General features: G+C 68.2%; 49 protein-coding genes, 1 tRNA gene, 1 other RNA gene and 1 pseudogene (2 of these 52 cut by a window edge). 9 read left to right on the top strand and 43 right to left on the bottom strand.

All coding sequences use genetic code 11. From position 1 onward, the window contains the following. Nucleotides 1-598, top strand: partial view of an EAL domain-containing protein gene (locus tag M8A51_RS04680; protein ID WP_251776957.1) — the 3' portion only. It extends 1694 nt beyond the left edge of the window; the window shows 598 of its 2292 coding nt (coding positions 1695-2292); its start codon lies off the left edge, out of view; its stop codon occupies nt 596-598. Between the two features lie 42 nt (nt 599-640). Then, nucleotides 641-1194: pseudogene (locus M8A51_RS04675) on the top strand (IS3 family transposase); the annotation flags it as partial. A gap of 1 nt (nt 1195) precedes the next feature. Here the strand turns inward: M8A51_RS04675 and M8A51_RS04670 are convergent. From M8A51_RS04670 to M8A51_RS04650, 5 genes are all read right to left on the bottom strand, one after another. Further along, nucleotides 1196-1963, bottom strand: a complete 768-nt coding sequence (locus M8A51_RS04670; protein WP_251776956.1) for a PEP-CTERM sorting domain-containing protein — start codon at nt 1961-1963, stop codon at nt 1196-1198. A gap of 647 nt (nt 1964-2610) precedes the next feature. Then, nucleotides 2611-2702 (bottom strand) — tRNA-Ser (locus M8A51_RS04665). 48 nt (nt 2703-2750) lie between these two features. Beyond that, entirely contained in the window at nt 2751-4046 is a 1296-nt protein-coding gene (gene serS, locus M8A51_RS04660) for a serine--tRNA ligase (RefSeq protein ID WP_251776955.1), read from the bottom strand. An 82-nt stretch (nt 4047-4128) separates the two neighbouring features. Continuing rightward, nucleotides 4129-5085 (bottom strand): 4-hydroxy-3-methylbut-2-enyl diphosphate reductase, encoded by a 957-nt coding sequence (gene ispH / locus M8A51_RS04655; RefSeq protein ID WP_251776954.1) that lies wholly within the window; start codon nt 5083-5085, stop codon nt 4129-4131. Nucleotides 5086-5087: 2 nt separating this feature from the next. Continuing rightward, nucleotides 5088-5531, bottom strand: coding sequence for an FKBP-type peptidyl-prolyl cis-trans isomerase (locus tag M8A51_RS04650; protein ID WP_251776953.1), 444 nt, complete (start codon nt 5529-5531; stop codon nt 5088-5090). A gap of 107 nt (nt 5532-5638) precedes the next feature. Here M8A51_RS04650 and radC point away from each other — a divergent pair, with 107 nt between their 5' ends. Beyond that, nucleotides 5639-6313, top strand: a complete 675-nt coding sequence (gene radC, locus M8A51_RS04645) for a RadC family protein (RefSeq protein ID WP_251776952.1) — start codon at nt 5639-5641, stop codon at nt 6311-6313. An 11-nt stretch (nt 6314-6324) separates the two neighbouring features. Then, nucleotides 6325-6975, top strand: coding sequence for a Smr/MutS family protein (locus tag M8A51_RS04640; protein WP_251776951.1), 651 nt, complete (start codon nt 6325-6327; stop codon nt 6973-6975). An 8-nt stretch (nt 6976-6983) separates the two neighbouring features. Here the strand turns inward: M8A51_RS04640 and M8A51_RS04635 are convergent, their stop codons facing one another. From M8A51_RS04635 to M8A51_RS04615, 5 genes are all read right to left on the bottom strand, one after another. Next, nucleotides 6984-7385 (bottom strand): group II truncated hemoglobin, encoded by a 402-nt coding sequence (locus tag M8A51_RS04635; protein WP_251776950.1) that lies wholly within the window; start codon nt 7383-7385, stop codon nt 6984-6986. Next, a complete protein-coding gene (locus M8A51_RS04630) occupies nt 7382-8725 on the bottom strand; it encodes a M48 family metalloprotease (RefSeq protein WP_251776949.1) in 1344 nt (447 codons plus the stop codon). The genes M8A51_RS04635 and M8A51_RS04630 overlap by 4 nt, the downstream gene beginning before the upstream one ends. 46 nt (nt 8726-8771) lie before the next feature. Beyond that, nucleotides 8772-9581: a MinD/ParA family protein gene (locus tag M8A51_RS04625; protein ID WP_251776948.1), complete on the bottom strand. Its 810-nt coding sequence runs from the start codon at nt 9579-9581 to the stop codon at nt 8772-8774. A 3-nt stretch (nt 9582-9584) separates the two neighbouring features. Next, nucleotides 9585-10328, bottom strand: a complete 744-nt coding sequence (locus tag M8A51_RS04620) for a GGDEF domain-containing protein (RefSeq protein WP_251776947.1) — start codon at nt 10326-10328, stop codon at nt 9585-9587. Between the two features lie 150 nt (nt 10329-10478). Then, nucleotides 10479-13007 (bottom strand): ABC transporter permease, encoded by a 2529-nt coding sequence (locus tag M8A51_RS04615; RefSeq protein WP_251776946.1) that lies wholly within the window; start codon nt 13005-13007, stop codon nt 10479-10481. A gap of 180 nt (nt 13008-13187) precedes the next feature. Here M8A51_RS04615 and M8A51_RS04610 point away from each other — a divergent pair, with 180 nt between their 5' ends. After that, nucleotides 13188-14036: a dioxygenase family protein gene (locus tag M8A51_RS04610; protein WP_251776945.1), complete on the top strand. Its 849-nt coding sequence runs from the start codon at nt 13188-13190 to the stop codon at nt 14034-14036. Here the strand turns inward: M8A51_RS04610 and M8A51_RS04605 are convergent. The 17 genes from M8A51_RS04605 to mraZ all read right to left on the bottom strand — a co-directional run bounded on the left by M8A51_RS04605 (nt 14033) and on the right by mraZ (nt 33110). Then, entirely contained in the window at nt 14033-14218 is a 186-nt protein-coding gene (locus M8A51_RS04605) for a hypothetical protein (RefSeq protein ID WP_251776944.1), read from the bottom strand. The two genes, M8A51_RS04610 and M8A51_RS04605, sit on opposite strands and share 4 nt — an antisense overlap. A 13-nt stretch (nt 14219-14231) precedes the next feature. Beyond that, nucleotides 14232-15167, bottom strand: a complete 936-nt coding sequence (gene lpxC, locus M8A51_RS04600; RefSeq protein WP_251776943.1) for a UDP-3-O-acyl-N-acetylglucosamine deacetylase — start codon at nt 15165-15167, stop codon at nt 14232-14234. Between the two features lie 177 nt (nt 15168-15344). Next, nucleotides 15345-16556: a cell division protein FtsZ gene (gene ftsZ / locus M8A51_RS04595; protein ID WP_251776942.1), complete on the bottom strand. Its 1212-nt coding sequence runs from the start codon at nt 16554-16556 to the stop codon at nt 15345-15347. 159 nt (nt 16557-16715) lie between these two features. Beyond that, nucleotides 16716-17945, bottom strand: a complete 1230-nt coding sequence (gene ftsA / locus M8A51_RS04590; RefSeq protein WP_251776941.1) for a cell division protein FtsA — start codon at nt 17943-17945, stop codon at nt 16716-16718. 7 nt (nt 17946-17952) lie between these two features. Further along, nucleotides 17953-18720, bottom strand: a complete 768-nt coding sequence (locus M8A51_RS04585) for a cell division protein FtsQ/DivIB (RefSeq protein WP_251776940.1) — start codon at nt 18718-18720, stop codon at nt 17953-17955. A gap of 25 nt (nt 18721-18745) precedes the next feature. After that, nucleotides 18746-19702 (bottom strand): D-alanine--D-alanine ligase, encoded by a 957-nt coding sequence (locus M8A51_RS04580; RefSeq protein ID WP_251776939.1) that lies wholly within the window; start codon nt 19700-19702, stop codon nt 18746-18748. Beyond that, a complete protein-coding gene (gene murC / locus M8A51_RS04575; protein ID WP_251776938.1) occupies nt 19699-21108 on the bottom strand; it encodes a UDP-N-acetylmuramate--L-alanine ligase in 1410 nt (469 codons plus the stop codon). The genes M8A51_RS04580 and murC overlap by 4 nt, the downstream gene beginning before the upstream one ends. Continuing rightward, on the bottom strand, nt 21105-22211 hold the full coding sequence (gene murG / locus M8A51_RS04570) for an undecaprenyldiphospho-muramoylpentapeptide beta-N-acetylglucosaminyltransferase (RefSeq protein ID WP_251776937.1): 1107 nt from the start codon (nt 22209-22211) through the stop codon (nt 21105-21107). The genes murC and murG overlap by 4 nt, the downstream gene beginning before the upstream one ends. A gap of 169 nt (nt 22212-22380) precedes the next feature. Next, nucleotides 22381-23595, bottom strand: coding sequence for a putative lipid II flippase FtsW (gene ftsW / locus M8A51_RS04565; RefSeq protein ID WP_251777046.1), 1215 nt, complete (start codon nt 23593-23595; stop codon nt 22381-22383). 53 nt (nt 23596-23648) lie between these two features. Then, the gene (gene murD / locus M8A51_RS04560) at nt 23649-25499 is read right to left on the bottom strand and encodes a UDP-N-acetylmuramoyl-L-alanine--D-glutamate ligase (protein ID WP_251776936.1); all 1851 of its coding nucleotides are present in this window, start codon (nt 25497-25499) and stop codon (nt 23649-23651) included. 7 nt (nt 25500-25506) lie between these two features. Next, nucleotides 25507-26685, bottom strand: coding sequence for a phospho-N-acetylmuramoyl-pentapeptide-transferase (gene mraY, locus M8A51_RS04555; RefSeq protein ID WP_251776935.1), 1179 nt, complete (start codon nt 26683-26685; stop codon nt 25507-25509). Beyond that, a complete protein-coding gene (locus M8A51_RS04550) occupies nt 26679-28106 on the bottom strand; it encodes a UDP-N-acetylmuramoyl-tripeptide--D-alanyl-D-alanine ligase (RefSeq protein WP_251776934.1) in 1428 nt (475 codons plus the stop codon). The genes mraY and M8A51_RS04550 overlap by 7 nt, the downstream gene beginning before the upstream one ends. Then, complete coding sequence (locus tag M8A51_RS04545) at nt 28103-29608, bottom strand: UDP-N-acetylmuramoyl-L-alanyl-D-glutamate--2,6-diaminopimelate ligase (protein WP_251776933.1); 1506 nt, start codon at nt 29606-29608, stop codon at nt 28103-28105. Before M8A51_RS04545 ends, M8A51_RS04550 begins: the two co-directional genes overlap by 4 nt. Further along, on the bottom strand, nt 29608-31332 hold the full coding sequence (locus M8A51_RS04540) for a peptidoglycan D,D-transpeptidase FtsI family protein (protein WP_251777045.1): 1725 nt from the start codon (nt 31330-31332) through the stop codon (nt 29608-29610). Before M8A51_RS04540 ends, M8A51_RS04545 begins: the two co-directional genes overlap by 1 nt. Nucleotides 31333-31409: 77 nt before the next feature. Beyond that, complete coding sequence (gene ftsL, locus M8A51_RS04535; RefSeq protein WP_251776932.1) at nt 31410-31727, bottom strand: cell division protein FtsL; 318 nt, start codon at nt 31725-31727, stop codon at nt 31410-31412. Then, nucleotides 31724-32674 carry a 16S rRNA (cytosine(1402)-N(4))-methyltransferase RsmH gene (gene rsmH / locus M8A51_RS04530; RefSeq protein ID WP_251776931.1) on the bottom strand — a complete coding sequence of 317 codons (951 nt, stop codon included), beginning with the start codon at nt 32672-32674 and terminating at the stop codon, nt 31724-31726. Before rsmH ends, ftsL begins: the two co-directional genes overlap by 4 nt. Before the next feature lie 7 nt (nt 32675-32681). Beyond that, nucleotides 32682-33110: a division/cell wall cluster transcriptional repressor MraZ gene (mraZ, locus tag M8A51_RS04525; protein WP_251777044.1), complete on the bottom strand. Its 429-nt coding sequence runs from the start codon at nt 33108-33110 to the stop codon at nt 32682-32684. Nucleotides 33111-33531: 421 nt separating this feature from the next. On the opposite strand from mraZ, the gene M8A51_RS04520 reads away from it, so the two are divergent. Next, the gene (locus M8A51_RS04520) at nt 33532-34149 is read left to right on the top strand and encodes a CPBP family intramembrane glutamic endopeptidase (protein WP_251776930.1); all 618 of its coding nucleotides are present in this window, start codon (nt 33532-33534) and stop codon (nt 34147-34149) included. Nucleotides 34150-34223: 74 nt separating this feature from the next. On the opposite strand, the gene M8A51_RS04515 is transcribed toward M8A51_RS04520, so the two are convergent. From M8A51_RS04515 to M8A51_RS04505, 3 genes are all read right to left on the bottom strand, one after another. Further along, nucleotides 34224-35288, bottom strand: coding sequence for a PepSY-associated TM helix domain-containing protein (locus M8A51_RS04515; protein WP_251776929.1), 1065 nt, complete (start codon nt 35286-35288; stop codon nt 34224-34226). A gap of 2 nt (nt 35289-35290) precedes the next feature. Beyond that, complete coding sequence (locus tag M8A51_RS04510; protein ID WP_251776928.1) at nt 35291-37447, bottom strand: TonB-dependent siderophore receptor; 2157 nt, start codon at nt 37445-37447, stop codon at nt 35291-35293. Between the two features lie 85 nt (nt 37448-37532). Next, nucleotides 37533-38957: a 3'-5' exonuclease family protein gene (locus tag M8A51_RS04505; RefSeq protein WP_251776927.1), complete on the bottom strand. Its 1425-nt coding sequence runs from the start codon at nt 38955-38957 to the stop codon at nt 37533-37535. Nucleotides 38958-39099: 142 nt separating this feature from the next. Between M8A51_RS04505 and M8A51_RS04500 the strand changes: the two genes are divergently transcribed. Next, entirely contained in the window at nt 39100-40788 is a 1689-nt protein-coding gene (locus M8A51_RS04500; RefSeq protein ID WP_251776926.1) for a RecQ family ATP-dependent DNA helicase, read from the top strand. Here the strand turns inward: M8A51_RS04500 and M8A51_RS04495 are convergent. The 8 genes from M8A51_RS04495 to M8A51_RS04460 form a co-directional block, all read right to left on the bottom strand. Further along, nucleotides 40778-41578, bottom strand: a complete 801-nt coding sequence (locus tag M8A51_RS04495) for an SIR2 family protein (RefSeq protein ID WP_251776925.1) — start codon at nt 41576-41578, stop codon at nt 40778-40780. The two genes, M8A51_RS04500 and M8A51_RS04495, sit on opposite strands and share 11 nt — an antisense overlap. A gap of 20 nt (nt 41579-41598) precedes the next feature. After that, a complete protein-coding gene (gene cphA, locus M8A51_RS04490) occupies nt 41599-44283 on the bottom strand; it encodes a cyanophycin synthetase (protein WP_251776924.1) in 2685 nt (894 codons plus the stop codon). After that, complete coding sequence (locus M8A51_RS04485; RefSeq protein WP_251776923.1) at nt 44280-45200, bottom strand: cyanophycinase; 921 nt, start codon at nt 45198-45200, stop codon at nt 44280-44282. The genes cphA and M8A51_RS04485 overlap by 4 nt, the downstream gene beginning before the upstream one ends. 25 nt (nt 45201-45225) lie before the next feature. Beyond that, nucleotides 45226-46146: an isoaspartyl peptidase/L-asparaginase gene (locus M8A51_RS04480; protein ID WP_251776922.1), complete on the bottom strand. Its 921-nt coding sequence runs from the start codon at nt 46144-46146 to the stop codon at nt 45226-45228. Between the two features lie 136 nt (nt 46147-46282). Next, entirely contained in the window at nt 46283-48154 is a 1872-nt protein-coding gene (locus M8A51_RS04475) for an ATP-binding protein (RefSeq protein ID WP_251776921.1), read from the bottom strand. A gap of 47 nt (nt 48155-48201) precedes the next feature. Continuing rightward, on the bottom strand, nt 48202-48759 hold the full coding sequence (locus M8A51_RS04470) for a YfiR family protein (protein WP_251776920.1): 558 nt from the start codon (nt 48757-48759) through the stop codon (nt 48202-48204). A gap of 2 nt (nt 48760-48761) precedes the next feature. Beyond that, nucleotides 48762-50711 carry a TonB-dependent receptor plug domain-containing protein gene (locus M8A51_RS04465; RefSeq protein WP_251776919.1) on the bottom strand — a complete coding sequence of 650 codons (1950 nt, stop codon included), beginning with the start codon at nt 50709-50711 and terminating at the stop codon, nt 48762-48764. Nucleotides 50712-50802: 91 nt separating this feature from the next. Continuing rightward, on the bottom strand, nt 50803-51273 hold the full coding sequence (locus M8A51_RS04460; protein ID WP_251776918.1) for a hypothetical protein: 471 nt from the start codon (nt 51271-51273) through the stop codon (nt 50803-50805). Between the two features lie 113 nt (nt 51274-51386). Here M8A51_RS04460 and M8A51_RS04455 point away from each other — a divergent pair, with 113 nt between their 5' ends. After that, nucleotides 51387-52679, top strand: coding sequence for an SDR family oxidoreductase (locus M8A51_RS04455; protein ID WP_251776917.1), 1293 nt, complete (start codon nt 51387-51389; stop codon nt 52677-52679). Then, nucleotides 52679-53143 (top strand): DUF2269 family protein, encoded by a 465-nt coding sequence (locus tag M8A51_RS04450; RefSeq protein ID WP_251776916.1) that lies wholly within the window; start codon nt 52679-52681, stop codon nt 53141-53143. The genes M8A51_RS04455 and M8A51_RS04450 overlap by 1 nt, the downstream gene beginning before the upstream one ends. Nucleotide 53144: 1 nt before the next feature. Here the strand turns inward: M8A51_RS04450 and M8A51_RS04445 are convergent, their stop codons facing one another. The 5 genes from M8A51_RS04445 to pyrC form a co-directional block, all read right to left on the bottom strand. Then, entirely contained in the window at nt 53145-54377 is a 1233-nt protein-coding gene (locus M8A51_RS04445; RefSeq protein WP_251776915.1) for a multidrug effflux MFS transporter, read from the bottom strand. A 52-nt stretch (nt 54378-54429) separates the two neighbouring features. Further along, nucleotides 54430-54761, bottom strand: an RNA gene (gene rnpB, locus M8A51_RS04440) — RNase P RNA component class A. A 39-nt stretch (nt 54762-54800) separates the two neighbouring features. Next, complete coding sequence (locus M8A51_RS04435) at nt 54801-55460, bottom strand: DUF3025 domain-containing protein (protein ID WP_259371866.1); 660 nt, start codon at nt 55458-55460, stop codon at nt 54801-54803. 84 nt (nt 55461-55544) lie between these two features. After that, a complete protein-coding gene (locus M8A51_RS04430) occupies nt 55545-56360 on the bottom strand; it encodes an NYN domain-containing protein (RefSeq protein WP_251776913.1) in 816 nt (271 codons plus the stop codon). Continuing rightward, nucleotides 56357-57099, bottom strand: the 3' portion of a protein-coding gene (pyrC, locus tag M8A51_RS04425; RefSeq protein ID WP_251776912.1) for a dihydroorotase. Its footprint extends 292 nt past the window's final position; only the last 743 of its 1035 coding nucleotides appear in the window; its start codon lies off the right edge, out of view; the stop codon is at nt 56357-56359. Before pyrC ends, M8A51_RS04430 begins: the two co-directional genes overlap by 4 nt.

The following is a 57099-nucleotide window of genomic DNA, read 5'->3' as shown; positions in this document are numbered from 1 at the left end:
CGACGCTTTGGGCGACTGGGTGCTGGAGGAAGCCTGCCGCCAGTTGCGCGCTTGGCGCCTTGCCGGCCTGGGGACGATCAAGATTGCAGTCAACGTGTCGGCCCGGCAGCTGCAGCAAAGCGACTTGCCTGAATACATTGCAAGCCTCGCGCAGAAGTACGAGATATCGGCCTGTGACCTGGAGGTGGAGCTGACCGAGAGCGTGCTGATGGCCAACCCCGAGGAGATCTCCGGCGTATTGTCTCGACTGCGCGGCATTGGCGTGCTGGTAGCGATCGACGATTTCGGGACGGGGTATTCCAGCCTTGCCTACTTGCGTCGCCTGCCCATCGACGTGCTGAAGATCGACCGCTCGTTTGTCATGAACGCCGATCGGGACGAAAGCGACGGGCAAGTGGTGAAACTCATTCTCGGGCTCGGCTCAGCGCTGCAACTCGCGATCGTGGCCGAAGGCGTCGAGACAGAAGCCCAAGCCGCATTTCTAAAGTCTTGCGGCTGTACCACCGCACAAGGCTACCTGTACGCCCGGCCGCAGCCCGCAGCACAGCTTGAAACTTGGCTGAGGAAACACGCAGGGCCGGCAGCGGCCTCGTCATGACTGGGTTGCTGAGCCGCACTGCCGGCATCCTGCCGGTACCTGACCGTTGCTGATCCCAAGGCGCCGTGCCCGCTGGATCGCGTCAATCGTCAGTTCCGAGCGCAGCAGCCGAACCAGCTCTGGGTCTCGGACTTCACCTACGTCAGCACTTGGCAAGGCTGGCTGTACGTGGCCTTTGTGATTGACGTGTACGCACTGCGCATCGTGGGCTGGCGCGTGAGCAGCACGATGCGCACGGACTTCGTGCTCGACGCGCTGGAGCAGGCGCTGTACGACCGGTTGAATCCGCCCAATACGTCAGCATCCGCTACACGGAGCGACTGGCCGACGCAGGCATCGAGCCCTCGGTGGGCAGCAAGGGCGACAGCTACGACAACGCCCTGGCCGAGACCATCAACGGGCTGTACAAGGCCGAGTTGATTCACCGCCGGGCACCCTGGAAGACCAGGGAGTCGGTGGAGTTGGCGACCCTGCAATGGGTTTCGTGGTTCAACCATCAGAGGCTGCTGGAGCCCATCGGCTACATCCCGCCAGCCGAGGCTGAGGCAAACTACTGGCGGCATCTCGCCAATCAGGCCTCCATGGTGGAGGCCTGACTTAAACCGACCGGCCTCCACGAAAGCCGGGGCGATTCATTTTGCCTCGACGACGCAGAATGATTGCACCCAGCCCTGCCAGCATAAGCGCATACGTCTCTGGTTCAGGGATAGGAGTGCAAAGAATCTCAAAGTTGGGATCCTCAATGGCCGCTTGGATATAAAGACTGGATGTGAATGTCGATAGATTTCCTGCGCCCTGACCATCAAGGCGAGCAAGCCCTTCAATCCCGAGGGTAAACGTGTAGTCTCCCGGCGCCAGGCTGACAGTGTCGGTCACCTCCTGATAGTCAAACGGGGAATTGACCTGCCCATTGCCAGCGTGAACCAGGGAGAAGTCTTCGAAGTCGAGGTCGCCCGCTCCTGTGTAATACCCGTGCACATAGATATTCTCCTCGCCAGCCGGGGGGGGTGCGTACGCAAGGACATATGCGCCGACCGTCATGATGCCCGTCAACGAGACATCGACAGCTTCGGGCAGGTCTTCGGACCGCTGGCATCCCGGACCGCAGTCCTGGTCGACTACACGCGCCACACGGATCGTCCCCGTGACTGGCTGCGGGATTGCTCCCGCCGACCCCGCGGAATTGACACTGGCAGTGGCGCTGATCGTCGAGGTTGGCAGAACTGCGACGGTCCAGTGACCTGTCAGAACACCGCAATCGACGGCAGCCGCAAAGGATCCCGAGCTGCAGTCCGTTGTTGCATGAGAAGCGATGGGAACACCGGCGAGCAGGAACGCTAGAAGAGAAAGCAAGCGCTTGAGCATGGCTCAGTCCTTTCATTGATGGATCGTGACAAGGAACTGGCAGCGCGGCGTCTGCGCCAACTGCTGCCGATCAATGCGCACACGACCTCCCTTCAATGGACTGGCCGAGACAGCAGAGCGCGAGGGAACGATATTGATTGCTTCATCTGTAGAGTGTGGCGATCGTGAAGATGTGCAACCAACTACTAGATGCCCGAATACGGGTTCAGGGGCGGAGCTGTAAGAACTAGCAGCGCAGCGGCAGTGCCAACATGCCTCGCGCGTTTTGCCACTCACTTTTTGGAGGCTTCCGAGGCCGCCCCGGTCAAGAGGCCACGGATAAAGTCCGCGGTTCCTATTGGATCGACGTCCCCCTCCACGACATCGGTCAGGTAACCTGCTGGCCGAGCAAGGGCGCCAGCCCGTCGATCCCACCGCCGTGAGCGTGCCCGCACCGCCTTGCTCTTGTCCCCGCCCTCGATTGCCTTCTTGATCGAACTCGAGGCGCGCAGCGCAAGCCGCGGTCCACCAGCGCTTGCCCCACGGCCCGTGCACGCTGCAGCATCCGTCAAAGAACACTGCCGGACGTCGGCGAACAAAAAAGCCCCGACTGGCGGGGCTTTGCTGGGTATTGTTCCGATGTCAGCGGAAGACGCCGAACTTACCACTGGCGGAAAGGGAGGGATTCGAACCCTCGTCACGGGAGAACCCGTGAACCGGATTTCGAGTCCGGCGCATTCGACCACTCTGCCACCTTTCCTTGTGTTCCGTGGTCCGCTGCTTGAGCGAAGCTCGCGATTATAGCGGGTTACGGCCGCAGTTCCGCCACCCCGCCCATGTAGGGGCGCAACACCTCGGGCACCGTGATGCTGCCGTCGGCGTTCTGGTAGTTTTCCAGCACGGCCACCAGCGCGCGGCCCACGGCGAGGCCGGAGCCGTTGAGGGTGTGCACCAGCTCGGGCTTGCCCTGGGCGTTCTTGAAGCGGGCCTGCATGCGGCGCGCCTGGAAGGCCTCGCAGTTTGAGCACGAGCTGATCTCGCGGTACGTCTGCTGCGCCGGCACCCACACCTCCAGGTCGTAGGTCTTGGCGGCACCGAAGCCCATGTCGCCGGTGCACAGCGTCAGCACACGGTACGGCAGGCCGAGCTTTTGCAGGATGGCCTCGGCGTGGCCGACCATGTCCTCCAGCGCCTCGTAGCTCTTGTCGGGGTGCACCACCTGCACCATCTCGACCTTGTCGAACTGGTGCTGGCGGATCATGCCGCGCGTGTCCTTGCCGTAGCTGCCGGCCTCGGAACGGAAGCAGGGGCTGTGCGCGGTGAGCTTGACCGGCAACTGGTCGCCCGCCAGGATCTGCTCGCGCACGGTGTTGGTGAGCGAGATCTCCGAGGTGGAGATGAGGTACTGCACCAGGCCGCTGTCGTCGCCGCCGCGCGAGACCCAGAACATGTCTTCCTTGAACTTGGGCAACTGGCCGGTGCCGACCAGCACGTCGGCGTTGACGATGTAGGGCGTGTAGCACTCGGTGTAGCCGTGCTCACCGGTCTGCACGTCGAGCATGAACTGCGCGAGGGCGCGATGCAGGCGCGCGATGGGGCCCTTCAGGAAGCTGAAGCGCGAGCCGGACAACTTGGCGCCGGTGTCGAAGTCCAGGCCCAGCGGCGCGCCCAGGTCGACGTGGTCTTTCACGCCGAAGTCGAACTGGCGCGGCGTGCCCCAGCGGCGCACCTCGACGTTGCCGGTCTCGTCGCGGCCCACCGGCACGCTGTCGTGCGGCAGGTTGGGCACCTGCAGCAGCATCTCGTTGAGTTCGGCCTGGATCGCTTCCAGGCGCTCGGCCGAACGCTTCAGTTCGTCGCCGATGCCGCCCACCTCGGCCATCACGCTCGCCGTGTCCTGGCCCTTGGCCTTCAGCTGGCCGATCTGCTTGGACAGGCTGTTGCGCTGGGCCTGCAGTTCCTCGGTGCGGATCTGCAGGGTCTTGCGCTCGGACTCCAGCGCCTTGAACCGCTCCACGTCGAGGAAGGCCTGGGGCGACTTGCGCCGGCCGAGTCGTTCGACGACGCCGTCGAGGTCCTTGCGCAGCTGGTTGATGTCTAGCATGGTGGGTTCCGTGAGTGTGGACGGATTGTAGGAAAGCAAAACGGCCGGCAGGGCGCCGGCCGTGGTAACCGGGCTCGGCGCGTCAATGCGGGGACGACGGACTCATGGACTTGTCGCCCAGGCCCTTGGGCAGCGGAAAGCGCACCGTTTCCTCGACACCCGGCATGCGCCGCACCGAGACCGCGCCGAGCGCCTTCAGCCGCTCGATGACCTGCTGCACCAGGATGTCGGGCGCCGACGCGCCGGCGGTCAGGCCCACGCGCACCTTGCCCTCGAACCACTCGGGTTTCAGGTCACCGGGCTGGTCGACCATGTACGACGCCGTGCCCTTGCGGATGGCCACTTCGCGCAGCCGGTTGCTGTTGGAACTGGTGGGGCTGCCGACGACGATGACGACGTCGACCTGCGGCGCCAGCACCTTGACGGCGTCCTGCCGGTTCTGCGTGGCGTAGCAGATGTCCTGCTGCTTGGGCTCGCGCACATTGGGGAAGCGCCGCTTCACGGCCGCCTGGATCTCGGCGGCATCGTCCACGCTCAGCGTGGTCTGCGTCACGACGGCCAGCTTGTCGGGGTTGCGGACCTGCACGCGGTCGACGTCGGCGGCGTCCTCGACCAGGTAGATGCCATCGTTGAGCTGGCCCATGGTGCCCTCGACCTCGGGATGCCCCTTGTGGCCGATCATGATGAACTCGTAGCCCTCCTTGAAGAGCTTGGCCACCTCGACGTGCACCTTGGTCACCAGCGGGCAGGTCGCGTCGAAGACGCTGAAGCCTCGCTCTGCCGCCTCGTTGCGCACGGCCTTGCTGACACCGTGCGCGCTGAACACCAGCGTGGCGCCCGGGGGCACTTCGGCCAGGTCCTCGATGAAGATCGCGCCCTTGGCCTTCAAGTCGTTGACGACGTAGGTGTTGTGCACGATCTCGTGGCGCACGTAGATCGGCGCGCCGAACTTCTGCAGCGCGCGCTCGACGATCTCGATCGCGCGGTCGACGCCGGCGCAAAAGCCGCGCGGCTCGGCGAGCAGGACTTCGCGTTCCATCGTCACAACACCCCTATCAGCTGAACTTCGAACGTGACCGCTTGCCCGGCCAACGGGTGGTTGAAGTCGAACAGCACCCACTCGTCGGCCACCTCGCGCACGACGCCGGCGTAAGCGCCCGCGCCGTCGGGGGTCGGGAACTGCACCACGTCACCGACGTGGTAGCTCTCGTCGGGGTCGCCCAGTTCGTCGAGCAGGCCGCGCTTGACGCGCTGCAGCAGTTCGGTGTTGCGCTCGCCGAAGGCCTCGCCGGCCGGGAGGTCGAAGCTGGCACGCGTGCCCTCTTCCAGGCCCAGCAGGCGTTGCTCCATGGCGGGTGCCAGCTCGCCGGTGCCCAGCGACAGCGTGGCGGGCTTGTCGTTGAAGGTGTTGATGATGTCGGCCCCGTCGGGGCCGGCCAGGCGATAGTGCAGGGTCAGAAACGACCCCGGTTGAACGACGGCCACGGGCAGGGATCCTGGTTTTGTAGACTGACCGGCATTGTAAAAGTGGGGCGCAAGCCCCTTCCGGCCGATTCCTGCAGTTCCCGGCCTTTCATTTGACGCACCTCCAAATGCTCCTCAAGGACCTGCCCCTGGACGCGCGCCCGCGCGAAAAACTGCTCGCCCTGGGTCCCGGCGCGCTGGCCGACGCCGAACTGCTGGCGCTGCTGCTGCGCACCGGGCTGAAGGGCACCTCGGTGCTGCAACTGGCCGAGCAGCTGCTGGACGGGTTCGGCGGTGTCGCCGGCCTGCTGCACACCGAGGCCGACGAGCTCAAGCGCATCAAGGGCCTGGGACCGGCCAAACGGACCGAGCTGGTGGCGGTGCTGGAGCTGGCCCGACGCGCGCTGGCCCAGGAGTTGAAGGCGCGGCCGGCTTTCGAGTCGCCCGAGCAGGTGAAGCACTACCTGCGGTTGCAGCTCGGTGCGCGCCCGCACGAGGTGTTCGCGGTGCTTTTTCTCGATGCCCAGAACCGGCTGCTGGCGCTGGAGGAACTGTTCCGCGGCTCGCTCACCCAAACCAGCGTGTACCCGCGCGAGGTGGTCAAGCGCGCCTTGTCGTACAACGCGGCGGCCGTGATCCTGTCGCACAACCACCCGTCGGGCCTGGCCGAGCCGTCGAAGGCCGACGAATACCTGACGCAGACGCTGAAGCATGCGCTGGCGCTGGTGGACGTGCAGGTGCTGGACCACATCGTCGTCGGGCGTGACCAGGCGGTCTCGTTCGCGGAGCGCGGTTTGCTGTAGGAATCGTTGCAATGAAGGCGAAAAGCCTGGCCGATCTCGGCGCACTGAAGAAGCTGCTGCAGCAGCAGGCGGAAGCAGCCGCCTTGCGCGAGGCGCAGCGCAAGGCCGCCGAAGAACGCGCCCGGCGCGAGCGCGAGCTGTTCTCCAGCGCGGTCGGCCGCGTCACCACCCTCAAAGACAAGGGCCTGGCCAGTGTGCCGCGCCCGCGGCCCGAGCCCACGCCGGCTCAGCGCCTGCTGGACGAAGAGGCGGTGCTGCGCGAAGCGATCTCCGACGAATTCGATGTCGAATCGCTGCTCGAGACCGACGAAGCGCTGTCGTTCCGTCGCCCCGGCGTGGGGCCCGAGGTGGTCAAGCGGCTGCGGCGCGGCGACTGGGTGATCCAGCGCCAGATCGACCTGCACGGCCTGCGGCGCGACGAGGCCCGCGAGCAGTTGGCCGAATTCCTGCGCGAGTCGGTGCGCCAGGGGCTGCGCTGCGTGCGCGTGATCCACGGCAAGGGCAACGGTTCGCCGGGGCGCGAGCCGGTGCTCAAGGGCAAGGTACGCACGTGGCTGGTGCAGAAGGACGAGGTGATCGCCTTCGCGCAGGCCCGTGCCGCCGACGGCGGGCACGGAGCCTTGGTGGTGCTGCTGCGGCCGTGGGACGCCGGGGCCGCGTAGGGCGCTGTTCAGCCGCCGCGGTTGCGCATCCAGTCGGCGGTGTTGAAGAAGGACTCCTTCAGCCGCTCGACCAGCACCGGGTCGAGTTCCACCTCGCGCATCGCCTGGTCCATGCAGGCCAGCCACTGGTCGCGTTCCTTGATGCCGATCGGAAACGGCAGGTGCCGGGCCCGCAGGCGCGGGTGGCCGAAGCGCTCGACGAAATGCTGCGGGCCGCCGAGCCAGCCGCACAGGAACCAGAACAGCTTGTCGCGCGAGCCGTCCAAATGGGTCGGGTGCAGCGCCCGCAGCTCGCCGTATCCAGGCTCCAGGTCCATCAGGTCGTAGAAGCGGTCGACCAGCTCCCGCACCTTGGCCTCGCCGCCGACCCAGTCGAAGGCGGTCGCGGGCTGGTTGGTGTTGTCCGTCATTTCGTGTAGCCCCAGGCCTTGAGCCGGGAGGCGGAATATTTGGCGGCGTCGCCGTCTTTCGCAAGGCGCAGATAGGCGTTGTAATGGCGCGCCGCGCGCGGCTTGTCGCCCATGCCTTCGAGCGACACCGCTTTCAGAAAGATCACACCCGGGTCGCCGGGCAGCAGGCGGTCGAAGGCGTCCAGTTCCTCGTAGGCCAGCGCCGGCTCCTTGGCCGAAAGCGCCAACACGCCCGAGAGCTTGCGCGCCTGCGCTTCCTGCGGATAGATCGTCTTGGCGGCCCGGGCGTAGCGCTGCGCCTCCTTCGTGTTGCCCTGCGCCTGCAGGCACTGCGCCATGCGCAGGTTGGCGGCATAGTCCTGCGGCGTGTGCTTGATCGCGCTGGCGAACTGGCCTTGCGCGTCCGTGTAGGCCTTGCGCGACATGGCCGTCTCGCCGTTCTTGCAGGCGTCGATCGTGGGCTTGATGCGGCGCAATCCGGCGGTGTGGTCCATGTAGCGCTCGCGCTGCACCGGCGCCTTCGCGCTGGTGGCGTATTTCGTCTCGGCCAGCTGCCTGGCGGTGTCGCGCCGCTCGCTGCTCATCGGGTGCGACGAGAACATCGTCGCCAGCAGGCTCGGCTCCTCTTTCTGCTGGTCGACCAGCATCTGGTGCAGCCCGGTCATGCCGGTGGCGGGGTAGCCGCTGCGCACCATGTATTCCTGCCCCAGCGCGTCGGCCTCGCGCTCGTTGTCGCGCGAATAGCTCGACAGCAGCGCGCTGGCACCGATCTGGCTGCCCAGCCCGGCCAGCGCGCCCCATTGCGAATCCGATGCCGCGACGCCGATGCCCACGACCACCGCCTGGGCGATCATCGCCTGGCCCTGTCGCTGTGCCGCATGCCGAGCGTTGACGTGGCCCAGCTCGTGCCCGAGCAGCGCGGCCAGCTGCGATTCGTCGTCCAGTTCGGTCATGATGCCTCGCGTCACGCCGACAGCCCCGGCCGGGAAGGTGTAGGCGTTGACATAGTTGGCATTGAGCACGCGGTAGGAGTACGGCATCTCCTTGCGATGCGAGTTCCCGTGCAGGCTGCGGCCGACACCGACGACGTAGTCGTTCAGGCGCGCGTCCTGCACCGGTCCCAGATCCTGCGAGAACTGGTGAGGCGACTGCTGCTCGTCGACGCGGCGCTCCTGCTCTTCGCTCAGGCCGACCACGATGGTTTCACCGGTCACCGGAGAAGCCGCACAGCCTTGCAGGCCGGCCACCACGGCCGTGCTGGCGCCGAACAGCCACAGCGTGTCGCGCCGGGTCAGGCGGTTGCCGCGCAAGCGCGCGGCGAAATCGTCGCAAAGGTCCATGGCAGCCTCCCGGGAAAGCCAGGAAGCGATTGTAGAAAGCGGCGCGTCAGACCCGTTCCAGCAGGGCGTCGACGCGCCCGGCGATGGCCTTCACGGCAAGGGCCGCAGCACTGCCCGGCAAGCTTTCGAGCAGCAGTTGGCGCTTCTGCACGGCCTGCCGCACGGAAGGGTCGCTCGGGATGTCACCCAAATGCACGAGCTTGACGGGGTCTCCGGCCGGCGTCGAGACGAAGCGGTCGATCACCTGCTGCAATTGCTGCGAGATGCCCTTGCCGTCGCCCGGCCTGGCGACCTGGTTCATCACCAGGCGCAGCTGGCGGCGGCGTTGCTGGGTGGCCAGCACCTTGATGGTCGCGTAGGCGTCGGTCAGCGATGTCGGCTCGGGCGTCGCGACGACCAGAATGTCATCGGCCAGCGAAAGCGCATACAACACCACGTCCGAAATGCCGGCGCCCGTGTCGAGCAGCACATAGTCGTAGCGCGGGATCAGGCTGGCGACCACGCTCTGGAACTTGTCGCGCACCTCGGGTGTCAGGCGCGAGTACTCCACCAGCCCGGAGCCGGCCAGCACCACCGAGAAGCCGCCCGGCGCAGGCAGGATGGCCTCTTCGAGCTTGCAGCGGCCGACGAACACGTCGTGCAGCGTCAGCTTGGGGTACAGGTTGAGCACCACATCGAGGTTGGCAAGGCCGAGGTCGGCGTCCAGCACCAGCACACGGTGGCCCCGCTTGGCCAGCGCGGCAGCCAGGTTGGCAGAGACGAAGGTCTTGCCGACGCCCCCTTTGCCGCTGGTGACGGCCATCACCCAGGCCTTCTTGTCGCCGGAGGTTTCGAGCATGGTCGTGATGGGGTTCATGGCTTATTCATCGGCCGCTGCCTCGGCCTCGCTGGCTGTCCCCACACCGAAGAGCATGCCCTTCTCCTCGGCCGTGACGCTGCTGACCGGTGTCTGCTCCAGGCACACGCGGTTGCGGCCCTCGGACTTGGCGCAATACAGCTGCAGGTCGGCCCGCTCCATCCACAGCGAGACCGAAGAACGCACCCACTGCGGTGCAAAGGCACCGCCGACGCTGACCGTGAGGTGTGCGTTCTGCCCCGACCTGAGCTTGACCGGCAGACCCTGGATCGCCGCGCGCATGCGTTCGGCCACCACCAGGCCGAAGGTGGGCTGGCAGTTCGGCAGCACGATGGCGAACTCTTCGCCGCCGTAGCGCGCGACGGTGTCCATCGGCCTCACGCACTCGGCCAACCGCCGACCCACGGCCTGGATGACCTGGTCGCCGGCCTCATGGCCGTGGGTGTCGTTGATGCGTTTGAAGTGGTCGATGTCGAGAATCAGCAGCAGTGCCGATTCGCCGGTACGGGCGACGCGGTCGATCTCGCGCTCCAGTACGGCGCGGAAGTGGCGGCGGTTGGCAAGGCCCGTCAATGCGTCTCGCAGCGACAGGTCGCACAGCCCGTCGATCACCGACTGCAACAACACGGCGGACGCGGCTTCGGCACGCGGCGGCAAGGGGTAGCCGGCCTGCTCCAGCAGCGACAGCGCGAGCTCCAGCTTGAGCTCGCGCAGGTTCAGCACCGAAGAAGCAGGTCGAAAATCCACAGGGTGTTCGGGGGGCGATTGCAGGATTTGCAAACCCAGTCTAGCAGCGGGGGTATAGGCCCCGGCGCCGCAATTGGGCCGCGAAAGCGCGCTTGTTCTCTGCTTATCGGCCGGCCGGGCTGCCGCTGTAGGCCGTTTGTGCCCAGGATGTCACACGGCGGCCTTGCGCAGGGTTTCCACCACCGGGCGGCGCAGCACCTCGCGCAGGCCCCACCACCCCGCGGCCAGCGCCAGCACCGCGCCGACCGCGGTGCCGGCCAGCGGCACCCAGGGCGACGCCCCCCAGCTGAACTCGAACGCATAACGCGCCAACGCCCAGCCGACCGCGGCGGCGGCCAGCGAGGCCAGCAGCCCCGCAAGGGCGCCTACCCCGAGCAGCTCGGCGCGTTGCACCCGCGCCAGCAGCGTACCGCCTGCCCCCATCGCCCGCATGATCGCGAACTCGCGCGAGCGCTGCTCGCGGGTCGCGACCACGGCGGCGAACAGCACCACCAGTCCGGCCGCGAGCGTGAAGCCGAACAGGAACTCGACGGCACGGATCACCTGGTCGAGCACGCGCTGCACCTGTGCGATCGACGCCGAGACATCGACGTTGGTGATGTTCGGGAATTCGTGGCTCAGCGCGTTGTCGAAGCCCGGCGTGTCGGGTGCCTTGAAGGCGGCAATGTAGGTGCTGGGCACCTCCGGCATCTCCGACAGCGGGAACATCACGAAGAAGTTGACACGCATCGACGCCCAGTCGACTTTGCGCAGGCTGGTGATGCGTCCCTCGGTCTGGATGCCGGCAATGTCGAAGCGCAGCGTGTCGCCGAGCTTCAGCCCCAGCGTCGCGGCCAGCCCTTCCTCGACACTGACGGCCTGCGGTTCCTCAGGCGTCCAGCGCCCGCCCGCCGCTTCGTTGTGAGTAGGCATCTGGGCGGCATGGCTGAGGTTGAACTCGCGGTCGACCAGGCGTTTCGCGCGCTCGTCCTGGAAGTCGTCGACCGCAACATCGCGACCATTGATGGCCACCAGCCGGCCGCGGATCATCGGGTACCAGTCGTAGCGTTGCACGCCCGCCGCACGCAGGTGCTGCTGGAAGGGATCGCCCTGCTCCGGCTGGATGTTGATGACGAAGCGGTTCGGCGCGTCGGGCGGCGTCGCGGCGCGCCAGCTGGTGATCAGGTCGGTACGCAGCAGCACCAGCAGCATCAGCGCCAACAGGCCCACCGAGAGTGCCGAGATCTGCAGCACCGCGAACGCCGGCCGCGCGCTCACCTGGCGCGTTGCCAGCACCAACCAGCGCGGCACCCCGGCCTCGGGCACCGCGCGGCGCAGCAGGTGCACGGCGCCCCAGGCGAACAGGGCGAAGAGCGCCACCGCAGCCGCGAAGCCGCCGACCGCGATCGCCCCGAGCAGCAGGTCGGACGAGGCGGCCAGCAGCAGCGCCGCAAAGCCCAGCCCGCCAGCGGCCAGCACCAGCAGGGAGGTGGGCTTGAGTTCGCCTACGTCGCGACGGATCACACGCAACGGCGGCACCTGGGCGAGCTGCAGGACCGGCGGAAGGCCGAAGCCGAACAGCAGTGTCAACCCGACCCCGAGCCCGAACAGCGCCGGCCACGCCGTCGCGGCCGGCAACGTCGCGTCGAGCAGGTTCGACAGCATGGCAACGAATACGTGATGCACGCCGAAGCCGAGCGCCGCGCCCAGCGCGCTGGCAAGCGCACCGACGGCGGCGAATTCCAGCGTGTAGCTCCACGCGATGGTGCGCTGCGACTGGCCCAGCACGCGCAGCATCGCGCAGTCGTCGAGGTGGCGGTTGGCAAAATCGCGTGAAGCGATGCCGACCGCCACAGCGGCCAGCAGCGCGGCGAGCAACGCAACGAGGTTGAGGAATTTCTCGGCCCGGTCCAACGTCTGGCGCATCTCGGGGCGGCCGGATTCGAGCGACTCGATGCGGATGCCGCGCAGGTTCTCCGCCTTGATCCGCGCCTCCGCCCACGCCACGTATTCGGTGGCCGCGCGCTCGCGACCGTCGGGGGCGGCGACCGCCAGCCGATAGGTGACCCGGCTGGCAGGCTGGATCAGCGCCGTCGCGGGCAGATCGGCCTGGTTGAGCAGCACGCGCGGCGACAGGCTCAGAAAACCGGCGCCGCGGTCGGATTCGAAGGTGATCAGCTTGGCGATGCGCAGTGTGGCGTCCCCCAACAGCAGCGGGTCGCCGACCCGCAGCTGCAAGGCGTCGAGCACGCCGGCCTCGACCCAGACAGTGCCCGGCTCGGGCGGCCCCTCGGCCGTTTGCTCGGTTTGCCCCGGGCCGTCGGCCAGCCGCAGCCGGCTGCGCAGCGGATAGCCGTCGCCGGTGGCCTTCAGCGACACCAGCCGCGTCGCGCCGCCCTGCTCGTCGGTCGCGCGTGCCATGCTCGGGAAGGCCACGGTGACGGTGGTGTCGAGACCGGCCTCGCGGGCTCGCTCGACGAAGGCCGGCGGCGTCGGTTGGTCGGTCGCGACGATGGCATCGCCGCCCAGCAGTTGCCGAGCGTCGCGTGCCAGGCCTCCCTTGAGCCGATCGGCGAAGAAGCCGACCGCCGTCAACGCGGCCACCGCCAGCATCACGGCGACGATCAGCAGCCGCAGCTCGCCGCTGCGGAAATCACGCGCCATCTGGCGCCACGCGAGGGAGAGGGTCAACAACGACATGGACTGCAACTACGGCTGAAGCCGGCACGGTAGCGCATGCGCCGCCGGTGGACAAACCGGGGGGCATTCTTAACCGTGCATTAATCGCGCCGGGCGGCACCTCGATCCATGCCCCGGCATTGAACGCTGCGTTCAAGCCGCCTCAATGCGGGCCGGTGGCACCGGTGCTGCAATGTGGGCATGGACACCCGCACGATACCCCCGCTGTTCGTCTCGCACGGTTCGCCGATGATCGCGCTGGAACCCGGCGCCGCCGGCGCCTTCTTCGGCCGGCTGGGCCGCGCGATCGACACGCACTTCGGCCGCCCGCGCGCCATCGTCGCGATCTCGGCGCACACCGCAACGCGCCAGCCGGTCGTGCTGGGCGCATCCCGGCACGAGACGGTGCACGACTTCGGCGGTTTTCCGCAGGCGCTGTTCGACCTGCGCTACGACGCCCCGGGCGAGCCTGCACTGGCCCGCCAGGTGGCTTCGCGGCTGGGCGCGGCCGGCATCGCGAGCGCGGTGCTCGACCAAGGCGGGCTGGACCACGGCATCTGGACGGCACTGATGCACCTGTGGCCCGAGCCCACCATCCCCGTGGTGCCCCTGTCGCTGGTGCCGTTTGCGCCGCCGGCGGCGCAGTTCTCGGTCGGCGAAGCGTTGGGCCCGCTGGCCGACGACGGCGTGCTGGTGCTTGGCACCGGCAGCATCACGCACAACCTGCGGCTGGTGGCGTTGTCGGGCCGCGTCGAAGGGGTGCCGGAGCGCACCGAATCCGCCGAATTCCGCCGCTGGGTGCACGAGCGCGCCTCGGCGCAAGACTGGGACGCGCTGTTCGACTACCGCCGGCAGGCGCCGCATGCCGTGCTGATGCACCCGACCGACGAGCACTGGTTGCCGTTCTATGCACCGGCCGGCGCAGGCGGGCGCTCGCATGCGCCGGTTCGCCTGTACGACGGCGTGACGTTCGGGGTGCTGGGCATGGATGCCTACGGCTTCGGCGCGCAGGCGGGGCGGCTGACCCGGGTGCTGGAGGACGTGCGTTAAGCCTCGAGCAGCCGCTCGACGATCAGCACGCCGAAGAACACCAGCCCGGCGATCACCGTCCACTTGACGATGACGATGCCGATATGGAAGTAGCGCCGCTGCCGCGTCACCGCGTAGGCGCCGAAACAGCCGATCGATGCCAGCAGCAGCAGCAAGATCAGCACTCGCACGACGGCGAACATCGTGCGTAACCCCTTACCAGGCGGGTGCCGGCTGCGTGAAACCGCCGGGGGCTTCGCGCTCGTTCTCGAAGGTGACCACCTCGTACGCCGACGCGTCCGCCAGCACCGCGCGCAGCAGCTTGTTGTTCAGCGCATGCCCCGACTTGAACGCGCTGTACGCGGCCAGCAACGGCTTGCCGACGATGTAGAGGTCGCCGATGGCGTCGAGGATCTTGTGCTTGACGAATTCGTCGTCATAGCGCAGGCCTTCGGCGTTCAGGACGCGGTAGTCGTCGACAACGATCGCGTTGTCCATGCTGCCGCCCATCGCCAGGCCGCGCGAGCGCATCAGCTCGAGGTCCTTGGTGAAGCCGAAGGTGCGGGCACGCGCGATGTCGCGCGTGTAGCGGCCGGACGCGAAATCGAACACCACCCGCTGGCCGGTCTGGTCGACGGCCGGGTGGTCGAAGTCGATCTCGAAGGAAAGCTTGTAGCCGTGGAAGGGATCGAGGCGGGCCCATTTCAGGGCCGGGCCCTCCCCTTCACGCACTTCCACCGGCTTCTTGATGCGCAGGAAACGCTTGGGTGCGCCTTGAAGTTCGATCCCGGCGCTCTGCAAGAGGTAGACGAAGGAGGCTGCAGAGCCGTCGAGGATCGGGACTTCTTCGGCGGTGATGTCGACATACAGGTTGTCGAGCCCCAAGCCTGCGCAGGCGGACATCAGGTGCTCCACGGTGTGCACCTTGGGCGAACCCGGGTCGCCGCCAGCCGACAGCGTCGACGCCATCCGCGTGTCGGAGACCGCCGCCGCCGAGACGGGGATCTCGACCGGCACGGGCAGGTCGACGCGCCGGAACACGACGCCGGTGTCGGGTGCGGCGGGCCGCAGCGTGAGTTCCACGCGCTGCCCGCTGTGCAGCCCGACGCCGACGGCGCGCGTCAGCGACTTGAGGGTGCGTTGTTGAAGCATGTCCGCGATTCTATTGAGCAGGGTGAGACCCTGCGCTCAAGTGGCGCAACTCAGGCGTATGGGGCCGGATGATGAGCGTCGCGAGCGGTCGGAGATGCTGCCGAGGACCGCAGCCGTACACCCGTACGGCGAGGACCACAGGCGGCAGCTCCGTCCGCGCAGTAGCTCAGCACCGGCTCAATCGGCTTGTTTGCGCAGGAAGGCCGGGATCTCGATCTCGTCCATCCCGTTGCTCGCCAGCGCATCCACCTTGGCCGCGGCCTGCGTGCGACCCGAGCGCCACACGCTGGGCGTGTTCAGGCCGCTGTAGTCGTGCGGGTTGTGGCCGTGGCCGGGGCCGTTGACGGCGCTGTTGAGCACCGGGATGTTGTCGGTCCCGGTGCGCAGCGCCGGCTGCGAATGCACCACGCTGATCGGCGCCTGCTGGCGGCGCGCCTGGGCCGACAGGCCGGTCGCGATCACGGTGACGCGCAGCTGGTCACCCAGGCTGTCGTCGTACGCGGTGCCGTAGATCACGTGCGCGTCGTCGGCGGCATAGCGACGGATGGTGTTCATCGCATTGCGGCTTTCGGCCAGCTTGAAGGTGCTGCGGGCGGCGGCGATCAGCACCAGCACGCCACGCGCGCCGGACAGGTCGATGCCTTCCAGCAGCGGGCAGGCCACGGCCGCTTCGGCCGCCTTCAGTGCGCGGTCCGGGCCGGACGCCGTCGCCGTGCCCATCATCGCCTTGCCGGGCTCGCTCATCACCGTCTTCACGTCCTCGAAGTCGACGTTGACGAGGCCCGGGATGTGGATGATGTCGCTGATGCCGCCGACCGCATTGCGCAGCACGTCGTTGGCCTGCGCGAAGGCCTCGTCCTGCGTCACGTCGTCGCCCAGCACTTCGAGCAGCTTCTCGTTCAGCACCACGATCAGCGAGTCGACGTTGGCTTCCAGCTCGTTCAGCCCCGTGTCGGCCTGCTTCATGCGACGTGCGCCCTCGAACTCGAACGGCTTGGTCACGACACCGACGGTCAGGATGCCCATGTCCTTGGCGACACGTGCGATCACCGGCGCCGCGCCGGTGCCGGTGCCGCCGCCCATGCCGGCGGTGATGAACAACATGTGCGCGCCGTCGATGGCTTCACGGATGCGGTCCACGGCCTCCTCGGCGGCGGCCTTGCCGGCTTCCGGCTTGGCGCCGGCGCCGAGGCCGGTGGTGCCGAGCTGGATCAGCTTGTGCGAAGCCGCGCGGTTGAGCGCCTGGGCATCGGTGTTGGCACAGATGAACTCGACGCCCTGAACGCCGTGCGCCATCATGTGCTCGACGGCGTTGCCGCCACCGCCTCCGACCCCGATCACCTTGATCTGGGTGCCCAGATTGAATTCCTCGATCATCTCAATAGGCATGGTGGACCTCCTTCGTCACTTGCAGTTGCCTTGCACACACAAAAATCAAAAGAACCGAACGGGTGCTTCGCCCGCCGGGCTCAAAAAAAGAACGCCGGGCCGCCCCAAGTTCTTTGCTCCCCTCGGGGGGGCGGGTTGGGCAAAGCCCAACCCTTGGGGTCAGAAATTCCCGATGAACCAATCCTTGACTCGGCCAAAGAGCGTTGTCACCGAACCGGCCTGCTGAGCCGCCCGGTGCCCGCGTACACGCGCCAGGCGCGCCTCCTCCAGCAGTCCCATCACGGTGGCCGAACGCGGATTGGCCACCATGTCGTACAGGGCCCCTGGATAGGTCGGGATGCCCTTGCGTACGGGTTTCAAAAAAATATCCTCGCCCAGCTCGACCATGCCGGGCATCACCGCGGAGCCGCCGGCCAGCACGATGCCGGACGACAGCAGCTCCTCGTAGCCGCTTTCGCGGATGACCTGGTGCACCAGCGAGAAGATCTCTTCGACGCGCGGCTCGATCACGCCGGCCAGGGCCTGGCGGCTCAGCATGCGCGGCGCGCGGTCGCCCAGGCCCGGCACTTCGACCTGCTCTTCCGGGTCGGCCAGCAGCTGCTTGGCGACGCCGTAGTCGACCTTGATTTCCTCGGCGTCCTTGGTCGGTGTGCGCAACGCCATCGCGATGTCGCTCGTGATCAGGTCGCCGGCGATGGGGATCACCGCGGTGTGGCGGATCGCGCCATCGGTGAAGATCGACACGTCGGTCGTGCCCGCGCCGATGTCGACCAGTGCAACGCCGAGGTCCTTCTCGTCTTCGGTCAGCACGGCAGCGGCCGACGCGCTCGGGTTCAGCACCAGCTGTTCCACTTCGAGGCCGCAGCGGCGCACGCACTTCACGATGTTCTCGGCCGCGCTCTGCGCGCCGGTCACGATGTGCACCTTCACCTCGAGGCGGCCGCCGCTCATGCCGATCGGCTCCTTCACTTCGTGGCCGTCGATCACGAACTCCTGCGGCTCCACCAGCAGCAGCTTCTGGTCGTTCGGGATGTTGATCGCCTTGGCGGTCTCGACCACGCGTGCGACGTCGATCGGCGTCACTTCCTTGTCGCGCACGATCACCATGCCGGTGGAGTTCTGCCCGCGGATGTGGCTGCCGGTGATGCCGGTATAGACGCGCGTGATCTTGCAGTCGGCCATCATCTCGGCCTCTTTCAGTGCCTGCTGGATCGACTGCACGGTCGCGTCGATGTTGACCACGACGCCGCGCTTCAGCCCATGCGACGGCGCGACGCCGAGGCCTGCGACCCTCAGCTCGCCGGTGGGCAGCACCTCGGCCACCACCGCCATCACCTTGGCGGTGCCGATGTCGAGGCCGACGACGAGATCCTTGTATTCCTTGGCCATGTTGCCCTCAGTTGATCTTTCTTGACTCCGGCACGCTGGTGGTGATGCCCTTGATGCGCACCGCATAGCCGTCGTGGTGCCTCAGGTCGGCGTATTCGAGCGGGCCGGGGTAGCGCGCGACGACCTGGTTCCAGGTCGCGATGAAGCGCTCGGCGCGTGCCAGCACTTCACCGGGCTCGCCACGCCCCAGCTCCAGTTGCGCGCCGCTGTCCAGCTGGGCCCGCCACGAGCCGCGCGCCGACAGCGTGAGCTGGTCGATGCGTGTGTCCAGCCGCGCGACGAGGTCGTTCAACGGGCCGTAGAGCTGCAGCACCTGTGCCGCGCTGCCGTCCGGGCCGCGCAGCGTGGGCAGGTCTTCGTCCTCCACGTCGCCGAGGTTGGCTTCGAACACCTCGCCGAAGCTGTTGACGAGCTTGTGGTCGCCCCAGTACGCGGCCACGCGATGTTCTTCCAGGTGCACCGCCAGCCGGTCCGGCCACACGCGCTGCACCGACGCGTGCCGCACCCAGGGCACCGACTGGAAGGCCTGCCGCGTGCGCTCGAGGTCGATCGTGAAGAAGTTTCCCGCCAGCTTCGGCGCCGCGTTCGCGCGGATCGTCGTCACGCTGCTGCGCGCGACGTCGCCGTCGACCCGCACGGCCCGGATGGCGAACACCGGCCAGCGCGTCACCCACGACACCGCGAACCAGACGAACGCGAGCGCCGCGACCGTGAAGAGCACGGCCGCGGTGACGTTCATCAGGCGGATGTCCAGCGGCGTGGCGGTGGCTTGCATGCGGTCGGCTTTCGCGCCCCTCGCGTCAGAGCTTCAGCGCGGCCTGGGCGACCAGCCACAGGCACAGCTGTTCGTAGCTGATCCCCGCCGCCTGGGCCGACATCGGCACCAGCGAATGGCCGGTCATGCCCGGCGAGGTGTTGATTTCGAGCAGGAAGGGCTTGCGGTCCGTCTTGCGGACCATCACGTCGGCCCGGCCCCAGCCGCTGCACCCCAGCGTGCGGAAGGCCTGCACGACGATGCGCCGGATCTCGCGCTCCTCGGCCTCGGGCAGCCCGCTCGGGCAGTGGTATTGCGTGACGTCGGTGAAGTACTTGTTCCGGTAGTCGTAGTTGCCTTCCGGCGCGACGATGCGGATCACCGGCAAGGCTTCGGCACCGGCGCCTTCACCCAGCACCGGGCAGGTGGTCTCGTCGCCTGCGACGAACTCCTCGCACAGCACCTCGGGGTCGCATTGCGCGGCCAGCGCAAACGCGGCGTCGCACTGCTCGACGCTGGTCACCTTGGTCAGGCCGATGGTGGAGCCTTCGCGTGCCGGCTTGACGATCATCGGTGCGCCGAGTGCCGCGAGCGCCGAGCGTGTTTCCTCAGCGCTGGAGACCATGCGCCAATCCGGCGTCGGCAGCCCCTCGAAGCGCCAGATGCGCTTGGTCATGATCTTGTCCATGGCGATGCTGGACGCCATCACGCCGGAGCCGGTGTAAGGCATGCGCAGCAGTTCGAGCGCGCCCTGCACCGTGCCGTCTTCGCCGTAGCGCCCGTGCAGTGCGATGAAGCAGCGGGCGTAGCCGTCGCGCACGAGCTCGCCCAGATCGCGCTCGGACGGATCGAACCTGTGCGCATCGACGCCCTGCGACTTGAGCGCATTCAGCACGCCGGTGCCGGACATGATCGACACCTCGCGCTCTGCAGAATGGCCGCCCATCAGCACGGCCACCTTGCCCAGTGCCTTCGGGTCGATCGAAGCGAGATCGAGTTTCATGGCTCGTTTCCTTTCAACAGGTCCACGACCTGTCCGGGCACGGCGCCGATCGAGCCGGCACCCATCGTGATGACGACGTCGCCGCTGCGCGCATGGTCGCCGATGGCCTGCGGCATGGCCGCGATGTCGTCGACGAACACCGGATCCACCTTGCCGGCCACACGCAGTGCGCGCGCCAGCGAGCGGCCGTCGGCGGCGACGATGGACGACTCTCCTGCCGCGTACACGTCGGCCAGCAGTACCGAGTCGGCGCTGCCGATGACCTTCACGAAGTCTTCGAAGCAATCGCGCGTGCGGGTGTAGCGATGCGGTTGGAAGGCCAGCACCAGACGCCGCCCCGGAAAAGCCCCGCGCGCCGCCGCGAGCGTGGCGGCCATCTCGACCGGGTGGTGCCCATAATCGTCGATCAGCGTGAAGTGCCCGCCGTCGGTCGACGGCAGCTCGCCGTAGCGCTGGAAGCGCCGGCCCACCCCCTTGAACTCGGCCAGGGCCTTCAGCACCGGTGCGTCGGGCAGTTCCAGCTCGGTCGCCACCGCGATCACCGCCAGTGCGTTCAGCACGTTGTGCTCGCCGGGCAGGTTGAGCGTCACGCGCACGTCAGGCATCGCAACGCCGTTGCGGCGGCGGCAGGTGAAGTGCATCTGCCCATCCCACGCCTCGATGTCGAGCGCCCGGACCTGCACGTCTTCGCCGAAGCCGTAGGTGACGACCGGGCGCGAGATCATCGGAATGATCGAGCGCACGCCGGCGTCCTCGGCACACAGGATGGCCGCGCCGTAGAACGGCATGCGGTGCAGGAACTCGACGAAGGCGGCTTTCAGCTTCGCGAAGTCGTGCCCGTAGGTTTCCATGTGGTCGGCGTCGATGTTGGTGACGACCGAGACGATGGGCATCAGGTTCAGGAAGGATGCATCCGACTCGTCGGCCTCGACGACGATGTATTCGCCGGTGCCGAGCCGCGAGTTCGCACCGGCGCTGTTGAGCCTGCCGCCGATCACGAAGGTGGGGTCGACACCCGCTTCGCCCAGGGCGCTGGCGACCAGGCTGGTGGTCGTGGTCTTGCCGTGCGTGCCGGCGATCGCAATGCCTTGCTTGAGCCGCATCAGCTCGGCCAGCATCACCGCCCGCGGCACCACCGGCACGCGCCGGGCCCTGGCGGCGATCACTTCGGCGTTGTCGCCCCGCACTGCGGTCGAGGTAACGATGGCATCGGCGCCTTCGATGTGCGAGGCGTCGTGCCCGGTCATCACCTGGATGCCGAGCGCCCCCAGGCGACGCAGCGTCGCGCTGTCGCTCTGGTCGGAGCCCGAGACGGTGTAGCCCAGGTTGAACAACACCTCGGCGATGCCGCTCATGCCGGCACCTCCGATGCCGACGAAATGTATGTGCTTGACGGCGTGCTTCATGGCGCGCCCCCCTTCTTGTTGGCGAGCTTCTCGATCTCGTCGGCCACCTTCGCCGCGGCACGCGGCCGGGCCAGCGTGCGGGCTTTTTCCGCCATCGCCAGCAGCGCGGGGCGATCGCAACCCTGCAGCGTCTCGGCCAGCCGCTCGGGCGTCAGCTCGGCCTGCGGCAGATGCACGGCCGCACCGTGCTGCGCCATGTACAGCGCGTTGTCGCGCTGGTGCGACGTGGTGCTGACGATCAACGGCACCAGCACGCTGGGCACGCCCGCTGCGCACAGCTCGCTCACCGTGACTGCACCTGCGCGGCAGACAATCAGGTCGCATTCGGACAGGCGACGTGCCATGTCGTCGATGAAGGGCAGCACCTCGACTTCGCCGTTGTCCGGGTCGATGCCCTCGGCCGCATAGAGCGCCTTCACCGCGTCGCGGTTGAGCTGCCCGGTCTGGTGGATGACCAGCGGGCGCTGTTCCTTCGGAATCAACGCCAGCGCCTTGGGCAGTGTTTCGTTCAGCACCTTCGCACCCAGGCTGCCGCCGACGACGAGCACCTTCAGCGGGCCTTGACGGCCGGCGAAGCGCTCGGCCGGCACGGGGATCTCCTCGATCTCCTCGCGCACCGGGTTGCCGGTGACGACCGCGCGCTTGTTGACGGTGGCTGCTGCACCGTCGAAACCGAAGGCCGTCATGTCGGCGACCGGCAACAGCGCGCGATTGCTCATCAGCAAGGCAGCGTCGGCGTTGACCAGCACCAGCGGCAGGAAGCGCGCAGCCGCCATCACGCCGCCGGGGAAGCAGACGTAGCCGCCCATGCCCAGCACCGCGCTGGCCTGGCGCTGGCCGAAGATGCGCCAGCATGCGACGAAGGCGGCCAGCATGCGGATACCGCCCGTGAGCGTGTGCAGCAGGCCCTTGCCGCGCAGGCCGGTGAAGCCGATGGTGTCCAGCGGAATGCCGGCGGACGGCACCAGGCGGTTCTCCATGCCTTGTGTCGTGCCCAGCCAGCTCACGGTCCAGCCGCGGCGTTGCATCTCGTGGGCGACGGCCAGCCCGGGGATGATGTGGCCGCCGGTGCCGGCGGCCATGATGACGAGGTGGCGGTTCATGCTCGGCCTCCTCGCATCACCGGATGCTGCGCATCCTGGCCCCGCTGCGCGGTGCCTTGCCGGTTTTGGCAAAGCAGGCAGTTCATGCTCGGCCTCCTCGCATCACCGGATGCTGCGCATCCTGGCCCCCGCTGCGCGGTGCCTTGCCGGTTTTGGCGAAGCAGGCAGTTCATGCTCGGCCTCCTCGCATCAACTGCCTGTTTTCTAAATCCACCCTGAACACCACCGCCATCGCGATGCAGTTCAGCAAGATGGCCGAGCCGCCATAGCTCATCAGCGGCAGCGTCAACCCCTTGGTCGGCAGCACGCCCAGGTTCACGCCCATGTTGATGAACGCCTGACCGCCCATCCAGATGCCGATGCCCTGCGCCACCAGCCCCGAGAACACCCGGTCCAGCGCGATCGCCTGGCGCCCGATGTGAAAGATGCGCCGGGTCAGCCAGAAGAACGCGAAGATCACCGCCGCGACGCCGATGAAGCCGAGCTCCTCGCCGATCACCGCGAGCAGGAAGTCGGTGTGCGCCTCCGGCAGGTAGTGCAGCTTCTCGACGCTGGAGCCCAGGCCCTGCCCGAAGATCTCGCCGCGCCCGAACGCGATCAGCGAGTGCGACAGCTGGTAGGCCTTGCCCAGCGTGTACTTCTCGTCCCACGGGTTCAGGTACGCGAAGATGCGCTCGCGCCGCCAGTCGCTGAGGGCGATCATGACCACGAAGGCGCCGACCAGCACCGCGGTGATCAGGAAGAACATGCGGCCGTTGACGCCGCCGAGGAACAGGATGCCCATCGCGATCATCGCGATCACGAGGAAGGCGCCCATGTCGGGTTCGGCCAGCAGCAGCAGACCGACCACACCGACCGCGAACGCCATCGGCATCACGGCGCGGAAGAAGCGCTCCTTGACCTCCATCTTGCGCACCATGTAGTTCGCGGCGTACAGCGCGATCGCCAGCTTGGCGAGCTCGGACGGCTGGAAGCCGATGAAGCCCAGCGGGATCCAGCGGCGCGCGCCGTTGACGGGCTTGCTGACGAAGGGCAACAGCACGACGATCAGCAGCAGCAGCGACGCGACGAACAGCCACGGCGCGTACTTCTCCCATACCTGCATCGGCACCTGCACCACCACCAGCGCCGCAACGAACCCCATCGCGATGAACAGGACGTGCCGGCTCAGGAAGTAGCTCGGCGAATAACGTGCGAAGCGAGGGTTGTCGGGCAACGCGATCGAGGCCGAATAGACCATCACCATGCCGAGCGCCAGCAGCGCGACGATGACCCAGACCATGGTCTGGTCGAAGCCTTGCGCACGCGCCGGCTGGCCGGTGGAGACCCAGTCGCGCACCGGCAGGTCCTGGTTGCCGCCGCGGCTGAACCACCTGCCGGCCATGCCCGCGAGGCGCGTCTTGAAGGCGTCCCAGCCCGAGGCTGCGGTGGTGTCGCTCACGAGGCGATCTCCCCCTGCTGGGCCGCCATCGCGTGCACCTCGGCGACGAACACTTCGGCGCGGTGACCGTAATTGCGGAACATGTCCAGGCTGGCGCAGGCCGGGCTCATCAGCACCGCATCACCGGCATGGGCGCGTTCCGCGCAGCCGCGCACCGCGGCAGGCAGCGTGTCGAATCGCTGCAAAGCCACACCGGTGGCGGACAGCGTCTGTTCGATGACGTCGGCATCGCGACCGATCAGCGCAATGAACCGTGCATGGCGCGCGATCGGCTCGGCCAGTGGCGAGAAATCCTGCCCCTTGCCATCGCCACCGAGAATCACCGTGAGCCGGGCCGGCGCGCGGTCCAGCCCCAGCCCGTTGAGCGCGGCCACCGTGGCGCCGACGTTGGTGCCCTTGCTGTCGTCGAAGAAGTCGACGCCGTTGACGGTGGCGACATACTCGACGCGGTGCGGCTCGCCGGCGTATTCGCGCATGCCGTGCAGCATCGGCGCGAGCGGGCAGCCGATCGAGGTCGCGAGCGCGAGCGCGGCCAAGGCGTTCGCCGCGTTGTGGCGACCGCGCACGCGCAACGCGTCGGCCGGCATCAGGCGCTGGATGTGCAGTTCTTCTTCCTCTTCTTCGCGACGGCGCGTGCGGCCCGACTTCAAGGTCTCGTCGGCCTCCATCGCACGCACCAGCCAGGCCATGCCGTTCTCGGTGACCAGGCCATAGTCGCCGGGGCGTTTCGGTGCATCCAGCCCGAACCGCACGACGTGGCGCTCGACGATGCGCGGCGGACGGCCCTTGCCGACCTTGACCGTTTGCGGGGGCGGCACCATCGCCTCGACGAGCGGGTCGTCGCGGTTGACCACCATCACCGTGTCGGCGCCGAACACGCGCGCCTTGGCCGCGGCATAGGCCGGCAGCGAACCGTGCCAGTCGAGGTGGTCCTGGGTGACGTTCAGCACGGTGGCCGCGCTGGGCTCGAAGCCCTGCACGCCGTCGAGCTGGAAGCTCGACAGTTCCAGCACCCACACGTCCGGCAGGTGCTCGAACACCGGCGCAGGCGCGGGCGGCGGCACCAGGTTCAGCGACGAGATCTCGTCTTCGGGCAACACCAGCGGAGCGCTCGCCTCGGGGGCTCCCGGGCCGGCATCGTCCGACGCTGGGTCGATCGCTTGCAGGTCTGCCACATCGCCGCCGTCGACCTGCGCGTCGTCGTCGATCGCGTGTTCGTCGACCGCATCCGGGTCGACCGCGAGCGTGCCCGCGTCGGGTTCTGCGGCCGGCTCGTCCGGCAGCGCCTCTGCAGCAGCAGTGTCCTGCCCGGCGTCGCCCGGCAGGGCCGCGGGCTCCAGGTCCAACGCCTCGGCGAGCGTCTGCAGCATCGTGGGACCGATGTTGCCCGCCATGCCGACGCGCTTGCCGGTGCGCTCGATCAGCAGGGCCGCCATCGAAGTCGTCGTGGTCTTGCCGTTGGTGCCGGTGACCGCAATCACCTTGGGCGCGTAGCCGCGCTCGGCCTTCAGGTCGGCCAGCGCCTGCGAGAACAGGTCGAGCTCGCCTTGCACCGGCACGCCCTGCTCCCGGGCATGCGCGAGCAGCGGTGCCAGGCGCTCGTCGCTCGGCGCGAGACCCGGGCTTTTCAGCACAAGCTGCACGCCGTCGATCAGATCGGGCCTCAGCGGGCCGGTCGACAGCTGTGCGTCGGGCAGGTGCTGCTTCAGGGACACGGCCTGCGGCGGCACCTCGCGCGAGTCCCACACGCGCACGTTCGCGCCGCATCGCGCGCACCAGCGCGCCATTGCAAGGCCGGAGTCTCCCAGCCCGAGCACGAGTACGGTGATGCCAGCCAATTGCTTCATCTCTTCCTTACCGCAGCTTCAGCGACGCGAGGCCGACCAGGCACAACAGCATCGTGATGATCCAGAACCGCACGACGACCTGGGTCTCTTTCCAGCCGGACTTCTCGAAGTGGTGATGCAGCGGCGCCATCTTGAGAATGCGCCGTCCTTCGCCGTAGCGCTTTTTCGTGTACTTGAAGTACGTGACCTGCAACATGACCGACAGCGCCTCGACGACGAAGATGCCGCCCATCACCGCGAGCAGGATCTCCTGGCGCACGATGACGGCGATGGTGCCGAGCGCGCCGCCGAGCGCGAGCGCACCGACGTCGCCCATGAACACCTGCGCCGGATGGGTGTTGAACCACAGGAAGGCCAGGCCCGCGCCGGCCATCGCCGCACAGAAGATGAGCAGTTCGCCGACGCCGGGGATGTACGGAAAGATCAGGTACTTCGAATAGACCGCGTTGCCGACCACGTAGGCGAATACGCCCAGTGCCGAGCCGACCATCACGACCGGCATGATCGCCAGCCCGTCGAGACCGTCGGTCAGGTTCACGGCATTGCTGGCGCCGACGATCACCAGGTAGGTCAGGATGATGAAGCCGTAGACGCCGAGCGGGTAGCTGATGGTCTTGAAGAACGGCAGGAACAGGTCGGCGTTCGGCGGCAGCGGGTTCGAGAAGCCCGACTGCGCCCAGCGCACGAACAGCTCGAGCACGCGCATGTTCGACGACTCCGAGACCGCGAACGCCAGGTAGACCGCGGCCACCAGGCCGACCACCGTCTGCCAGAAGTACTTCTCGCGCGAGCGCATGCCTTCCGGGTTCTTGTGCACGACCTTGCGCCAGTCGTCGACCCAGCCGATGGCGCCCATGCCGAGCGTGACGATCAGCACGATCCAGACGAAGCGGTTGGTCCAGTCGAACCACAGCAGTGTCGACACTGCGATCGACAGCAGGATCAGCACGCCGCCCATGGTCGGCGTGCCGCTCTTCGACAGGTGAGCCTGTACGCCGTATTCGCGGATCGGCTGGCCGATCTTGAGTTCGGCCAGCTTGCGGATCACCCAGGGGCCGAACACCAGGCCGATCAGCAGCGCCGTCAATGCGGACATCACCGCACGGAAGGTCAGGTACTGGAAGACGCGCAGGAAGCCGAGATCCGGCGACAGGCCTTGCAGCCACTGGGCAAGGCCGATCAGCATGACGATGCTCCTGCGCCGGCCGCACCCGGCGCGCCCTTGTCGTTGTTGTCGTTGGCGGGCGGCGCGACCAGGGCGTCGACCACTCGTTCCATCTTCATGAAGCGCGATCCCTTCACCAGCACGCACGCCGCATCGGGCTGCCCGCCAAGCGCAGCGAGCAGTTCAGGCACCTGCGTGAAATGCCGCGCCGGGCCGTAAGCCTGCGCGGCATGTCGAGTCGCGTCGCCCGCGGTCCACAGCGCGTCGATGCCGCGCTGGCGGGCGTAGTCGCCGACCTCACGGTGGAAGGCCGGGCCCTGGTTGCCGACCTCGCCCATGTCGCCGAGCACCAGCCAGCGCGGGCCCGGCATCTCGGCCAGCACGTCGATCGCGGCGCGCACCGAATCGGGGTTGGCGTTGTAGGTGTCGTCGACCAGCGTGACTTGGCGGCCAGCGCGCACGAAACCTTTGATCTGGGAGCGCCCCTTGACCGGCTCGAACGCGGCGAGCCCGCGCTCGATGCTGGCCAACGGCACCCCGGCGGCCAGTGCGCACGCGGTGGCCGCGAACGCGTTCTTGATGTTGTGCGCCCCGGCGATGCGCAGCTGGGTCGTGGCACTGCCGGCCGGCGTGTGCAGCATCACAGCCCAGTGATCGCCGGCCCAGACGGCTTCACCGGTCACGTCGGCGCTGCCGGTCCGGGCGAAGGTCAGCACCGGCCGCGTGCCGGCAAGCTGCTGCCACAGCGGCGCATACGGTTCGTCTGCAGGAAACACCGCCACGCCGGTCGGGCCGAGTGCCTCGATCACCGTGCCGTTCTCGCGCGCCACGGCCTCGACGGTCGCCATGAATTCCTGGTGCTCGCGCTGGGCGTTGTTGACCACCGCCACCGTCGGCGCAGCGATCTGCGCGAGGTAGGCGATCTCGCCCGGGTGGTTCATTCCCAGCTCGACGACCCCGGCGCGGTGCCAGGCCGCATCGTCCTGGCGCAACCGCAGCAGCGTCAGCGGCAGCCCGATGTCGTTGTTGAGATTGCCTTGTGTATTGAAGGCACTCTCGCCGAGCCACGCACGCAGGATGGCCGCGATCATCTGCGTGACGGTCGTCTTGCCGTTGCTGCCGGTCACCGCGATGAGCGGCAGGTGGAAGCGCCGCCGCCAGGCGGCCGCCAGGTCGCCGAGTGCGAGCTTGGAGTCGGCAACCTGCAGGCCCGGCAGGCCGGCCTCGGCCAGCCCGTGGTGCGCCATCGCCGCCACGGCACCGGCCGCCTTGGCCTGCGCGAGAAAGTCGTGCGCATCGAAGCGCTCGCCCTTCAGCGCGACGAACAGATCGCCGGGCTGCAGCGTGCGCGTGTCGCTGTGCACGCGCAGGATCTGCACGTTCGGGTCGCCGACCAGCGTCGACGACGGCAGCAGCGTATGGGCCTGGGCCAGAGTCATCATGCGGCGGCCCTCCTTTGCAATGCGGCCTCGGCTTCGGCCACGTCGGAGAACGGGTGCTTGACGCCCGCGATCTCCTGGTAGTCCTCGTGCCCTTTGCCGGCAATCAGTACCACGTCGCGCGTGTCGGCCTGAGCCAGCGCAGCCGCAATGGCCTCGCGGCGGTCGGTCACGACGCTCACCGCGTCGCTCGCATGCAGGCCGGCGACAACATGTTCGAGGATGCTCTCGGGCGACTCATGGCGCGGGTTGTCGCTGGTGACGACCACACGGTCGGCACCACGCTGCGCGATGCCGCCCATCAAGGGGCGCTTGGTCGTGTCGCGATTGCCGCCACAGCCGAACACGCACCACAGCCGGCCGCCGCGCTCGCGTGCCAGCGGCTGCAGCGCCGCGAGCGCCTTGTCGAGGGCGTCGGGCGTGTGTGCGTAGTCGACGACAGCCAGCGGGCCGTGCGCGTCGCCGACTCGCTGCATGCGGCCGGGCACCGACGTGAGTTCGGCACACAGCGCTGCCGCGTGTGCCAACGGCAGGCCCAGTGCCTGCAGGCCGCCCAGCACGGCAAGCAGGTTGTGAACGTTGTAGTCGCCGATCAGCGCGGTGCGCACGGACGTTTGCTCAGCGCCCTGGTGTAGGGTGAACGCAAGACCGCCGTCGCGATAGCCGATGCCGCTCGCACGCAGGTCGGCGTCGGCGTCGACCGCGTAGCCGGTCACCGCCACCGAACTCGCTTTCAGCTGAGCCGCCAGTTCCGCCCCCTTCGGATCGTCGAGATTGAGCACGGCGTGGCGCAGCCCGGGCCAGGCGAACAGCTGCGCCTTGGCCGACCAGTAGCCGTCCATGTCGCCGTGGTAGTCGAGATGGTCCTGGGTGAAGTTGGTGAACAGCGCCACCGCGATACGCACTCCGTCGAGCCGGTGTTCGACGATGCCGATCGACGAGGCCTCGAGGGCGCACGCCCGGAAGCCGCGGTCGACGAAGCGGCGAAGCGTAGCGTGCAGCGTGACGGGATCGGGGGTCGTGAGCCCGGTCGCGGCGATGCTGCCCGGCGACGACCGCGACGGCGGCTCGCCCACGCCCAGCGTGCCGACCAGTCCGCAGCGGCGACCGAGCAGGCTCAGCGCCTGCGCCGTCCACCAGGCGGTCGACGTCTTGCCGTTGGTGCCCGTCACCGCGACGACGTCGAGCGACTTCGACGGCTCGCCGTAATAGGCATCGGCGATCCAGCCGGTCGACGGCTTCAGGTCGAGCAGTGCCGCGACCTGCTCCTCGTACAGGTCTTCCAGCGCAAAGGCACGCACCCCTTCGGCCTCGACCAGGCAGGCCGTGGCGCCGGCCTCGAGCGCCTTGCCGACGAAGCGCCGGCCGTCAGTGGCGTAGCCGGGCCAGGCGATGAAGGCATCCCCCGGCGCCACCAGCCGGCTGTCGGTACGCAGTTCGCCGCGAACCCGCGAGCGCAGCCACTCGACCGCGGCCAGAGGGGAGGCGAGCGTGCGCAGCGTCATCAGAAGCTCTCCTCGACCGCCTGCACCGGCTGCCCCATGATCTGCGGCTGCACGTCGACGTCGGGTTGCACGCCCATCATGCGCAGCGTCTGCTGCACCACTTCGCTGAACACCGGCGCGGCCACATCGCCCCCATAGAACTTGCCGTCGTTGGGCTCGTCGACCATCACCGCGACGACGATGCGTGGTTGATCGACCGGCGCCAGGCCGACGAACCAGGAACGGTACTTCTTGTCGGCATAGCCGTTGCCTTCCTGCTTGCGCGCGGTGCCGGTCTTGCCGCCCACCGAATAGCCGATGGTCTGCGCCTTGGGCGCGGTGCCTCCGGGGCCGGCGGCCATCTGCAGCATCTTGCGCACGGCCTGCGCGGTGCGCGGCGTGAACACCCGGATGCCGCCGGTCGGCTCGGGGTTTTTGACCAGCGAGACCGGGATCAGCTCGCCGTCGCGCGCAAACACGGTGTAGGCGCGCGCCAGCTGGAACAGCGACACCGACAGGCCGTAGCCATAGCTCATCGTCGCCTGCTCGATCGGGCGCCAGCTCTTGTGCGGGCGCAACCGGCCGGTCACGACGCCGGGAAAGCGCAGTTGCGGGCGCTGGCCCAGACCGATCTCGGTGAACATCTCCCACATCTCGCGCGCGGGCATCTGCATCGCCATCTTGACGGTGCCGACATTGCTCGACTTCTGGATCACGCCCGCGACAGTCAACGCGTCGTGACGGTGCGAGTCGCGGATGGTGGAGCCGGTCACGACCATCCAGCCAGGCGACGTGTCGATCACCGTGTTCTGGTTGACGCGGCCGGTGTCCATCGCCAGCGCGGCGACGAAGGGCTTCATCGTCGAGCCCGGCTCGAAGATGTCGGTCAGCGCCCGGTTGCGCAGTTGGCCGCCGGTCAGGTTACGGCGGTCGCCCGGCGTGAAGCTCGGGTAGTTGGCCAGCGCCAGCACCTCGCCGGTCTGCACGTCGAGCACCACCACCGAGCCGGCCTTCGCCTTGTGCTCGGCCACTGCGTCGCGCACCCGCTGGTAGGCGAAGAACTGCACCTTGGAGTCGATCGACAGCTCGATGTCGCGCCCGTCGACCGGGTTCACGCTTTCGCCGATGTCCTCGACGATGCGGCCCAACCGGTCCTTGATCACGCGGCGCGTGCCGTTGCGGCCGGCGAGCTCGTCCTGGAAGGCCAGCTCGATGCCCTCCTGCCCACGGTCCTCGACATTGGTGAAGCCGACCACATGCGCGACGGCCTCCCCTTCGGGGTACTTGCGCTTGTACTCCTTGACCTGGTGCACGCCCTTGACGGCCAGCTGCCGCACCTGCTCGCCGACCTGCTCGTCGACCTGTCGCTTGAGCCAGACGAAGTTGGGGTTGTCCTTCAGCCGCTTGTCGAGCTCGGCCGGGCTCATCCCGAGCAGCTTGGCCAGCTCGCGCCGCTGCGTCTTGCTTGCCTCCAGGTCCTTCGGGATCGCCCAGATCGATGGCGCCGGCACGCTGGAGGCCAGGATCAGCCCGTTGCGATCGATGATGCGCCCGCGGTTGGCCGGCAGGTCGAGCGTGCGTGCATAGCGGCTCTCGCCCTGGCGCTGGTAGAAGTCGGTGCCGATGATCTGGATGTACACCGCACGGCCGACCAGCACGCAAAAGCCCAGCCCGATGCAGGCGACCAAAAACTTCGAACGCCAGGGCGGGGTTTTCGACGCCAGCAGCGGGCTGCTCGCGTACATCACGGTGCGCACGGCATGGGCCTGCTTGGCGCGTTCGCCGCGCCCGCCTTTGCCGGACTTGCTGGCGGGCCAGAACTTCATGGCCGCTCCCCCTGCGCGCCGGAGGCGGCAGCTTCGGGTGCCGAGGCAGCGCCCGCATAGGTGGCGTAGTGCGTGACGGCCGGCGTGGCCGTGCGCATCTGAAGCTTTTCCCGCGCGACCTTCTCGACCCGCAACGGGGTGGCCTGGGCGCGCCTTTCGATCTGCAGCTGCTCGAACTGCGTTTCGAGTGCGCGCTCCTCGACCTGCGCACGCTCGACTTCGACGAACAGGTGCCGTGCCTCGTAGGACACGCGCACGAGGTACAGGCCGCTGAGCACGAGCGCGGCGAACAGCACGATGTTGAGCCGCGTCATCCGCGCCTCCGGTCGGCAGACGCGGTGCGCTCGGCCACGCGCAGCACCGCCGAACGCGCACGCGGATTGGCGGCCACTTCCTCGTCGCTGGGCTTGATGCGCCCAACGGCCTTCAGCAGCGGTTCGGGCACCGGTGCAAAGGGGGCGCGGCGATCCACCTCGTGGCGGCTGTGGCGAACGATGAAGGTCTTGACGATGCGGTCTTCCAGCGAATGAAAGCTGATGACGACCAGGCGGCCGCCGGGAGCGAGCAGCGTCAGGGCGTGGTTCAGCCCTTGTTCGAGCTCCTCAAGCTCGGCGTTGACGAAAATCCGAAGAGCCTGAAATGTGCGCGTTGCAGGGTCCTGGCCCGGTTCGCGGGTTTTGACCGCACGAGCCACGACTTCGGAAAGTTCGCTTGTGGTTCGAACAGGACGCCCGCCTTCCCGGCGAGCCACAAGCGCCTTTGCAACCGATACAGCAAACCGTTCTTCCCCATAGTTGCGTATCACCTCCGCAATGTGCTTTTCATCGGCGCGCGCCAGGAAATCCGCCGCGCTCTCGCCGCGGGTCGGGTCCATGCGCATGTCCAGCGGGCCTTCGAAGCGAAAGCTGAAGCCGCGCTCCGGGTTGTCGATCTGCGGCGAAGAAACCCCGAGGTCCAGCAGGATGCCCTGGACCTGCGCGATGCCGCGCTGCGCACAGGCCTCGCCCATGCTCGTGAAACTGTCGTGCTGAATGGCAAAACGCGGGTCCTGGACCCGCGTGCTTTCGGCAACCGCCTCGGGATCCTTGTCGAAGGCCAGCAGGCGCCCCTGCGGCGACAGCCGCGACAGCAGCAGCCTGCTGTGCCCGCCCCGCCCGAAGGTGCCGTCGACGTAGACGCCGTCCGGATCGGTGACGAGTGCATCCACCGCCTCGTGCAGCAAGACGGTGCGGTGCTGCCATGTGTTGTGCTCCCCTTGCATGGCGGCGTCAGAAGCTGAAGTCCTTGAGAACGTCGGGCATGCCCTGCTGCATGACCTCCGCTTCGTGCGCGGCGTAGCGCGCGGCGTCCCACAGCTCGAAGTGGCTGCCCATGCCGAGCAGCATCACGTCTTTCGTCAGACCCGCCGCCGCGCGCAACTCGGGCGAGATCAGCACCCGCGAGGCCGAGTCGATGTCCACGTCCATGGCGTTGCCGAGAAAAATGCGCTTCCAGCCGGCGGCCGACATCGGCAGCGCGGCGATCTTGTCGCGAAAACTCTCCCACGCCGGGCGAGGAAAGACCATCAGACACCCTTCGGGGTGCTTGGTGATCGTGAGTTGCCCCTGTGCCATGGCGGTCAGCACGTCGCGATGGCGCGACGGGACGGAGAGCCGCCCCTTCGCGTCCAGCGCCAACGCCGAAGCCCCTTGGAACACAAAATTGGACACAATCACCCACTAATCTGCACTTTCTCCCACTTTAGCGCGCGGACCAGGGGTGGTCAAGGTCGGGCGTTAAAAATGTCCAATGAAATCAAGCACTTACAAACGATTTCGCACAAACGCCGAGTAAAAAAGACTTCAAAAATAAGGACTTGCGGAGTGGACTGAAAGTGTTGGTAGAGGTGTGCGGTCACTGCGCCTTCGTTGCTTCGAGTCACAAAAAAGCGCCCTCGAGGCGCGCTGCCTGCGGCAGATACTCGCCCCGGCTTCCGCCGCCTCTCCCGCCTGCCCTGCTTGCGCCATGCCGACGTCCTGCCCCCACCGCTCGCCCTTGCGCGCCGCAGCGCCTGCCTTGACAGCGCCGGTCCTGTGCGCCGTCGCCCATGCAGGCGGGCTCGCACACGGTCCCTGGCCGATGGCGACTGCGGTGCTGCTCGCGGCCCTGCTGCATGCCGGGCGGGGCCGGCGCGGGTGGCCGGCCGCCGTCGCCTTCGGCGCCGCCGGCGCCTTGCTGCTGGCACTCGGCCTGTCGATGGTGCCGGGCTACGGCCGGCTGCCGTGGGGCATCGTTTCGATCAATGTCGGCAAGGCGATCGGCGGGCTGGCAGCCGCTGCCATGCTGCCCTCGGCATGGCACTGGAACAGGCGCTGCACCGCGATCGCGGCCCTGTGCCTGATCGCGGTTCCGGCACTGGGATGGGCGATCGGCTACTTGCAGTGGGCACCGGCTGCACTGCCGGCGCTCGCGAGCTTCGCGGTCGCCAATGCATTCGGCACTGTCGCGGAAGAGTGGTTCTTCCGCCGCTGGGTGCAGGATCCGCTGCAGCGGTTCGGCGCGGTGGCGGCGGTCGCAGGCACTGCAGTGCTGTTCGGCCTGGCGCATGCGGCGATGGGGCCGGTGTTCATGCTGCTGGCCACGCTCGCGGGGTCGGCCTACGCCGCCGTCTACCGGGCCAGCGGCGGCAGCGTGTGGGCAGCGGTCGCGCTGCATCTGGCGCTCAACGTCACGCGGGTGGCCTTGTTCGGTGGCTGACGCGGCAGGGGACGCTGTCGAGAAAACGGCGCCTCAGCGCCGTCGCCTGCCCGCTTCGGCATCGCCTGCTCTGCTCAGCGGCGGCGCCACCACAGCCACAGGCCGCTCAGGCCGAACCCCGCGAGCGCAAGCCCGCTCACGAGATTGAAGCCGAGGTGCAAGGGTCCGCCGAGATCGCCGATGTGCAATGGATAGATCCAGGAATAGCCCCGAGCACCGGCGTCGAGTTGCGCCCAGCGGTGCACGGCGAGCACCTCGCCGCTGGACGGGTGCAGCCAGACCGAGCTCAGACCATTGGGATGCGGATCGTCGGGCAGGCGCAGTCGCACGCGCACCGGCGACGACCGTTGGCCGGGCCATTGCACATAGCCGACCTCTCCTTCCGGAAACACACGACGTGCCCGTTCGACCATGGCATCCAGCGATGCAACCGGTGCGCCCGACGGCCGCTCGACCGTCGGCGGACGGACCGTCACCTGCCCCGCCGCCGCGCTCACCCATGCCGACACCGGCCGCCATGCCATGTACAGGCCGCTTGCGACCGAGACGAACACGGCCACCCCGAGCGTCGCCCCGCCGACGCGATGCAGATCGAACAAGGCCCGCGTCAGGCCGGAACGGGTCTTCACGCTGAAGGCATGCCGCCACCTGGCAGGCCACCAGAGCACCAGGCCGGACAACAGCATCAGCAGGTATGCCGCGGCTGCGATCGCGAGGACGGCGCGCCCGGATGCTTCGATCAGAAGTGCACTGTGCAGTTCGAACAACACATGAAGCCAGCCCTCCCGCTCGCCACGACGGCCCAGTTCGACACCGCTGCCGGGATCGATGAACAGGGCACCGTCCCAGGGGCCGCGCACGAGGACGCGCAAGGACTCGTCCGGCTGTCGCGGAGGACGGAAGACGAAGCCGGCGCCGGGACCGAACTCGGCCTCCAGTCGCGCACGCAGGCCGTCGAGCGACGCTTGCTGCGCCGCCGACGGCACACGGTAGAGCTGTGGATGCGCGTATTCATCCAGCGGCCGGGCCAGCGTGAGTGCGGCCCCCGTGAAGCCCGACAGTGCCAGCAGCAGCCCCAGGACGAGGCCCACCCAGCGGTGGGCCAGCAGCCAGCAGCGACGAGCCGTCAGTGCGGGCACGATCAGAAATCGAACTTCGCGGCAACGCGCAGCGTGCGGGGCGCCCCGCCGCCCAGCAGGCCGTTGCCGGCAGTGCTCCAGTATTCGCGATCGGTCAGGTTGTCGATGTTGGCCTGCAGCGTGACCGGCGTGTCGTTCCATTTGGTACGGTAGCGCGTGCCGGCCGAGAAGATCGTGTAGCTGCCGATGTAGGCATCGTTCGCATTGTTCACCGCGCGCTTGCCCACGTGATACATCCCGGCGTTGACGGCCCAGCCCGGCACCGCCGGCATCTTGTACTCGCCGAAGAGGCTGAAGGTGCGCTTGGGCGTGTTCTCCGGCGTCTTGCCGACTTCGCTCGGGTTGCTCGTCCGCTTGATCTCGGCGTCGAGCAGCAGGGCCGAGGCAATGATCGACCACCGGCGGCCGATCTCGCCGCTGGCGGAGAGCTCCAGTCCGCGGTACTCGCTGCGGCCGCCGATGACGAACCGGTTCGCGGAGTCGATCGTGGTTTGCGGACGGCGGATATCGAAGTACGCCGCCTGCAGGAAGAGGCTGCGCATCACGCGTGCCTTCACGCCCACCTCTCGCTGCTTGTTCACCGCTGGCGGCAGCACTTCACCGGCGTTGGCCCGGTTCGCCGGCGCTGTCCCGGTTTCCTCCAGCCCTTCCAGGTAGCTTGCGTAGACGGAAACGTCCGGCGTGGGCTTGAACATCACCGAGAGACTGGGCGACGTGTCCGTCGTGCTGTAGCGGTCGGTCCTGGTGGTGCGGACGGTCGTGTTGCTGTAGTCGCTGTAGCGCACGCCGGCGAGAACCTGCCAGCGGTCGCCCAGGCGGATGCGGTCGAAGAGGTACACGCCCTTGTCGACGATGCGGGAGTCGCCGGACCAGCTCCAGCTGGCGGGCTGCAGCACGGGTATCGGGCGCGGATCATGGTAGTTCTGGGCGAACGTGGCGCTGCCGGAATCTCCCAGTTCGCCTTCGCGTTCGTTGTAGGTGCCGCCCAGCGTCAGCTCATGCTGCAGCGTACCCGTGGTGAACTGGCCGACGGTTTCGACGCGATGGTTGGTGTTCTCGAAGCGCTGGCCGTCGGTGAAGGAGATCGCCAGGGTGCCCTCACCCGTTGCGACGTCCTCCGCAGTGTTGAACTGAAAGCTCGAGTAGTGCCGGTCGCGCTTCGTCACCGCCCGCCCGGTTTCCAGCGTGAGGATCCAAGCGTCCGACAGGGAGATGTCGGTGCGCAGCAGCAGGTTGGTCGCTTCGGCGTCGTAGCGCTGCCAGTCGCCGGCCACGTTCTTCGTGTTGCCGGGAACTTTCGGGACCACCAGCGTGCGGGGGTTCTCCTCCGTGTCCTCCCGTGTGAACAGCCCGATCGACGCCTGCTCGCTGACGTCCTTGCGGTAGTGCTCGAGGTCGACCTTCAGGCTCACTGCCGGCGCCACGCGCCAGTCGTACGCCAGGGACAGCAGGCTGCGATCGCCCTTGTAGTTATCGATGCCGATGTCTTCCTTGCCGGCGGCCGCGTTCACGCGCAGGCCCATCGACTGATCGGTTCCGAAGCGTCGGCCGATGTCGACGTGCACATCCGCTGCGCCATGGCTGTTGATGGAAGTGGCGACACTCGTGACCGGCTGGCTGCCCGCGCGCTTGGTGACGAAATTGACGATGCCCGATGGCGGCACCAGGCCGTAGTACAGCGACGACGCGCCCTTGAGCACCTCGACCCGCTCCTTGTTCTCGAGCGGCACGTCGATCAGGTTGATGATCGGCAGCGAGCCGTTGAGGCGATAGTTGCCGCGGTTCTCGACGAGGATGCCCCGGATCGAGATGTTGTCGTAGGTCGATCCGCTCAGCTGCGAGCGGGTCACGCCCGCCGTGTTGCGCAGTGCGCCGAACAGCGTGCGCGCGCCTTGCGCATCGAGCACCTCGCGCGTTACCACATTGTTCGTCAGCGGGACGTCGAGCGGGTCCTGGTCGCGGAAAGTGCCGACCTGCACGGTGTTCGACGTGAAGCTGCGCGTAGCGCCAGCCCGCACGGTCAGGGTTTCGAGTTCCTGCACAGGTTCGACGGTCTGCCCGCGGGCGGCCGGCACGCCGCACAGCCCGGCCATGGCAAGAGCAACGACGAGCGGGTTGGGCGCAGCGGGCCCCACCCCGCGAGAGCACGAGTTTTTCATCACCGACTTCTTGATTTCAAATGCGACTAATTTGCATTCTAATTCCTGTCGGTGGTAAGCCCTGCTTGACGCGCCGGCCGTCCGCTCAGGCCGCGAACAGCTGCGCGCCGGGGTCGAACACCTGCAGCGCCGAGCGCGGCCAGCGTGGCAGGCGCTTTTGCAGCAGCAGGTAGACGTCGCGGTCGAAGCCGGCGCGCATTTCGAGCAGCGGCCAGATCTCCTCCTCCCGCGTGGCGGTGCCGAGGTAGCACCAACGGTTCAGCAGGTGCATCTGCCGGCCTTCTCGCAGGCCCACCGGCCCGTCGAAGGGCCACGGCTGCAGGGCCAGCGGTGCCAGCGCGCGTGCGGTGCGTTGGCGGTGCACGGCAGCATCCTCCTCGCCCGTGCAGGCCCCCTGGCAGCGCCGGATCTGGCGCGCGAAACAGGGGCGGCCGGGCGGCAGCTTCTCCAACCCGAGCGTCGCCGGGCACAGGCCGTGCGCATCGGCCATCTCCTGCAGCGCGGTACGCGCCTTGCGCTCGCTCGTGAAAGCCCCGTAGTAGCCGTCGCCGGCGTGCTGGAACAACTCGGTGGCTTCCACCAGCTGGGCACGCCCTGCGGGGTCCAGCCACCAAGCGCAGACCTCCTCGTTTCGGCGCAGCAGCTTGTTGTGCACCGGCGCGAGCGACTTGATCATCGCGGCTTCAGCCAGCAGCGCGCCGAGCTCGCCGGCCGCCGGCTGCCAGTCGATGCGCCGCACCTGCTGCGACAGTCGCATGCCCTTGGCCGAGCCATGATCGGCGCGGAAATGCGACCACACGCGCTTGCGCAGGTCTTTCGCCTTGCCGACATACAGCGGCAGGTCGTTCTCGCCATAGAAGAAATACACGCCGTGGCTGGCCGGCAACTCGTCGAGCAGCGAGGCATCGAGATGCGAAGGCAGCGTCGGCCGGTCGGCCAGGTGAGACAGCGCGGCACGCACCGCGTCCGCGTCGTGCTCGCCACAGGCCGCCTGCCAGAACTGCCAGATCGCCCGTGCATCGCCCAACGCACGGTGGCGGTCGCTCACCTGCAAGCCGTGGCGCGCGACCAGCGCATCGAGGTTGTGGCGCGCGTGCTGCGGAAACAGCCGCCGCGACAGCTTGACGGTGCACACCACCGCTGGCCGGAACGCACGCCCCAGCCGCAAGAATTCCTGCTTCAGGAAGCCGTGATCGAAACGGGCGTTGTGCGCCACGAACACGCGGTCGCGCAGTCGCGCCTCGATCTCGTCGGCCAGTTGGTCGAAGCGCGGCGCGCCGGCCACCATCTCGTTGGTGATGCCTGTCAGGCCCTGCACGAATGGCGGGATGCTCATGCCGGGGTTGACAAGGCTGCTCCACTCGGTGACGCCGCCCTCGTCCACCTGGATGACGGCCACCTCGGTGATGCGGTCGCCGTTGGGCGTGCCTCCGGTGGTTTCGAGGTCGACGAAGGCCAGGCGCCGGTGGAAGGAGAGGCAGCGTTGCAGCAGCGCGGACGAAAAAGACATGGCGGGGAACATGCAGCCGCTCCATTGTGCCGCCCGGCGCGGGGCCGGTTCTTGCTGCAGGTCGCAGGCGACCCGCCGATCGCGGGAAACCGGACTTCCTGCATGAAAACCAGCACCGTGCCGCGGGGCGCGACTTGATGCAATGACCGCTTCCGTCCGAAGAAGAGCGCGCGCCGGCTGGCGCGCTGAGGCGCAACAACTGCTGAAGCAGACCTTCCGCCTGCCGCGTCTGCGCAATGCGCAGGCGGCGGTGATCGAGCGCGTGATGGCCGACCGACCGACGCTGGCGATCATGCCGACCGGCGCGGGCAAGTCGCTGTGCTACCAGTTGCCGGCCCTGCTGCTGCCCGGCCGCACGCTGGTGGTCTCGCCGCTGATCGCGTTGATGAAGGACCAGTGCGACAAGCTGCGCGCCCGCGGCATCGAAGCCCGTCAGTTGCACAGCAGCCTCGCGGCCGACGAGGAGCGCGAAGCGCTCGCCGCGCTCTCGGCCGGCCATGGCCGGCTGTACTTCACGACGCCGGAGCGATTGGCCGACGCCGGCTTCCTGCGCGAGCTGCAGCGCCACCCGGTCGACCTGATGGTCGTCGACGAGGCGCACTGCGTCTCGCAATGGGGCCACGACTTCCGGCCCAGCTTCCTGGAGATCGGCGCCGCCTGGCAGGCCCTGGGCCGTCCGCGATTCCTGGCACTGACGGCCACCGCGACTACCGAGGTGGCGGACGATATCCTCCGCCAGCTCAAGGTGCCGGGCACCGAAGTGCTCAATGCCGGCGCCTACCGGCCCAACCTGTACTACCGCGTCGAGGCCCCGGCCAGCGAGGAAGCCCGGCGCGACGCCCTGCTGCGCCTGCTGGCCGAGTTGCCGGGCAGCGGCATCGTCTACTGCGCCACCGTGAAGGCGGTCGACGCCGTGCACGCCCTGCTCGGACAGGCCGACACCCGGACCGCCCGCTACCATGGCCGCATGCCGGCCGGCGAGCGGCGCGCCGAGCAGGACCGCTTCATGCGCCGCGAGGCACGCGTGATGGTCGCCACCAACGCCTTCGGCCTGGGCATCGACAAGCGCGACACGCGATTCGTCGTGCACTACCAGATGCCGGGCAGTCTGGATGCGTACTACCAGGAGTCGGGCCGCGCCGGGCGCGACGGGCAGCCGGCCACCTGCGTGCTGCTCTACCACGGCAAGGACAAGGCGGTGCAGCAGTTTCTGATGGCCGGCCGCTACCCAGGGCGCGAGGAACTGGCCGCCGCGCTCGACGCCCTGCGCGCAGGGCCGGCCACGTTGGAGCAGTTGCACGAGCGCGGCCCGGTGCCGCGCAACAAGCTGCAGGTGACGCTGAAGCTGCTGCGCGACGCGAAGATCGCGGCGCGCAACCGCACCGGCACGTGGCGGCTGCTGCGCGAGCCGACCGGCGACGCCGAACTCGAGACGCTGGTCGCAGACGAACGCGACCGCCGGGCGCACGACCGCGAGATGCTCGAGCGCATGATCTTCTACGCACGCAGCGGCCTGTGCCGTTGGCAGATGCTGCTCGAATACTTTGACGAGGACGAACGCGCCGAGCGCTGCGGGCACTGCGACAACTGCCTGCGGCTCTTGCAGCACCAAGCCCAGACGCGCGACGAACGTACGGCCCCCGAAGCGCCGCGCGAACCGGCCGGCTCGGTCCTGCGCCCCGGCACGCCGGTGCGCGTGCCCCGCTACGGCGAGGGCGAGGTGGTCGAGGCCAGCACCGACAGCGCGACCATCGCCTTCCCCGACGGCCGAACGCGCAGCTTCGTGGCCGAGTACGTCGAACGCATCGAAGCGGCGAGCACTACCGGATGACCAGCTCGAGAAACTCCACCAGCGCCTTCGACGGATCGTCCGCGTCCACCGACAGCATCTCGATGCCCCACTGCGACAACACGGCTTCCTGCACCGGGTTGGGCTTGGGCGAAAAGATGTACGAGGGCGGTTGCGGCATGCCCGGCATCGCCGCCTTCCACAGGCGCGAAAGCTTGAAGAACAAGTAACGGATGTTGATGTCGGCCAGGCTGTAGCCGACGAACAGCACCGAGCGGCCGAGAACGTCGGCCCGCAGCTTGATGTCCAGCGGCGACTCGAACTCCAGCCGGCGGAAGTAGCTCGTCTCGTCGAGCACGATGGACTCGTCGTTCTCGAAGTCGCCGTGGAACTTGATGATCTGCGTCACCTCGGGGCGGATGCGTGCGAGGTCAGCAACGCTGACGATCTTCACGTATTCGTGCCCGTAGTGATCGAAGGCGTTCTCCAGCCAACGGTCGTAGTTGGTCGTGTAGATGATGTGAAAGTCGCCCTGCACGATCAGCTCGTGCACACGCGAATGCTCGACGCGGATGTCCTTGCCGTGCCACTGCCGGTCCATCCAGCTTCGCAGCGGGCCGATGTTGCCGTGCTGCAAGCGGAAGTACTCCGCCAGCGCCAGGTAGCTGCCGTACTCCCGGAACTCCTTCGGCTCGAAGTCGAGCTCGCGCGCCATGTGGTCGATCAACGCACTCCACGGCGGCAGGCCGAGCGACAACGACACCCCAGCCCCGACGAAGAGGATCAGTTCGCGGCGCCTGTACGCCGCCCTGAGAGGATCGAGCTTGGCCATGCTGGTTCGCCCGGCCACCGCTACATCATGGTCGCCGGCTCGGGCGGTGCCGGTGCATCGTCGGCACGCCGGGGTCCTTCGTGCAGCGGCAGATCGAGCATCTCTTCCACCGGCTCACCGGCCGCGGCCTCGACGTCGTGCACGTTCACTGCACAACCGTACACCAACAGGTCGCCGGGGCGGCAGCCGGCGAGGGCACGCCGCAACGCCTCGCGCACGGCCGGTACGGTATGCACCGGCTTGGCCGGCGCCGCCTCGAGCGCCGCTGCCGACAACACGGCGGCAGTCTCGCCGGGAGCCCGACCGCGGTCCTCGTCCAGCTCGAACACGAAGATCTCGTCGAGCCGTTGTGCACACAGGCGCGCCATCTCCCGCAGTTCGGCGTCCCGGCGGTCGCCCGGCGCAGAAACGACGCCGATCACGCGTACGGGACGCAAGGCATCGACCGTGTCGAACAGCGCCTCGTACGCCGGCGTGTTGTGTGCATAGTCGACCAGCACCTGCACGCCGCGGACCCGCAAGACGTTCATGCGCAGCGGATTCGCTTGCACCGAACACCGGAAGCCGCCGAGCGGACGTGCGATGTCGGCGGCCGGCAGGCCGAGCGCCGCGAGGGCTGCGATCGCCGCCAGCGCATTGCTGACGTTGTGCGGCGCACGCCCGCCGAAGGTGAACGGCAATTGGGCGACCTCGACGATCGGCTGCGCCCAGCCGCGGCCGAGCAGCCACGCGGCACCGTGACGCAGCACCACGGCGCGGCCGCCAGCCTTGACATGGCGCGCCACTGCCAGGTGGTGCGGATCGGTGGAGAAATACACGACCTCGACGCCCGGGTCGAGCCGTTCGGTCATCGCGACGCAGTGCGCGTCCTCGGCATTGAGCACCACCGCCTTGGCGGCCGCTTCGGCGACCACCGCCTTCACGTCCGCCAGCGCGTCGAGCGAGTCGATGTCGTCCTGCCCGAGGTGATCGACGCCGACATTGAGCACCACCGCCACGTCGCAACGGTCGAAACACAAGCCGCGCTTCAGGATGCCGCCACGTGCGGTCTCGAGCACCGCGACATCGACATCCGGGTCGCTCAGCACCGTGTGCGCGGACCAATAGCCGGTGCAGTCACCTTCGATCACCGTCTGCCCACCGATGCTCACGCCTTCGGTCGTCGCACAGCCGGTGCGCCGTCCCAGGCTGCGCAACACGTGGTCGATCGCGAGCGTGGTGGTGGTCTTGCCGTTGGTTCCGGTGACCGCAACCACCGGGATGCGGCCGGTCTCGCCGGGTGCGAACAGGCTGTCGGCAATGGCCTGTCCCGCTGCGCGTGCAGTGCCGTGCGACGGCCATTCGTGCATGCGTATGCCCGGGGCTGCATTCACCTCGATGAGGGCACCACCCTGTGCAGCGAGCGGCACCGAGATGTCTTCGCAGACGAGGTCGATGCCGGCCACGTCGAGGCCGATACGGCGCGCGGCGCGCACGCACAAGGCCGCGGTCTGCGGATGCAGGCGGTCGGTCTCGTCTTCCGACGTGCCGCCGGTGGACAAGTTGGCATTGCCTCGCAGCACGACATCGACACCTGCGGGAGGCACGCCGTCGAGGGCCCAGCCTTGTTGCGCCAGCGTCTCGCAGGCCGATTCGTCGAGCCGAACGCAGGTCAGCGCACTGGCATGGCCGTCACCGCGCCGCGGGTCGGCGTTCAGGCGCTCGACCAGTTGCTGCACGGTGTGGCAGCCATCGCCCGTGACGCTGGGCGGTCGCCGGCGTGCGGCCGCCACCACGCGGTCGCCGACGACCAGCACGCGATGGTCGCCGCCCGACACGGTGCGCTCGACGAGTACCTGCTCGTCGTGCGCCTGCGCACGCGCAAACGCGCTGGCAACCTGCTGCGGCGTGCTGACCTGTGTCGACACGCCCTTGCCCTGGTTGGCCGCCAGCGGCTTCAGCGTCACGATGCCGCCAATCTCGCGCGCGGCCTGCTGCGCCTCGTCGAGGGTGCGTACGGTGCGGCCCGTGGGCACCGGCAGCCCGGCATCGGCCAGCAAGCGCTTCGTCAAGGCCTTGTCGCTCGCGATGTCGACCGCAATGTGGCGGCTCTCGCCGGTCAGGGTGGCCTGGATGCGCCGCTGCGCCGAGCCCCAGCCGAGCTGGTACAGGCAGGGCTCGTCGCCCAGCGGCAGCACCGGAATGCCGCGCCGCCGCGCCGCATCGAGCACCGCGCCGGTGCTGGGGCCGGGCGCCCACTGCGCATGCAGATCCTTCAGTTCGCGCAGCACGGCGGCCACATCGAAGCGGGCCGCTGCTGCGGCCGCCTCGACCAGCGCCACGGCATGGTCCAGTGCCCGCAGCGCGACCTGCTCGACGCGATAGGCGCACACCAGCCGGTAGTGGCGCGGTCGGCCGTCGATCATGCGCGTGCGCCCGAAGCGCACGTCGTCACCGGTGAGCGACTGCAACTCGAGCATCACATGCTCGGTGATATGACCCATGTAGGTGCCCTCGTGCAGGCGCTCGACGAAACCACCGGCATGGCCACGGGAGCATTCATGGGTGCTCAGGCTCGGCAGCCATTCGAGCAGGCGCTCGGTGAAGCCCGGACTTTGGCTGGAAGCCACTTCGTCGAGCGCCTCCAGATCGAGCACGGCCTCGACGCAGGGTTTGCGTGCGTAGCGGTTCGGGCCGCGCAGCGCACGGCGGTAGATGATCTTCATGAAACGGTCTCGTTGCTGGAGAGGATGTCGACGATCTCGTGCAGCGTCGGCGTCAGTTCGCGGCAAACCTGCGCATCGCTGCAGGCGCCCGCGCGATGCGCATAGCTGGCACCGGCGGGCAGCAGGTGCAGGCGAACGTTGAGCAGCTCGATGAATTCGCGCTCCCCGATGTCGAGGAAGTTCGACGACATCTGCCGGCCGTCGACGAGCGTGACGGCACCGTCGCCGACCACCTCGAAGCCCGAGCCGCGTTCGACCACCAGCGCAGTGTCTTCGTCGACGCCGATACCCAGCAGCGTGGGGTTCTGCGCCACGACGGCGAGCAGACGCCCGAGCCGCCGACGCTCGGAAAAGTGCTGGTCCACCACCGCGCGCTGCAGGAAGCCGAGCCCGGCGGCGAAGCTGACGACGCCCTTTTCCGGGTGGATGTCGCCTTGCCCCTCGGCAATCATGTGCGCCGACATCGCGGAGGCGCCAGCGCTGGTCCCCGCGATGCAGGTGCCTCGCTCGGTGAAGGCGCGGTGCATGGCGGTGTAGGTGGCGGTGCCGCCGATCAACGCGAGCAGCTTGCGCTGGTCGCCGCCGGTCATGAAAACGCCGTCGGCCGTCAAGATCGCCTCGACCACCTCGGGATGGCCGGCGTCCTCGCGGGAATGGACCGCCAATGCGCTGCAGCGCGCGACACCGAGAGCCTCGAAAGCGCGCTGGTAGACCTCGGCGACCTCCTCGTGGAAGGAACTGGCCGCCGTCAATACGACGATCTTCGGGTCGGGTGCACAGGTCAGCTCGACGAAGCGGCGCAGGATCACCTTCTCCTGCACGCGGTCCTCGTTGCCGCCGATGATCACCAGGTGACCGGCGCCGGAACGGTGGTCGCACGCGATCTTCTCGGCGGAACGCTCTCGGGTCTCGCTCATGGTGCTTGTAACGATGTCAGGGCGCTCAGACGAGGACGTGGGCCGCCATGTCCCGGTTGCTGCTGGCACCCGCCCCGTCCCGCGTGACGCCGATCAGTCCGACGCTGATCTCCTTCGGCAGCCGCGCGACGCCTTGGTTCAGCGCCTGCTGCAAGGGCATGCCCTGGGCCACCCAGTCGTAGACGGTGCGTGCCAGCATCTGCCGCGCGATGTATTCGCCGACGCCGGTTGCGGCGATCGCGCCGTGGTCGCCGGCGTAGTAGCCACAGCCGACGATGGGCGTGTCGCCGACGCGCCCGAGCAGCGAAGGCGCCGAGCCGCCGGTGGATGTGGCCACCGCGAAGTCCCCGTCGGCTGCCCGCACGACCGCGCCGACGGTGCCGTTGCCATGCCGCTTCATGGCCTCGTCCCAGGGCATCGTGTAGTTCCAGAAACGCTTGAAGACCGCCGCCTTTGCGGCGCCTTCCCGGTCGTCGGGATCGGCCTGGCTCGGGTCGTCGAAGGCGCGCAGCAGCTGCGCGTGGTAGCGCTTGGCGGCCTCGCCGGTGCCCAGAGATTCCTCGAAGCCGCACACCTCGGCAAAGCGGCGTGCACCATCGCCGGCGATCAGCCAGTGCGGCGTCTGCGTCACGGCCTGCGCAACCAGCACCGGATTCTTGATGCCCTGCAGGCAGGCGACGGCGCCGAGCCGGCCGCGGTTGTCCATCACGCCGGCATCGGTCTCCACGGTGTACCCATCCAGGCAGAGGATGGAGCCGCTGCCCGCGTTGTAGCGGCCGTCGTCCTCCATCTCCGTCACGGCCTCGACCGCTGCGTCGAGCGCCGTGCCGCCGGCCTGCAGCCGACCGAGTGCGCGTTGTGCGGCTCGCTCGCATCCATCGCGCCATGCGCTCGGGCTGCCCGAGCCGCCATGAACGACGATCGCCGCTGGCGCGTTGATCTGCATCGACAGGTCTCCGTCTTTTGCTTCGGCATCAGACGGTCGGCAATCGGCATGCCGGGGGCCGGCGCTGGCTGAAGCAGCGCCGGCCGGACAGGCGTGCGCGCCCATGTGTGTAAAAAAGAGAGGTTGCGGAAGGGCTTCAGCCCGGCGGGCGGTCGGTCACGGGAGCGTCCTGCAAGGCACGTCGCGCGACCGACTCCACCAAGGGCAGCACCTGCGCGAGATCCGCCGGCTTGACCAGGTGGTGGTCGAAGCCGGCCTCGCGCGCACGTTCGCGGTCACTGTTTTGCCCCCAACCGGTGACGGCGACCAGCAAGGCGGCTCGCGTGGCGGGCTCCGCGCGCAGCCGGCGCGCCACCTCGTAGCCGTTCAGACCGGGCATGCCGATGTCGAGAAATGCCACCGCTGGCGGTCGCGCGCGGGCCGCCGCCATCGCCGCCACGCCGTCGTGGGCCAGCATGACGCGGTGGCCGAGTGCCTCCAGCACTTCGCCGAGGCTGGTGGCGAAATCGACGTTGTCGTCGGCGATCAGCAGGTCCAGCGGCACGCTCGGCGTGAGGCCGGACGCGGGCCGCTCGGGGGTGCGCCGCGATGCCGCGGGGTCATGGCAAAGCGGCAGTTCCACCGTGAATTGCGAACCATGCCCGAGCCCCGGGCTGTGCACTTCGATGCGCCCATCATGCATTTCGACCAGCTGGCGCGCCAGCGTCAGGCCGACCCCCAGGCCGGCGCGCCCGCGTTCGAGCGATCTGTCGACCTGCATGAAGAGTTCGAAGATCGCCCCGTGCATCCGAGGGTCGATGCCGATGCCGTTGTCGCGCACGTGCACCGCGACGCACTGCGCCTGGACGTCCATTTCCAGTTCGATGCGTCCGCCTGCGTCGGTGTACTTCGCGGCATTGCTGAGCAGGTTCGCGAACACCTGCGCCAGCCGGGTCGCGTCGGCGTCGACCCACACCGGGCCGTCCGGCATGCGCGCGACGAACTCGTGCCGCCGCTCGCGCAGCACCGGTTCGGCGATCTCGATGGCGGTGCGCAGCACGATCGGCAGGTCGATGCGCTCGCGCTTGAGCACCAGCTTGCCGGTGGTGATGCGAGAGACCTCGAGCAGATCGTCGATCAGGCGCACCATCTGGCGCACCTGTCGCTCCATGATGCCGCGCGTGCGCTCCCGCGTGGCCGGGTCGGCGTCGGCGATCTTCAGGATCTCGAGCGAGTTCGTCAACGGCGCGAGCGGGTTGCGCAACTCGTGCGCCAGCGTCGCGAGGAATTCGTCCTTGCGGCGGTCGGCCAGGATCAGCGCCGCCTGCGCGCGCTGCCGTTGCTCCATCTCGATCTGCAGCTCGTGATTGCTGCGCTCCAGCGCCTCGGTGCGCCGGCCCACTTCGAGCAGCATGTTGTTGAAGGCATCGACCAGCGCCCCGATCTCGTCGTCGGTGGTCTTGGGCACGCGCAGGCCGTAGTCGCGCTTTTCCATCACCTCGCGGGCAGCCGCGGCCACGGCCAGAATCGGTCGCGTCACCGTGTGCTGCAGCCGGTTGAACACCAGGGTCGCGACGACGAGACTGGCAACCATCACGGCAGCCAGGATCGCGAGGTAGTCGACCAGCCGGCCCATCACCTCATAGCGCGCGCGCAGGTAGACCGATCCGATGCGTTCGCCGTCGCGCCGGACCTCCTGCACCAGCTCGATCTCGTCGCCGGCGATGCGGTATCCGTCTTCCGCGGGATGCGCCGGAAGGTTCGCGGTGGCACCCTCCGGAGCGTAATGCGCGAACAGCTCTCCGTTGGCCGTATAGACCGCCGCAGCGGTGATCTGCGGCCGGTGACGCAACAGCGCCAGGTCCTGACCCGCGGCACGCGCATCGTCGAAGAACAGTGCCGGCACGCTGGCGCCGGCCAGCAGGTGAGCCTGCGTCGCCAGATCGGCCACCCACGCGTCGCGATACGCGCGCAACTCATAGATCAGCAGCGCCGTCGCGCTCAGCAGCAGCGCGACACAGGTGGTCACCAACGCCACCTGCGTCATCCGGCGTCGCAGCGAGTGCCCGCTCCGCATCAGCGCGCCCCCACCACGCGCTCGGCCACGCTCAGCATGCGCGAACTGACGCGCACGCCCGAGCGCTCGGCTGCTGCCAGCGACACCTCGAAGCGCACGCGGCCGTCGACCCGCAGGAAATTGATCGCGCCGCCGGCCTCGAGCCCGCTCGGCGCGTCGGTGACGAGCAGCAGCGGCTGGTCGCGCAGACGGCCGAGCCAGGGGTGCCGCGTAAGTCGGCTGCCGATCAGCAAGACGTGCAGCGGGCCGGTCGCGTCGCCGGGCTGCACCTTGCGCGCCTGCAGCGTTCGGCCCTGCACCGTGCGCTCGGGCAGCATGCGCTGCAACTCGGCGAGCACCTGCTCGTCACCGGCAACGCCGATCACGATCGGGCTGTCCGCATCGGCAAATGCGCTTGCCGGCCATTCGACGAAGCTCAGGAATTTGTAGAGGTAGGCCGCCTTGACGCTCGCTTCGAGCGACGGTTCAACGGCCCGGGCATTGGCGGCCCAGGCCAGCAGCAGGCCCGCCAGCGCCAGCCACGCCACCCACTCCGCATGACGGTAGGAGCGCGGCACCGTCACAGCCGCCACCGCAATTGCAGCGACGCCGCGCGGCCGAATTCGGCCCGGTTGCCCGCAGCGCCCCACTCCACGTGTCCGGGGTCGAACAGGTTGTGCACGACCAGCGCCAGTTCGAGGTGGTTGCGTGCACGCCAGGCCAGTCGTGTGTCGACCGCGGTATAGGCCGGCACGCGGGGGTCAGGCCGTGCCCCGACGCGGCGCAGCGCAAGGTCCCATGCCAGAGCGGGCGTCACGTCGACAGCGGAACGCAGCGACCACCAGTGGCTCGGGTCGTTGCCCAGCGCCTGCAGGCCACCGGCATCGGCATACCCATCACGCAGGTGCAGGCGCTGGTCCTGCACGACGCCGCCGGCCTGCAGGCGCCATGACCGCGTCGGTCGCCAGCTGATCCACCCCTGCAGACCGCCGGTCGTTCCCTCGATGCCGTTGTCGAACACCGCGCCGCCGGCCGTCGGGGTGAGGCTGCGCAGGCGGCGGTGCCGGTGATGGAAGGCCGTCACCGAATACGACAATGCTTCGTACGGCTGAGCCCGGTGTCCGACTTCGATCACGTCGGACACCTCGGCGCGGAAGTCCTGGCCACCGGCATACAGGTAGGGCGGCTCGGCAGGTGCGTAGAACTCGCGGTCGATGCGCGACGGCGCACGCACCGCCCGCGAAATGCCGGCCCACCACACCTGCTCGGCCGTCCTGCGCCAGGCCAGGCGCAGGCTGGGCAGTACCTCGGTGCCGGTGTAGGGATTGCGTTCGACGCTGGCCGACAGCGTCAGGTGCAAGTCCTGCGACAGTGCAACGACGTCCTGTGCGAACACCCGGCTCCACTGCAGGGTCCGGTCGGGCAGCACGAAGGCAAAGGCCGCGGGGTTGTCGACGTCGTCGCGTGCGCGACGATAGCCGGCACCGAGCAGCAGTTCATGTCGCCCGCCATGGTGCAAGGCGTATTGCACGACCACGTCGACGGTGTCGAGCGTTTCATCGAAACGGCTTTCCCGGCCGAGGAACAGCGCCGGTTGTTCTCGTCGCGTGCGATCGAAGTACACCCGTGCCAGCGCGTGCGAACGGGCGTCGATCTGGCGCCTCCAGCGTCCCAGCAGGTTGCCGCCGGACGCCTTGCGCAGACCCGGTGCCTGCTCGATCGACACGCGGTAGAGATCGCCCTGCAAAGTGAGCCGATCGCCGGCGAGTTCCCAGTCGGCCCGGAAACCCGCCTGCCCTCCGTCCGAGGCGTCACGTACGTCCTCGCCGTCGGCTTTCTCGGTGTGGCGGCGATCGTGCTGCTTGAAATACAAGCGGTAGTGGCCGTTGTCGCCCCAGCGGCCACCGTGACGCACCGCCGCGCCGCGCTCGCCGGTGCCGCCGTGGACCAGCGCAGCGCTGCCCTGCGTGTCCTGCGCGCGACGCGTGATCACGTGGATCAGGCCACCCACGGCATTGGTGCCCCACAGCGCGGTACTGGGGCCAGTGATCACCTCGATACGTTCGACGTCCTCGAGCAACACATCCTGCACCTCCCAGAACACGCCGGAGAACAAGGGCGTGTAAAGGGTGCGGCCGTCGATCATCACCAGCATCTTGTTGGCCAGCACGTTGTTGAAGCCGCGGGCACTGATGGCGTACTGGTTCGCGTCGGCGCGAGCGATGTCGAGCGTCGGCGCGAGGCGCAAGGCCTCGGGCAGCGTGGTCGCCCCGCTGCGCCGGATGTCGTCGGAGGAGATCACGAAGACACTCGCCGCGGCCCGCGACAGCGGTTCGTCGCGCCGCGATACCGACGTGACGACGATGTCGCGCAGCTGCTCGAGCGACAGGTCGGCCAGATCCACGGCCCTGCCCGACGCCGCCCCCCACGGCAGCGCAGCCGCCGCTGCAGCGATCAACGCCCGCCCGACCGCCCGCTTTGCAGTGCCGCCCGGCCGCTGCACGGCTTGCTGCTTATCGGAAACGAACATGACTTCCTTGAGAGGGAAAGCACCGGCGGCCATCGGCCTTGAGCCGGAAGTCTATCGCCCGGACCGCCGGAAGATGTTTCCGTGTCGACGCTCAGCATGCCCTGCGATCGGCCCACCGCCCTCCGAGCACGATCCCCGCGGCAAAAGCGACATAGACCAGCATCAGGCTGCGCGACGACAGACGGTGCTCGAAGCCCGGCGTGAAGCGCGCTGGCGCCACTCGCAGGTCGACGCAGGCGGCCACCGACGCCACCGCTGCCGCATGGCACGCCAGGCGCACGGTGGCCCGGGGGCGCTCGCCGGGGCACAGGCGCTCGTACAACAGAGCCCAGAACACGGACGCCAGATGGTGCACCAGCAGCCCGGTGCCGGTGTAGCGCAGGCTGCCGCGATCCTGTCGCAATGCCTCGTCGCCCCACACCCAATGGCTCGGCGCGTTGAGAGCACCCACGCCGCCACGATTGTCGAGATGGCCGCGCCACGCCAGCACGAGCGTGGAGACCAGGCTGGCGACCCCGCCCGTGATCCACCCGGCGCGCAGGGCCTGTGTCAAACTTTTCATCGCGGCGCTCCTTGCTGGACGAAGGACATGCATGCCGCCCCCCGCGGAACGGCGCTTGCTCCGTCGAGGCAAACGTCGTTCCAGCCGCAGGAGACATCGATAAAGGGCCCCCCGTGATCGTTCTGTTGACCGGCGCCAACGGCTTCATCGGCCGGCGTCTCGCGGCCGCGTTGCTTGCGGCCGGGCATCACGTGATCTGCGCGATGCGCCACCCGCCCCCGACGGCACCTGGCGGTGCGCCGGTACGCTATTTCACGGCCGACCTGTCGCGCGACCTGCAGGTGAGCGACTGGCTGCCGCGGCTGGCAGGCGTCGACGCGGTGATCAACGCTGCCGGCATCCTGCGAGAGCATGGCGAGCAGCGCTTCGAGACCGTGCACGTACAGGGCCCCTGCGCCTTGTTTGCAGCCTGCGCAGCAGCCGGCGTCGCGCGCGTCGTGCAGATCTCGGCGCTGGGAGCCGACGACGACGCCACCACCGCCTACCACCTGAGCAAGAAAACGGCGGACGATTACCTGCTCGGCCTGCCGCTGCATTCGGTCGCGGTGGTTCAGCCCTCTCTCGTCTACGGTGCCGGCGGCACCAGCGCACGGCTGTTCACGCGCCTGGCAAGCCTGCCGGTGATCCCGCTGCCCGGCCGCGGGCGGCAGCCGGTGCAGCCGTTGCATGTCGACGATGCGGTCGAAGCCGTCGTCGCGCTGCTCGCCGACGACAGCATCACCGGCCGCGTTCCGTTGGTCGGCCCCGAGCCGCTGGCACTGCGCGCGTTGCTCGCGCAGTTGCGGCAGTCGATGGGGCTCGGCCGCGCCCGTTTCCTGCCGGTGCCGGCGCCGCTGGTCGCGCTGGGGGCCGGCGCGGCGGGGCTGCTGCCCGGCAGCCTGCTCGACCGCGACACGTGGCAGATGCTCCAGCGCGGCAATACGGCCGACGCCCGGTTCACGCAAGCGCTGCTCGGCCGGCCACCACGGGCGCCGATCGAGTTCGTGACGCACGACGAAGCGCCCGCGGTCGCGACGGCTGCGCGGCTCGGCTGGCTGGTGCCGCTGTTGCGCTGGTCGATGGCGTTGGTGTGGATCGTCACCGGCATCGTGTCGCTCGGCGTCTACCCGGTCGAAGCCAGCCTGTCGCTGCTGGCCCGCTCCGGCATACCCGACGCGGTCGCGCCGGCAATGCTCTACGGCGCCGCAGCACTCGACCTGGTCATCGGCATCGGGCTGCTGGTGTTGAAACGTCGCCGCTGGCTGTGGCTGCTGCAGGTCGGGCTGATGCTGTTCTACATGGCCGTCATCACGCTGAAACTGCCCGAGTTCTGGGCCCATCCCTACGGACCGATATTGAAGAATCTGCCGATGCTGGCGGTGGCGTGGCTGATGGTCGAGCTCGACGCGCCGCGCAAGGACCCCTGATGGAATACCTGATCGTCAAATGGCTGCACATCCTGTCGTCGACCTTCCTGTTCGGCACCGGCATCGGTTCGGCCTACTACATGCTGTTCGCCAGCTTGAGCCGCGACACGCGCGCGGTGGCGGTGGTCGTCAGGCACGTGGTGCGCGCCGACTGGCTGTTCACCACCACGACGGTGATCTTCCAGCCCTTGAGCGGCTTCTACCTGATCCACCTGGCCGGCTACCCCTGGACCAGCGCGTGGATCGTCTGGTCCATCGTGCTGTATTTCGTGGCCGGCGCGTGCTGGCTGCCGGTGGTATGGATGCAGATCCGCATGCGTGACATGGCGCAGCAGGCGCTGCGCGAAAACAGCGAGCTGCCACCGCAGTACTTCCGCTACCTGAAGGCCTGGGTCGCGCTCGGCATTCCGGCCTTCTTCGCGCTGGTGATCGTGTTCTACCTGATGGTCGCGAAGCCGATGTGACTCAAATGCGGCGCGTGGCGCCCACCACCTCGGGCCAACGGTGTCGCAGCACGGTCCACGCGACGAGACCGATACTCATCATCAGCAGCGACGCAGCCGCCAGGCCGACCGTCGAATGCATCACCAGGGGTGCGATCACACCGGCGACCAGACCGTTGGCGGCCGAGCCGATCACCGCCTGCAGCGACGATGCAAGGCCGCGCCGCTCGGGGAACATGTCGAGCACCATGAGCGTGACGACCGGCACCATCAGCGCCCAGCCGAACGCGAACACCGCGATCGGCAGCAGCGCCCATGCCGTGTGCGGCTCGAACAGCAGGTTGGCGCCGAGGTTGACCAGCGAGATCGCGAGCATGATGACGAAGCCGTGCCGGATCTGCCGACGCGGCGCGATCTTGCCGGCCAGCCGCCCGCTGGCCCAGGAGCCGCTCATGATGCCGCCGATGGTCAGCACGAAAAACCAGAAGAACTGGGTCGGTGCGAGCCGCAGATGCTCACCCAGGAAGGCCGGTGCCGACAGCACGTACAGGAACATGCCGTTGAACGGCACGCCGCTGGCGAGCGCGAGCAGCAGGAAACGCGGGTTGGCGCCGAGCTGCCAGTAGCCGCGCATCAGGTTGCGCGCGTTGAACGGCTGCCGGTGCGTGACGTGCAGCGTCTCGGGCAGCAGCTTGAAGTTGGCGGTCCACAACACGACGCCCACGCCGGTCAGGAACCAGAAGATCGCATGCCAGTCGGCATGCACGAACAGGTAGCCGCCGACGATGGGCGCGATGGCCGGTGCAACACCGAAGTAGATCGTGATCTGCGCCATCACGCGCTGCGCGTCAGCCGGCGGGAACATGTCGCGCACGACCGCGCGCGACACGACGATGCCGGCACCGGTCGACAGTCCTTGCAGCGCACGGAAGAACACCAGCTGCCCGATCGTCTGCGACAGTGCACAGCCGGCCGACGCGATCGTGAACATCGCGATGCCGACCAGTACCACCGGCCGCCGCCCGAAGCTGTCGGCCAGCGCGCCGTGGAACAGGTTCATGAACGCGAAGCCGAACAGGTAGGCCGACAGCGTCTGCTGCATCTGCACCGGCGTGGCGCCCAGCGAGTCGGCGATGCCGGAGAAGGCCGGGATGTAGGTGTCGATCGAGAACGGACCGAGCATGCCCAGCGCGGCCAGCAGCACCGCGAGTGCCCACCGCGGGGCCTGCCAGATCTTGTGAGCGTCGGGATTCATGCCGCCTCGCGAATCGTTGTTGTCGTCGCCGGCACGCGACGCCACAAAGTAAGAGTGAAGCAAGCCGATAGGCCGGATTCTGTGCGGCGGGTTGCCCCGCCGTGACCGCCATTCCTCTGGGCCGCCCCTCGCGGGAACGGCTCGGTGCTACCTACCCGTGGACTCAGCGAGCCGCCTCGACGTCCACCTACTTGGTATTGCTGCGCGTAGAGATTGCCCGTTTCACCCGGGTCGGGGCTTGATGCCCCGGCCCGACTCGTCTCTGTTGCTCTGATCCTCGCCTCACGGCGGACAGGTGTTACCTGCTACGCTGCCCTGTGCAGTCCGGACCTTCCTCCAGTGCGGCCTTTCAGCGTTTGCACCAGCGGCGGTCTGGCTTGCTTCACATGGCAATTATCCCGCCAGCGCGGATTTCCCGCCCGGTCAGGGGCGAAACACCTCGGTGTCGTCGTAGAACGAGGGGTCTTCGTTCTGCGGCCACCAGCCCGGCACGCCGAGCACAGGCAACGGCAGGAAGGGCTTGGGCACGAGGCACGAGGCCTCGAGACGGAGGTCACCTGGAGCCTCGGCAGACACCACGAAAACATGCGCCGTGATGCTCTTGTAGGGCTGCACGAGCTTTTCGAGCAGCGCGTGACCGAAGACTTCGAGACGTGCCTCCCGCCACAGCGGTCGCAACGTCACGAACAGGCGATGCCACTGCCGCAGACGCAGGGCCTCGACCAGCGCCTGCGGCGCCTGCAGCAAGGCCGCGTTCTCGTCGAACAGGGTCAGGGCATCGCGCAGCGGACCGCGCTTCGTGCCGACGCCTGCCTGCGCGATCTCGTGCGCCTGCAACTCGTTGAGCCGCCGCTTCAGGGCCGGACGGCTCAGCCACTGCAGGCCGTTGAAGAGATCATGCAGGTTGTCGCGCGTCGGCACGCAGGCCGTGCGACGGATGTAGGCTTCGTAGGCTTCGCCGTCCGGCAGTGCCGACTGAGGCACGAACCGCAAATCGCCGCCCGCCAGCTCGACGGGCCGCTCCATCAGCGCCGCATTCAATGCGTCGGACACGCATGCCGCTTCGTGGTGAGCAGCGACCATCACGGCCGCCGCCTGCAAGGATGCCCCCCACTGCGGTGGGCGCTCGACCCAAGCGAGCAGCGTCTGCAGCGCTGCCGGCACGCGTCAGGGCGCTCCCGGCGCGTGGTAACGCACCTTGTTGGGCTGCCGCTCAGGCGTCAGCTCGAAGCACTCGGCGTACTGCCTGAACAACCGCGTCGAGGACCCGCTGCGCGTCAGCAGCTTGGCGGCATGCAGCCGCTCGGCCGCCACCCTCAGCTCGACCTTCGCACCGTCGCGCAGCTCGGGCACCGCGTCGAGGATACGCTGCACGCCGTCGGGCACCGGCGGTGCGGCCGCAATGGCCGGCTCGACGACGCGCCCGCGCGACGGGCCGTCCTTGCGGGTGCCGCGTTTGCGAGCCGCGGGGGCAGGCGCAGGTGCCGCGGCAGCGACCACGGCCGGGGCTCGGGCCGACGCCCGCTTCGCCGGCGTGCGCGGTGCGGACCGCCGGTGCGCGATGTCGACGAAGTCGTCGTACACCGCGGTCGAGTCCTCGCCGGTCTTGCCGGTCTGACCGATGCCTTCGACGCGGCAACCCTTCTCGCGCAGCCGGACCACCAGCGGCGCAAAATCGGAATCGGACGAAACGATGACCGCCACGTCGGGCCGCTCGGTCATTGCAAGATCGATCGCGTCGATCGCGAGTGCAATGTCAGTGCAGTTCTTACCGGCCGACAGGTTGACCATGGGGCGCAGCGACAAGCCCGTGAACAGCTTGGCGTGCTTCAGCGCCGACTCGGGCGTGCAGTAGGCACGGCGCACATGCACCGCGCCATGACGTTGCATCACGAGCTCGAAGGCTTGCTGGATGACGTCGACCGACACGTTGTCGGCGTCGACGAGCAGCATCACGCGGGGCCGGTTCGACATGTTGTTCATGAGAGTCTCCATGCCAGCGTTTCACCGCCGCGCAGCGGTTTCAGCTGCGCGTCGCCGAACGGAACGCTCTCCGGCGGCGTCCAGCTCTCGCGCTGCAGCGTGACGGTACCGGTGTTGCGCGGCAGGCCGTAGAAGTCGGCGCCATGGTAGCTGGCGAACGCCTCGAGCCGGTCGAGCGCACCGGCGGCCTCGAAAGCCTCGGCGTACAACTCGATCGCCGCGTGCGCGGTGTAGCAGCCTGCGCAGCCCGTCGCGTGCTCCTTCAGGTGCGCCGGGTGCGGAGCGCTGTCAGTGCCGAGGAAGAACTTCGGGCTGCCCGACGTGGCGGCCGCCACCAGTGCGCGGCGGTGTTCCTCGCGCTTGAGCACCGGCAGGCAATAGTAGTGCGGGCGGATGCCGCCGGTGAAGATCGCGTTGCGGTTGTAGAGCAGATGGTGCGCGGTGATGGTGGCGCCGAGCCGCGCGTCGGCCTCGCTCACGTACTGCGCCGCGTCCTTGGTGGTGATGTGCTCGAAGACGATCTTCAGTTCGGGGAAGTCGCGCCGCAGCGGGATCAGCTTCGTGTCGATGAAGGCCCGCTCTCGATCGAAGATGTCGATCTCCGGGTCGGTCACCTCGCCGTGCACCAGCAGCAACAGGCCGTGCTGCTGCATCGCTTCCAGCGTCTTGTAGGTCTTGCGCAGGTCGGTCACGCCGGCATCGCTGTTGGTGGTGGCGCCCGCAGGGTAGAGCTTGACGG

It is taken from the genome of Caldimonas mangrovi, assembly GCF_023721835.1.
Classification (GTDB): domain Bacteria; phylum Pseudomonadota; class Gammaproteobacteria; order Burkholderiales; family Burkholderiaceae_C; genus Caldimonas; species Caldimonas mangrovi.
Note: the sequence above shows the minus strand (reverse complement) of the source record. Positions and strands in the feature narration are given on the sequence as shown.

Bases quoted from the DNA above. Each gene is read 5' to 3' on its own strand.
- M8A51_RS04670 (WP_251776956.1), bottom strand. From the start codon at position 1,963: ATGCTCAAGCGCTTGCTTTCTCTTCTAGCGTTCCTGCTCGCCGGTGTT.
- serS (WP_251776955.1), bottom strand. From the start codon at position 4,046: ATGCTAGACATCAACCAGCTGCGCAAGGACCTCGACGGCGTCGTCGAA.
- ispH (WP_251776954.1), bottom strand. From the start codon at position 5,085: ATGGAACGCGAAGTCCTGCTCGCCGAGCCGCGCGGCTTTTGCGCCGGC.
- radC (WP_251776952.1), top strand. From the start codon at position 5,639: ATGCTCCTCAAGGACCTGCCCCTGGACGCGCGCCCGCGCGAAAAACTG.
- M8A51_RS04640 (WP_251776951.1), top strand. From the start codon at position 6,325: ATGAAGGCGAAAAGCCTGGCCGATCTCGGCGCACTGAAGAAGCTGCTG.
- M8A51_RS04635 (WP_251776950.1), bottom strand. From the start codon at position 7,385: ATGACGGACAACACCAACCAGCCCGCGACCGCCTTCGACTGGGTCGGC.
- M8A51_RS04630 (WP_251776949.1), bottom strand. From the start codon at position 8,725: ATGGACCTTTGCGACGATTTCGCCGCGCGCTTGCGCGGCAACCGCCTG.
- M8A51_RS04625 (WP_251776948.1), bottom strand. From the start codon at position 9,581: ATGAACCCCATCACGACCATGCTCGAAACCTCCGGCGACAAGAAGGCC.
- M8A51_RS04615 (WP_251776946.1), bottom strand. From the start codon at position 13,007: ATGTCGTTGTTGACCCTCTCCCTCGCGTGGCGCCAGATGGCGCGTGAT.
- M8A51_RS04610 (WP_251776945.1), top strand. From the start codon at position 13,188: ATGGACACCCGCACGATACCCCCGCTGTTCGTCTCGCACGGTTCGCCG.
- M8A51_RS04605 (WP_251776944.1), bottom strand. From the start codon at position 14,218: ATGTTCGCCGTCGTGCGAGTGCTGATCTTGCTGCTGCTGCTGGCATCG.
- lpxC (WP_251776943.1), bottom strand. From the start codon at position 15,167: ATGCTTCAACAACGCACCCTCAAGTCGCTGACGCGCGCCGTCGGCGTC.
- ftsZ (WP_251776942.1), bottom strand. From the start codon at position 16,556: ATGCCTATTGAGATGATCGAGGAATTCAATCTGGGCACCCAGATCAAG.
- ftsA (WP_251776941.1), bottom strand. From the start codon at position 17,945: ATGGCCAAGGAATACAAGGATCTCGTCGTCGGCCTCGACATCGGCACC.
- M8A51_RS04585 (WP_251776940.1), bottom strand. From the start codon at position 18,720: ATGCAAGCCACCGCCACGCCGCTGGACATCCGCCTGATGAACGTCACC.
- M8A51_RS04580 (WP_251776939.1), bottom strand. From the start codon at position 19,702: ATGAAACTCGATCTCGCTTCGATCGACCCGAAGGCACTGGGCAAGGTG.
- murC (WP_251776938.1), bottom strand. From the start codon at position 21,108: ATGAAGCACGCCGTCAAGCACATACATTTCGTCGGCATCGGAGGTGCC.
- murG (WP_251776937.1), bottom strand. From the start codon at position 22,211: ATGAACCGCCACCTCGTCATCATGGCCGCCGGCACCGGCGGCCACATC.
- ftsW (WP_251777046.1), bottom strand. From the start codon at position 23,595: ATGGCCGGCAGGTGGTTCAGCCGCGGCGGCAACCAGGACCTGCCGGTG.
- murD (WP_251776936.1), bottom strand. From the start codon at position 25,499: ATGAAGCAATTGGCTGGCATCACCGTACTCGTGCTCGGGCTGGGAGAC.
- mraY (WP_251776935.1), bottom strand. From the start codon at position 26,685: ATGCTGATCGGCCTTGCCCAGTGGCTGCAAGGCCTGTCGCCGGATCTC.
- M8A51_RS04550 (WP_251776934.1), bottom strand. From the start codon at position 28,106: ATGATGACTCTGGCCCAGGCCCATACGCTGCTGCCGTCGTCGACGCTG.
- M8A51_RS04545 (WP_251776933.1), bottom strand. From the start codon at position 29,608: ATGACGCTGCGCACGCTCGCCTCCCCTCTGGCCGCGGTCGAGTGGCTG.
- M8A51_RS04540 (WP_251777045.1), bottom strand. From the start codon at position 31,332: ATGTACGCGAGCAGCCCGCTGCTGGCGTCGAAAACCCCGCCCTGGCGT.
- ftsL (WP_251776932.1), bottom strand. From the start codon at position 31,727: ATGACGCGGCTCAACATCGTGCTGTTCGCCGCGCTCGTGCTCAGCGGC.
- rsmH (WP_251776931.1), bottom strand. From the start codon at position 32,674: ATGCAAGGGGAGCACAACACATGGCAGCACCGCACCGTCTTGCTGCAC.
- M8A51_RS04520 (WP_251776930.1), top strand. From the start codon at position 33,532: ATGGCGACTGCGGTGCTGCTCGCGGCCCTGCTGCATGCCGGGCGGGGC.
- M8A51_RS04510 (WP_251776928.1), bottom strand. From the start codon at position 37,447: ATGAAAAACTCGTGCTCTCGCGGGGTGGGGCCCGCTGCGCCCAACCCG.
- M8A51_RS04505 (WP_251776927.1), bottom strand. From the start codon at position 38,957: ATGTCTTTTTCGTCCGCGCTGCTGCAACGCTGCCTCTCCTTCCACCGG.
- M8A51_RS04500 (WP_251776926.1), top strand. From the start codon at position 39,100: ATGACCGCTTCCGTCCGAAGAAGAGCGCGCGCCGGCTGGCGCGCTGAG.
- M8A51_RS04495 (WP_251776925.1), bottom strand. From the start codon at position 41,578: ATGGCCAAGCTCGATCCTCTCAGGGCGGCGTACAGGCGCCGCGAACTG.
- cphA (WP_251776924.1), bottom strand. From the start codon at position 44,283: ATGAAGATCATCTACCGCCGTGCGCTGCGCGGCCCGAACCGCTACGCA.
- M8A51_RS04485 (WP_251776923.1), bottom strand. From the start codon at position 45,200: ATGAGCGAGACCCGAGAGCGTTCCGCCGAGAAGATCGCGTGCGACCAC.
- M8A51_RS04480 (WP_251776922.1), bottom strand. From the start codon at position 46,146: ATGCAGATCAACGCGCCAGCGGCGATCGTCGTTCATGGCGGCTCGGGC.
- M8A51_RS04465 (WP_251776919.1), bottom strand. From the start codon at position 50,711: ATGTTCGTTTCCGATAAGCAGCAAGCCGTGCAGCGGCCGGGCGGCACT.
- M8A51_RS04460 (WP_251776918.1), bottom strand. From the start codon at position 51,273: ATGAAAAGTTTGACACAGGCCCTGCGCGCCGGGTGGATCACGGGCGGG.
- M8A51_RS04450 (WP_251776916.1), top strand. From the start codon at position 52,679: ATGGAATACCTGATCGTCAAATGGCTGCACATCCTGTCGTCGACCTTC.
- M8A51_RS04445 (WP_251776915.1), bottom strand. From the start codon at position 54,377: ATGAATCCCGACGCTCACAAGATCTGGCAGGCCCCGCGGTGGGCACTC.
- M8A51_RS04435 (WP_259371866.1), bottom strand. From the start codon at position 55,460: ATGGTCGCTGCTCACCACGAAGCGGCATGCGTGTCCGACGCATTGAAT.
- M8A51_RS04430 (WP_251776913.1), bottom strand. From the start codon at position 56,360: ATGAACAACATGTCGAACCGGCCCCGCGTGATGCTGCTCGTCGACGCC.